The sequence below is a fragment of the Streptomyces sp. SAS_281 genome (assembly GCF_052542855.1).
On the sequence record NZ_JBMNDO010000058.1, the window covers coordinates 1 to 48,079 of the forward strand.

The 48,079-nt window shown below is 73.5% G+C and carries 38 protein-coding genes; 17 read left to right on the top strand and 21 right to left on the bottom strand.

What is annotated here, in order from left to right:
* Window positions 1-122 precede the first annotated feature (122 nt).
* From ACN6LM_RS21840 to lanL, 6 genes are all read right to left on the bottom strand, one after another.
* A complete protein-coding gene (locus ACN6LM_RS21840; RefSeq protein WP_445067060.1) occupies window positions 123-863 on the bottom strand; it encodes a dienelactone hydrolase family protein in 741 nt (246 codons plus the stop codon).
* Window positions 864-1,029: 166 nt separating this feature from the next.
* Window positions 1,030-2,025 carry a DUF3533 domain-containing protein gene (locus ACN6LM_RS21845; protein WP_445067094.1) on the bottom strand — a complete coding sequence of 332 codons (996 nt, stop codon included), beginning with the start codon at window positions 2,023-2,025 and terminating at the stop codon, window positions 1,030-1,032.
* Window positions 2,026-2,219: 194 nt separating this feature from the next.
* Window positions 2,220-3,068 carry an ABC transporter permease gene (locus ACN6LM_RS21850; RefSeq protein WP_445067061.1) on the bottom strand — a complete coding sequence of 283 codons (849 nt, stop codon included), beginning with the start codon at window positions 3,066-3,068 and terminating at the stop codon, window positions 2,220-2,222.
* Window positions 3,065-4,099: an ATP-binding cassette domain-containing protein gene (locus tag ACN6LM_RS21855; RefSeq protein ID WP_445067062.1), complete on the bottom strand. Its 1,035-nt coding sequence runs from the start codon at window positions 4,097-4,099 to the stop codon at window positions 3,065-3,067. The genes ACN6LM_RS21850 and ACN6LM_RS21855 overlap by 4 nt, the downstream gene beginning before the upstream one ends.
* Before the next feature lie 42 nt (window positions 4,100-4,141).
* The gene (locus ACN6LM_RS21860) at window positions 4,142-4,303 is read right to left on the bottom strand and encodes a VenA family class IV lanthipeptide (RefSeq protein ID WP_203601340.1); all 162 of its coding nucleotides are present in this window, start codon (window positions 4,301-4,303) and stop codon (window positions 4,142-4,144) included.
* Between the two features lie 45 nt (window positions 4,304-4,348).
* Window positions 4,349-7,003: a class IV lanthionine synthetase LanL gene (gene lanL / locus ACN6LM_RS21865; RefSeq protein WP_445067063.1), complete on the bottom strand. Its 2,655-nt coding sequence runs from the start codon at window positions 7,001-7,003 to the stop codon at window positions 4,349-4,351.
* Window positions 7,004-7,232: 229 nt separating this feature from the next.
* Between lanL and ACN6LM_RS21870 the strand changes: the two genes are divergently transcribed.
* The gene (locus ACN6LM_RS21870) at window positions 7,233-7,586 is read left to right on the top strand and encodes an STAS domain-containing protein (protein ID WP_445067064.1); all 354 of its coding nucleotides are present in this window, start codon (window positions 7,233-7,235) and stop codon (window positions 7,584-7,586) included.
* A gap of 34 nt (window positions 7,587-7,620) precedes the next feature.
* On the top strand, window positions 7,621-8,058 hold the full coding sequence (locus ACN6LM_RS21875; protein WP_445067065.1) for an ATP-binding protein: 438 nt from the start codon (window positions 7,621-7,623) through the stop codon (window positions 8,056-8,058).
* 21 nt (window positions 8,059-8,079) lie between these two features.
* Here the strand turns inward: ACN6LM_RS21875 and ACN6LM_RS21880 are convergent, their stop codons facing one another.
* The 4 genes from ACN6LM_RS21880 to ACN6LM_RS21895 all read right to left on the bottom strand — a co-directional run bounded on the left by ACN6LM_RS21880 (window position 8,080) and on the right by ACN6LM_RS21895 (window position 11,691).
* Entirely contained in the window at window positions 8,080-8,448 is a 369-nt protein-coding gene (locus tag ACN6LM_RS21880; protein WP_445067066.1) for an STAS domain-containing protein, read from the bottom strand.
* Window positions 8,445-9,515 (bottom strand): cobalamin B12-binding domain-containing protein, encoded by a 1,071-nt coding sequence (locus tag ACN6LM_RS21885; RefSeq protein ID WP_445067067.1) that lies wholly within the window; start codon window positions 9,513-9,515, stop codon window positions 8,445-8,447. The genes ACN6LM_RS21880 and ACN6LM_RS21885 overlap by 4 nt, the downstream gene beginning before the upstream one ends.
* Window positions 9,512-11,188 carry a PP2C family protein-serine/threonine phosphatase gene (locus tag ACN6LM_RS21890; protein WP_445067068.1) on the bottom strand — a complete coding sequence of 559 codons (1,677 nt, stop codon included), beginning with the start codon at window positions 11,186-11,188 and terminating at the stop codon, window positions 9,512-9,514. Before ACN6LM_RS21890 ends, ACN6LM_RS21885 begins: the two co-directional genes overlap by 4 nt.
* Window positions 11,189-11,358: 170 nt before the next feature.
* Window positions 11,359-11,691, bottom strand: coding sequence for a helix-turn-helix transcriptional regulator (locus tag ACN6LM_RS21895; protein WP_445067095.1), 333 nt, complete (start codon window positions 11,689-11,691; stop codon window positions 11,359-11,361).
* Between the two features lie 179 nt (window positions 11,692-11,870).
* On the opposite strand from ACN6LM_RS21895, the gene ACN6LM_RS21900 reads away from it, so the two are divergent.
* Window positions 11,871-12,179 (top strand): STAS domain-containing protein, encoded by a 309-nt coding sequence (locus ACN6LM_RS21900; protein WP_445067069.1) that lies wholly within the window; start codon window positions 11,871-11,873, stop codon window positions 12,177-12,179.
* Between the two features lie 61 nt (window positions 12,180-12,240).
* Here ACN6LM_RS21900 and ACN6LM_RS21905 read toward each other — a convergent pair whose 3' ends face one another.
* The 3 genes from ACN6LM_RS21905 to ACN6LM_RS21915 all read right to left on the bottom strand — a co-directional run bounded on the left by ACN6LM_RS21905 (window position 12,241) and on the right by ACN6LM_RS21915 (window position 14,304).
* Window positions 12,241-12,762: a hypothetical protein gene (locus ACN6LM_RS21905; RefSeq protein WP_445067070.1), complete on the bottom strand. Its 522-nt coding sequence runs from the start codon at window positions 12,760-12,762 to the stop codon at window positions 12,241-12,243.
* Window positions 12,763-12,850: 88 nt separating this feature from the next.
* Window positions 12,851-13,693, bottom strand: coding sequence for an ABC transporter permease (locus ACN6LM_RS21910; RefSeq protein WP_445067071.1), 843 nt, complete (start codon window positions 13,691-13,693; stop codon window positions 12,851-12,853).
* Window positions 13,690-14,304: an ATP-binding cassette domain-containing protein gene (locus tag ACN6LM_RS21915; RefSeq protein ID WP_445067072.1), complete on the bottom strand. Its 615-nt coding sequence runs from the start codon at window positions 14,302-14,304 to the stop codon at window positions 13,690-13,692. The genes ACN6LM_RS21910 and ACN6LM_RS21915 overlap by 4 nt, the downstream gene beginning before the upstream one ends.
* A gap of 348 nt (window positions 14,305-14,652) precedes the next feature.
* Between ACN6LM_RS21915 and ACN6LM_RS21920 the strand changes: the two genes are divergently transcribed.
* Window positions 14,653-15,996, top strand: coding sequence for a flavin-containing monooxygenase (locus tag ACN6LM_RS21920; protein ID WP_445067073.1), 1,344 nt, complete (start codon window positions 14,653-14,655; stop codon window positions 15,994-15,996).
* A gap of 13 nt (window positions 15,997-16,009) precedes the next feature.
* Here ACN6LM_RS21920 and ACN6LM_RS21925 read toward each other — a convergent pair whose 3' ends face one another.
* Window positions 16,010-17,404, bottom strand: a complete 1,395-nt coding sequence (locus ACN6LM_RS21925) for a wax ester/triacylglycerol synthase domain-containing protein (RefSeq protein ID WP_445067074.1) — start codon at window positions 17,402-17,404, stop codon at window positions 16,010-16,012.
* A gap of 684 nt (window positions 17,405-18,088) precedes the next feature.
* Between ACN6LM_RS21925 and ACN6LM_RS21930 the strand changes: the two genes are divergently transcribed.
* The 7 genes from ACN6LM_RS21930 to ACN6LM_RS21960 all read left to right on the top strand — a co-directional run bounded on the left by ACN6LM_RS21930 (window position 18,089) and on the right by ACN6LM_RS21960 (window position 36,283).
* A complete protein-coding gene (locus tag ACN6LM_RS21930) occupies window positions 18,089-19,249 on the top strand; it encodes an SDR family oxidoreductase (RefSeq protein ID WP_445067075.1) in 1,161 nt (386 codons plus the stop codon).
* 56 nt (window positions 19,250-19,305) lie between these two features.
* Complete coding sequence (locus ACN6LM_RS21935) at window positions 19,306-20,889, top strand: PfaD family polyunsaturated fatty acid/polyketide biosynthesis protein (RefSeq protein ID WP_445067076.1); 1,584 nt, start codon at window positions 19,306-19,308, stop codon at window positions 20,887-20,889.
* Window positions 20,886-26,876, top strand: a complete 5,991-nt coding sequence (locus tag ACN6LM_RS21940) for an SDR family NAD(P)-dependent oxidoreductase (protein ID WP_445067077.1) — start codon at window positions 20,886-20,888, stop codon at window positions 26,874-26,876. Before ACN6LM_RS21935 ends, ACN6LM_RS21940 begins: the two co-directional genes overlap by 4 nt.
* A gap of 50 nt (window positions 26,877-26,926) precedes the next feature.
* Window positions 26,927-33,478 (top strand): beta-ketoacyl synthase N-terminal-like domain-containing protein, encoded by a 6,552-nt coding sequence (locus ACN6LM_RS21945; RefSeq protein ID WP_445067078.1) that lies wholly within the window; start codon window positions 26,927-26,929, stop codon window positions 33,476-33,478.
* A 65-nt stretch (window positions 33,479-33,543) separates the two neighbouring features.
* A complete protein-coding gene (locus tag ACN6LM_RS21950; RefSeq protein WP_445067079.1) occupies window positions 33,544-34,377 on the top strand; it encodes an NAD(P)H-binding protein in 834 nt (277 codons plus the stop codon).
* Window positions 34,378-34,475: 98 nt separating this feature from the next.
* The gene (locus ACN6LM_RS21955; protein WP_445067080.1) at window positions 34,476-35,015 is read left to right on the top strand and encodes an ArsR/SmtB family transcription factor; all 540 of its coding nucleotides are present in this window, start codon (window positions 34,476-34,478) and stop codon (window positions 35,013-35,015) included.
* Window positions 35,012-36,283 carry an MFS transporter gene (locus ACN6LM_RS21960; protein ID WP_445067081.1) on the top strand — a complete coding sequence of 424 codons (1,272 nt, stop codon included), beginning with the start codon at window positions 35,012-35,014 and terminating at the stop codon, window positions 36,281-36,283. The genes ACN6LM_RS21955 and ACN6LM_RS21960 overlap by 4 nt, the downstream gene beginning before the upstream one ends.
* Window positions 36,284-36,337: 54 nt before the next feature.
* Here the strand turns inward: ACN6LM_RS21960 and ACN6LM_RS21965 are convergent, their stop codons facing one another.
* Entirely contained in the window at window positions 36,338-36,547 is a 210-nt protein-coding gene (locus tag ACN6LM_RS21965; RefSeq protein ID WP_445067082.1) for a DUF4287 domain-containing protein, read from the bottom strand.
* 45 nt (window positions 36,548-36,592) lie between these two features.
* On the bottom strand, window positions 36,593-37,423 hold the full coding sequence (locus tag ACN6LM_RS21970) for an alpha/beta fold hydrolase (RefSeq protein ID WP_445067083.1): 831 nt from the start codon (window positions 37,421-37,423) through the stop codon (window positions 36,593-36,595).
* 154 nt (window positions 37,424-37,577) lie between these two features.
* Here ACN6LM_RS21970 and ACN6LM_RS21975 point away from each other — a divergent pair, with 154 nt between their 5' ends.
* Window positions 37,578-38,186, top strand: coding sequence for a TetR/AcrR family transcriptional regulator (locus tag ACN6LM_RS21975; RefSeq protein WP_445067084.1), 609 nt, complete (start codon window positions 37,578-37,580; stop codon window positions 38,184-38,186).
* On the opposite strand, the gene ACN6LM_RS21980 is transcribed toward ACN6LM_RS21975, so the two are convergent.
* From ACN6LM_RS21980 to ACN6LM_RS21995, 4 genes are all read right to left on the bottom strand, one after another.
* Window positions 38,177-38,866: a VanZ family protein gene (locus ACN6LM_RS21980; RefSeq protein ID WP_445067085.1), complete on the bottom strand. Its 690-nt coding sequence runs from the start codon at window positions 38,864-38,866 to the stop codon at window positions 38,177-38,179. The genes ACN6LM_RS21975 and ACN6LM_RS21980 overlap by 10 nt on opposite strands.
* Before the next feature lie 70 nt (window positions 38,867-38,936).
* Complete coding sequence (locus ACN6LM_RS21985) at window positions 38,937-40,022, bottom strand: sensor histidine kinase (RefSeq protein WP_445067086.1); 1,086 nt, start codon at window positions 40,020-40,022, stop codon at window positions 38,937-38,939.
* Window positions 40,015-40,710: a response regulator transcription factor gene (locus ACN6LM_RS21990; RefSeq protein WP_445067087.1), complete on the bottom strand. Its 696-nt coding sequence runs from the start codon at window positions 40,708-40,710 to the stop codon at window positions 40,015-40,017. The genes ACN6LM_RS21985 and ACN6LM_RS21990 overlap by 8 nt, the downstream gene beginning before the upstream one ends.
* 71 nt (window positions 40,711-40,781) lie before the next feature.
* The gene (locus tag ACN6LM_RS21995; RefSeq protein WP_164404171.1) at window positions 40,782-41,006 is read right to left on the bottom strand and encodes a hypothetical protein; all 225 of its coding nucleotides are present in this window, start codon (window positions 41,004-41,006) and stop codon (window positions 40,782-40,784) included.
* A gap of 141 nt (window positions 41,007-41,147) precedes the next feature.
* Here ACN6LM_RS21995 and ACN6LM_RS22000 point away from each other — a divergent pair, with 141 nt between their 5' ends.
* A complete protein-coding gene (locus ACN6LM_RS22000; protein ID WP_445067088.1) occupies window positions 41,148-41,831 on the top strand; it encodes a ThuA domain-containing protein in 684 nt (227 codons plus the stop codon).
* Window positions 41,832-41,935: 104 nt separating this feature from the next.
* Window positions 41,936-42,346, top strand: coding sequence for a RidA family protein (locus ACN6LM_RS22005; RefSeq protein ID WP_445067089.1), 411 nt, complete (start codon window positions 41,936-41,938; stop codon window positions 42,344-42,346).
* A gap of 18 nt (window positions 42,347-42,364) precedes the next feature.
* On the opposite strand, the gene ACN6LM_RS22010 is transcribed toward ACN6LM_RS22005, so the two are convergent.
* Window positions 42,365-42,904 carry a GNAT family N-acetyltransferase gene (locus tag ACN6LM_RS22010; protein WP_445067090.1) on the bottom strand — a complete coding sequence of 180 codons (540 nt, stop codon included), beginning with the start codon at window positions 42,902-42,904 and terminating at the stop codon, window positions 42,365-42,367.
* Window positions 42,905-43,007: 103 nt separating this feature from the next.
* Between ACN6LM_RS22010 and ACN6LM_RS22015 the strand changes: the two genes are divergently transcribed.
* The 3 genes from ACN6LM_RS22015 (at window position 43,008) to ACN6LM_RS22025 (ending at window position 48,017) form a co-directional block, all read left to right on the top strand.
* Window positions 43,008-43,607, top strand: a complete 600-nt coding sequence (locus tag ACN6LM_RS22015; RefSeq protein WP_445067091.1) for an SUKH-4 family immunity protein — start codon at window positions 43,008-43,010, stop codon at window positions 43,605-43,607.
* 119 nt (window positions 43,608-43,726) lie between these two features.
* Window positions 43,727-47,020 (top strand): S8 family peptidase, encoded by a 3,294-nt coding sequence (locus ACN6LM_RS22020; protein WP_445067092.1) that lies wholly within the window; start codon window positions 43,727-43,729, stop codon window positions 47,018-47,020.
* A 205-nt stretch (window positions 47,021-47,225) separates the two neighbouring features.
* Window positions 47,226-48,017: a helix-turn-helix transcriptional regulator gene (locus ACN6LM_RS22025; RefSeq protein WP_445067093.1), complete on the top strand. Its 792-nt coding sequence runs from the start codon at window positions 47,226-47,228 to the stop codon at window positions 48,015-48,017.
* Window positions 48,018-48,079: the final 62 nt, after the last annotated feature.

The following is a 48,079-nucleotide window of genomic DNA, read 5'->3' on the forward strand; positions in this document are numbered from 1 at the left end:
CCCCCCCCCCCCCCCCCCCCCCCCCCCCCCCCCCCCGCGGTGGTGCGGCGAGGCGGTGCGGCAGGTGATCCGATCACGCGGTGACCGGGGGCGCGGCCCACGCCGGCCGCGCCCCTGTCGTGCTACTTCAGGTGCCTGGTGAAGAAGTGGGCCGCCGCGGCCCCCGCATGCGCCGGGACGCCGGTGTGGCCGCCCATGTTGGCGTGCAGCGACTTCTCCTTCGAGCCGAACGCGTCGAACAGGTCCAGCGCCGCCTGCCGGTCGTTCCCCTCGTCGTCCCACTGCAGCAGGACGTGCAGCGGGATGGTGAGCCGGCGGGCCTCGTCGTACGTGGTGCGCGGGATGAAGCTGCCGGCGAAGAGGCCGGCGGCCACGACGCGCGGGTCGACCGCCGCGAGCCGGACGCCGATGGAGATGACACCGCCCGAGTAGCCGACCGGACCGGCGACCTCGGGGAGCGCGAGAATCGCGTCCATGGCGGCCCGCAACTCCGGGACGGCCTGGTCGACCAGCGGGAGGACGACGGCGTCGATGATCTCGTCGGTGACCGGTTCGCCCGCCTGCAGGGCCCGCCGCATGTCGGCGCGGGCCCGGTCGAGGGCAGGCAGCCGGGGCCGGTCGCCGCAGCCGGGGAGTTCGACGGCGGCCGTGGCGAAGCCGTCCGCCGCGGAGTGCCGGGCCCGGTCGGCCAGGCGCGGGTACATCCGCTCAAGGCCGAGCGTGGGGTGCCCGAGGAGGATCAGCGGCACCGCTGCGGACGCCGACGCGGACGCGGGGGTCCAGAGGATCCCCGGGATGCCGTCGAGGGTGAAGGAGCGTTCGACTACGCCGTCGTCCAGGCGCTGCTCGGAAGTGAAATGCATGGTCGTGCCTTTCGGGAGTGCACAGAACGGCGCTCCCGGACGACCTGCCTATCGTCCGACCGTGACCCCGGAGGGGAGCACCCATGTCGATACTGCGTTCACGGGTACCACCTCCTCGTTCGTTCGCACGGCCGGGAAGAATGTAGCAGGGTGCCGCCTCGGTCCCCTAACGGGTTCCGGTACGGGTCCGACGGCCCCGCAGGGCGGCGGCCAGGAGTGCCACGACGATCCCGGCGAACGCCCAGGCACCGAGGATCCACAGGGCGCCCGTGGTGTTGTTGCCGTCGAAGTAGACCGTGTTCCGGACGACGGTCGTGCCGGCGCCGGGTGGCAGGGCCTGGCCGATCGCGGCCCAGAAGGGCGGCAGCAGGGACGCCGGGTAGACGCCGCCCGAGCTGGGGTTGCCGAGGATCGTGAAGATGAGGATGGTCAGGCCCAGCCCGATGGTCCCGGCCAGCGACTGCAGGGCCACGCCGACGGCACCGGAGGCGAAGACGACGAGTGTGCCGATGCCGACGAGCTCCCAGAAGGCGCCCGGCAGGCAGTGCAGCACGGGGCCGACGATGACGGCGCCGCCGATTCCGGAGACGAAGGCGTAGGGCACCATCGCCGCGAGCCGCACGATGGACCGCCGGAGCGTGGGGCGCTTGGAACCGGCCGCCATGTTCAGCGCCGAGGCGGCGAGGTAGCCGCCGATCGTCCAGCTGAGCACCAGGTAGAACGACGAGAGGCCCCGGGTGTCCCCCGCGGCGGGCGGGCGGATGTCGCGGACGGTAAGCGCCCGGTTCTGCGTGCGCTCCACGGTCGCCACGACCTTCGCGGCGGCGTCGGCCGCCGACGGGCCGCCCGCCGAGGCGATGAGCAGCGTGTCGGTGCGCCCGGTCACCGCCACGATCAGTGCGGCGTCGGTCTTCCGCTCCAGCAGCCGGGCCCTGGCCTGCGCGCGGTCCCGTACGGCGGTGACGTGCACCGGGTCGCCGGGCAGTGCGTTGAGCCGGGCGACCAGGTCGGCCTCCACCGGGCGCGGGGCGACCAGTGTGATCGGGATGCGGTGAGGCTTCGGCGCGTGGAACGCCCCCATGTACGAAAGCGCGAAGCCCAGTTGGAGCAGGAGGACGCCCACCATGACGAGTACCGCCCTGGTGGTGATCGCGTCCCGCATCTCCGCCCACGCGCCGGCCTGTGCCGTCGAGCCCCTTGCCTCCGCCACGTGACGTCCCCGCTCTCAGCAGTGAGTGACCGGTGCACCCATTCCGCCGACATCCTCACTCCGGGCCGTTGCGCCACGGAGAGAACACGCATGGCCGGTGCCGTACCCACCCGTTCGGCCCAGAGCACCGGCGCTCGCGCGGTCACTCACTCCTGCCGTCCGAACCGGTGAGCGGCCCACAGCAGGGCGCCCGCGCCGCCGGCCAGGAGCAGACCCGCCACCACGGGCAGCGGGAGCGGGTGGCCGGCCCAGGTGATGCCGCCGGCCGCCGCCCCGTCCGGGGCGCGCAGGGCGATGCTGCCCCGGAGCATGTCGACGCCGTAGGCGAGCGGATTCACGGCGGCCACGGCATGCGCCCAGCCGGGCAGCGCCTGCAGGGGGAAGAAGCCGCCGGAGAGGAACAGCAGGGGCATCATGACCACGCCGAGCAGCGTGTGGAACGTCTCGGGCCTGCTCAGGCTCACCGCCAGGGTCAGGGCGAGGGCGGTGATCGTGAAGGAGATCAGGGCCATGCCGGCGAGCAGCAGTGCCAGGAGGAGCGGGTCGTAGGGCAGGCCGACGACTCCGGCCAGGCTCAGCAGCACGGTGCCCTGGATGGTCGCGACCAGCGTGCCGCCGGCGCAGCTGCCCAGGAGCAGGGTCGCGCGGCTGACCGGGGCCATCAGGAGTTCGCGCAGATAGCCGCTCTGCCGGTCGGTGATGAGGCGGATGCCGACCAGGATCGCCGGGGTCTGCACCGTCATCATCAGCATGCCGGGGAACAGATAGGTCTGGTAGCCGACTCCCAGCCTGGCGTCGGAGATGAGTGCGGCGAGTCCTCCGCCCAGGATCAGGAGGTACAGCACGGGGTGGAGCAGCATCAGCGCGGTATGGGCACGTTGGCCGGCCAGGCGCAGCAGGTCCCGGTGGACCAGGCCGTGGATCGCGCGCAGTTCGTGCCGCAGCCGGACCGGCCGTCCGCCTGCGTCGGTCGCGTCGAGCGGGAGTGTGGTCATCGGCCGCCGCCGGGCTGTGTGCTGTGGATGCTGCGGCCGGTGTGGTGGAAGAAGACGTCGTCGAGCGTGGGCGGGGTGGCGGAAGCGGCGCGGACGGCGATGCCGTGGCTCTCCAGGGTCGCGCAGAGGCGGGGGATCCAGGAACTGCCGTCGGGCACCCGCAGACAGATCCCGTCGGTGTCCCTGGTGACGGAGTGTCCGCGCGGGACCATGCGGTGGACGACGCGTTGTGCTCGTTCGTCCTGGCTGGTGCGCAGCACGACCCGGTCGTCGCCGATGGCGGCCTTCAGCGCGCCGGGCGCGCCCTGGGCGACCAGCCGGCCGCGGTCGATGATGGCGACGCGGTCGCAGTTGGCTGCCTCTTCGAGCTGGTGGGTCGTGACGAAGAGCGTGCTGCCGTTCCGTTCCCGCAGGGCGTACAGGTGGTCCCAGATCTGCGCGCGGGCATGGGGGTCGAGGCCGGTGGTGGGCTCGTCCAGGAACAGCACGTCCGGTGCGTGCAGGAGCTGGCGGGCGATTTCCAGGCGCCGCCGCATGCCTCCCGAGAGGGTGCGTACAGGAGTGGTCCGCCGGTCGGTGAGTCCGGCCACTTCCAGTACGTCGGCGGTGCGCTGTCGGACGTGGGCGCGGCGCATTCCGTAGAGGCGTGCGTGGATACGGAGGTTCTGTTCGGGTGTCAGGTCGGGGTCGAGGGCGCTCTGCTGGAACAGCATGCCGACGCGCTGCCGCACCTGGTGGGGCTGGGAGCGCACATCGGCGCCCGCCACCGTGGCGTGGCCGGCGGTGGGGCGGGCCAGGGCGCAGAGCAGGGCGATGGTGGTGGACTTCCCGGCGCCGTTGGGCCCGAGGAAGGCGAAGGTCTCGCCCCGGTGGACGTCCAGGTCAAGGCCGCACACGGCGTGCGTGGTGGTGCCCCTGGGGCCGGGATAGCTCTTGACCAGGCCGCGGGTGCTGATGGCGTACTCGGGCGGGCCGAGGGTGGCGGGGATGTGCTCGGGGGCGATTTCCTCGCCGCTGGTGGTTGGTCGCATGGTCCGGTCCTCACCTGTGGTTCGCCGGACGGTGGGCCGGTCCTAGGCGCAGCTGATGCCGATGCAGACCGTGTTGAGGACCGTCAGCAGGCCGATGCACTCGCACGTACCGGAGAACGCGGCCGCGTCGGCGCCGACGGGGTCGGTCTCGGGCAGGGCGTGGAGGTGGGCGAGGAGTTCGAGGTCCTGGGTCTGGATTTCCATGGTTCTCTCCTTCTTCTTGTGGTTCGGCGGCAGGTTCTCTGCCGCTCAGCCCGGCAACTGGGCGAGCCAGTGCCGGGAGCTCGGGTGGCGGAGCCTCAGGAGGAAGGCCAGGATTCCGGCCGATCCGTCGCTCCAGCTGGTCGAGACGTCTCCGTACTCGTTGGGGAAGACCACGTGCCGGTGACGGCGGGCGCCTTCGGTGACGGCGAGGCGGCCCATCGCGTCGGCCATGGTGCGGTGTGCGGACTCCCCGGTGGCGGCGCTCAGGTCGAGCAGGAAGTCGCCGTTGCCCGCGAGGCCGTGGCACTGGGACAGCGGCGCCCGGGGGGCGCGTTCGGTGACGGCCGGGGCGCAGCGGCGGGCGAGGTCGCCGAACCGGTCGTCGCCGGTGACCTGCCAGAGCCGTACGAGGAAGGTGCCGATGCCGGCCGAGCCGTGGCACCAGTACGGGGCGGTGGGTTCATCACCGGCCTGGGCGGGCCACTGGGCCGCCTCGCCGATCCGTACGGAGCTGCGCAGGAGGTGTTCGCCGGCGTCCACTGCGAGCCGCAGATGGTCCTGGCGTCCGGAGGCGACCGCGCTGCACAGGAGGAAGCAGCCGATGCCGGCGGAGCCGTGGGCGAAGCCCAGGTACTGTTTGCCGGCCTCGCCGGAGACCGCCTCGGCCGGGACGGCCCAGCTCACCGCCGAGGCTTCGCGCCGCGCGGCTGAGGCCAGCCGGTCGGCCGCGTCCTCGGCCAGCTCGGCGAAGCGGGGGTCACCGGTGCGCTGCCACAGGTGGAGGGCGGCCATGCCGCTGCCGGCCGTGCCGTGGGTGATGTCGTGGTGGGGTGAGGGCTCCTGCGGGGCCAGCGCGAGGGCGAGCGCGTGGTCGACGAGCGCCTGGTCGGCGACGGCCCGGCCGGCTTCGTACAGCGCCCAGGCGGTGCCGAGGTCCCCGAAGTGCAGGCCGGGGCGGGTGGTCCGGAGGCGGGTACGGTCCGCGACCCAGTGGCCGGCCGTCGCGAGGAGCTCGGGCAGGCGGGGGTCCCCGGTCAGTTCGAAGTACCGCGTCAGGACGGCCAGGGGCCCGGCCGCCCCCTGCTGCACGGTGCACGGGTTGGTCTCGCCGGCGGCGGTGGACACGGGCCACAGGCGCCGGTCGTCCGCGGGGGTCATGGTGTCGGCCAGGTGGTTCACGAGTCCGGCGACGGCGTGGTCCAGGTCCTCGTCCCGTACCGGTGCGGTACGCGCGGGGCGGGCGGAATCGGGGCTGCGGAGGGCTTCGCGCGCCCGGCGGGTGTCCCAGCGGGCGGCGGGCTCGTCCCGCATCAGCCCGGTGATCATCTCCGCCACGGGGTCCGGGGGCCTCGCAGGTCCGGTGCAGGCGCCGAGCCAGGCGGCGAGCCGTTCCTCGCCCGTCCTGGCGGCGGGCTCCTCGGGCAGCAGGTTCGGCACCTTGCCGGTCAGGACGAAGCACGCGGTGGCACCGAGGCTGTAGTAGTCGGCCGTCACGGAGACGGGCGCGTCCCTCAGGCGCTCGGGGGCGCTGAAGCCGGGGGTGCCCACCCGGGTCGGCAGGCAGGAGCCGGTGTCGTCGGCGGCGAGTTCCAGGTCGATGAGCCGTAGTTCGCCGTCCGGGCGGACCATGACGTTGCCGGGGGTGAAGTCTCGCAGCACGCAGCCGTGGGCGTGGGCCGCCGTGACGAGGCCGACGAGCCGGGCGACCATGTCGAGCGCCTCGCGGCGGTACTCCGCGCTCCCGAGGTCGCGGAAGCGCTCGGCGACCCAGGTGCGCAGGCTGGCGCCGGGGACTTCGGACTGGGCCAGGAACAGGTGCCGGCCGTGCTCGAAGAGGGCGAGGGCGTCCGGGGCGAGGCCGGTGCCCTTCAGTTTGTCCAGCATCCGGGCCTCGGCGCGCAGCCAGTCGCGGACGTCCCGGCCGGAGGCGTCGCCCTCCACATGGGGCCGGGTCTCCTTGATGACCACGGGCGCCCCGGTCGAGACATCGGTGCCCCGGTAGACGCCGCCCTTGTTGGTGTGCCGGATCGCCTCCCGTACCGCGAAGCGGCCGCCGAGCAGGACCGGGCCGCCGGCCGCCTCCGCCGCGGGGGGCGGAAGCGGCACGGTGGCGGGGAACGGGCAGACGGCCCATGGGGGCGGGGCGTAGCGTCCGCTGCGCTCGTCCTCCACGGGGTTGCCGTCGGGGTCCTCGATGTACCAGATCAACAGGCCCTGTTCCGAGAGCCGTTGCCGCCCGATGAAGGCCCCGTAGCGGTAGTGCACGACGCTGTACGGGGCGTAGGGCTGGTCGGAGAGGATGCGGGGGCCGGGCAGTCCGGCCGTCGCCGCGTGCAGTCCGCGGGCGAGGCGGACCGCGTCGGCGTCCGAGCGCGGGTAGACGGTGATGAACTTTCCGGAGCTGCCCCGGGGCGTGGCGCGGGAGTTGAGGGTGCTCACCTGATCGAGGGACCGGGCGAACTTGAACGCCGAGGTGTCCGGCAGCAGGACGTCCAGGGCCCTGACGAGGACCGTCGGCGCGGAAGCGGCCGTTGCCGACAGGTGGACCTTCCAGCCCTGGTCGCGCCGGGTCGCCGACCGGGGGGCGACGTGGCACCATGCCTCGTCGGTCCGGGTCGTCCAGCAGTCGCCGGTGCGGGTGGCCTGAAGGGCTCGGTTCAGAAGGCTTTCGAGTGCGGCTTCGGTCGCGTGGCTCGTCATGTGGGGTGTCCCTCCCAACGGTGAGGACCGCTGGTCGGAAATTGCCCATGTCACGTGAGTGCGGAACGCGCCCGAACCGGAATCACCTGCTCCAGCGAGCGCAGGGGGGTGCTGCTGACCGGTCCGGCGCCGCCCGGCGCAACGGGAGGCGCGCGTCTCGGCGGCCGTCCGCGACCGCCGCCCGACCCCGGACGCCGGTCCGGGGGCGAGGCGTAGGAAGATACGGCTCATGGCGGAATATGAACGGGGCGTCGGTTCCGAGAAGACGGCCGACGGCGTGGTGCTGATCCGGGTGCGGGGCACTCTGGACGGCTGGTCGGGAAGCGGTGACCTCTCGGCGGCGCTGACCGGCGCGGTGGCGGACGGGTGCGTGCGGACGGTGGTCGACCTGTCCGGGGTGACGTTCGCCGACTCCGCGGCGCTCCACTCCCTGCTGGGCGGTCAGCGGGAGCACGTGAAGGCGGGCGTGCCGCTCGTCCTGGCCGGCCCGTTGCACTCCGGCGTGCGCAGGCTCTTCGAGGTCACGGGTACGGCCGGCGCGTTCCGGTTCGCGGACGATGTCGAAGCCGCGCTCCAGTGCTGAGGGCGTCGGTCCGCCGGGGCGGGGGCGTATCCGGATGACGGTGGAAGTGGGCGGGGAACCGGAGGGCGTGGTGTCGGCCGTGCCGCAGAACGCGGCGGCTGCGCGGGGCGTCGTGACCGAGGTGCTGGTTGCGCACTTCGGGGCCGTCATCGACGGGTGGCCGGCCCGTGTGGTGGACGACACGCTGCTGGTGACGTCGGAACTGGTGACGAACGCCTTCCGGCACGGCGGCCGGCTGACCGCGTTCGAGGCCGAGGTGACGGACGAGGGGCTGCGCATCACCGTGGGCGACGCCAGCAGCGAGATCCCGGCCGAGTTGCCCGCGTCGGAACCGCGGGTGCGGGCGGAGGCGCCCAGGATCGGCGGCTACGGCTGGCCGCTGGTACGGCTGCTCGCCAGCCGGGTCTCCGTCGGTGTCCACCCGGACGGCAAACGCATCACGGTGGTGATGGCGCTGCCCGCACGGCCGTGACCGGGCGCGTCCGGAGGGCTTTCAGTCGGTCGACTCGCTCATTTCCTCCGGGATCTGCGCATCCGCGGTTCCCGGTGCGAAGAGGTGTCGTGTTCCGGTGATGCGGAGCATCCGCTCCATGGAGGCCGGCGGGTCGTCCAGGACCAGGGTGGTCCCGCGCGCGGCGGCGCGCCGGTGGATCATCAGCAGGGTGGCGAGCCCCATCGAGTCGCAGAGCCGGAGCCCGGAGCAGTCCAGGCGCAGTTCGGCCGGCCCGGGGCCGGCGTCGAGGCATGCCGTGGCGCGTGCGCCGAAGGCGTCACTGGTGTCGTAGTCGAGGACGCCGGCGAGGCGCAGCCGGGTGGTTCCCTCGCCGCTTTCGACGGTGAGGCGGAGGGACGGGACGCTCATGCGGGTGCTCCGGGGTGTGCTGCTATGACGTCTGCCAGGACGGCCCTCGCCCGCTCCAGCGGCCGGACGGCCCGGGGGAAGTCCCTGAGTGCGGCCGTCAGCATGTCCAGGACGGGCGGCAGCGAGCGGGCGGGGACACGGCGTGCGGTGAGGATGTCCGCGGTCCAGGTCATGAAGGCGGTGAACAGTTCGTCGTCGTCGGTGTAGATGGCCACGGTCAGGAACTCCACGATGTGCGCGATGTCCTCCGCGGTGCGCTCGCGCTGCGCTTCGGTGTACGCGGCCATGGCCGGGAAGCGGTCGTCCAGTTGCGTCAACACCTGTTTGACGAGTTGCGCCTGCGAGCGCGCGACCAGGGTGTACTCCTGGTCGACCAGGTGCGGAAGGTCGTCGATCCGCTGCCGTATGTCGGCCGGTGTGGGCGGGGCGAGGCCCGCGGCCAGCCGGTCGGCGGCGGTACGTGCGTCGGGGGCCCAGGCGTTCGCGCCGAGCATGCGCGCGAAGCGGCCGTCGGGCCCGAAGGCCGCCCCTCCGACGAGGACGGGCACTCCGACGGACTGGCAGGCGGTGATCGCCGCGTGGGCCGAGGGCAGCCGGGTGGGGAGGGAGGACGAGAGGGCGACGACGTCCGCGCCGGTGTGGTGGAGGTGGGAGACCAGGTGGGGGGTGGGGACCTGGGCTCCCAGGAAGTCGACCTCCCAGCCCCGCAGGGTGAGCACCTCGGCCAGCAGCCGGGCAGGCAGTGAGTGCCATTCCTGCTCCACGCAGGCCACGGTGACCTTTCCGTGGCGGGGTGTGGTGCGGGCGGCGGGGTGGTGGGCGAGCGCGGTGATCACTCGCTCGACGATGGCGCTGGCCGCGTGCTCCTGGGCCACGGTGAGGCGGTTGGCCGCCCACTCGGTGCCGACCTTCGCCTGGACGGGCGCGATGAGGTCCAGAAGCACCGTCTCGGCGGGCACACCGTTGTCGAGGGCTCCGGTGACGAGTCCGGCGGCGGCGAACTCGTCACGGTCCAGGGCGGCGGCGGAGAGGAGCCGGTCGCGCAGTTCGGGCAGGCAGGTTGTCATGCGGTGTACCTGCCCCGGGTGTGGCCGTCCACCGCACTGAGGTGGGTGGTCCGGGGGGCGGTGATCGCGACGACGGCCATGTCGTCGTGGCCGCCGCCCCGCACCCACTCGGCGGCGAGCATCTGGATGCGCTCGACCACGGCCTCGCCGGGCATGTCGGCGCATTCGGACAACGCCCGCTTCAGTCTTCTCTCGCCGAACATCTCGTCGCCGAGCGGGCCTCCCCGGGCCTCGGTGAACCCGTCGGTGTAGAGCAGGCAGGTCTCGCCGGGCCGCAGAACGGTCTCGGCGGTACGGGACTCGATGTCCGGCAGCGCCCCCACCAGGGTGCCCTGGGTCCGGATCTCCTCGACCCGGCCGTCCGCCCGCACCACCAGCGGCACGGGATGCCCGGCGGCGGTCAGCCGCAGACGCACCAGGTGGTCCGTCCGCCGGACCGAGGCGAGGACCATGGTCGCGAAGCGGGTGTGGTGGGAGTTGAGGAGTGCGTCGTTGAGGAGCCTCAGCACCCGCTGGTGGTCGTCCGCCATGGGGACGAGCGCCTGCAGGGTGTTGCGGATCTTGCCGGTGAGCACGGCCGCGTCCAGCCCCTTGCCGCACACGTCGCCCAGGACCACCAGCGAGCAGTCGTCCTCGCCGGTACCGGCCGGGTGGACGTCGTAGAAGTCGCCTCCGACGCGCTCCCGGGCGGCGGCGGGCCGGTAGCCGCCGGCGAATTCGACGCCGTGGACGCGGTGCAGCCGGGGCGGCAGCAGATCGTGCATGAGGGTGCGGGTGACCGCGCTCTGCTCGGCGTACAGACGGGCGGCCGACAGGGCGGCGCCGGCGCGCGCGGCGAACAGCCGGGCGACGACCTGCTCGTCCTCGGTGAACTGGCCGCCGCTCCGCAACAGGACCAGGGCGCCTGCCGGGACCCCCTGACCCGGCAGGGGCGCGACGACGACCGAGGTGATCGTTCCGGTGTACCCCTCGGGGACCACCCACGCGGGAAGGGACTCGGGGTCGATCCAGCGCGAGGGCACGGGTGGGAACCCCTGGAGCGCTTCGTCCAGGCCCGGCACCTCGGACGGGTCGGCCACGACGAGGCCGCGCACGGTCTCCTGGCCGGCCACCGCCTGGGCCAGGGGTAGCTTGCCCCCCTTCGCGGGAGAGACGACGACCGCCGCTTCGGCGAGGTACTGGGAGGCGAGCCGGGCCGTCGCCGACACGCACCGGTCGGTGTTCAACGAGGCCAGCAGGACGTTGGACGCCTCGGCGAGGAACGCGGTCCGTTCGCGTTCGGTGGCCAGTGCCTCTTCGGCGAGCCGGCGGTCGGTGTCGTCCACCAGCCACCACACGACGTCACCGCCGCCGCCATGGCCGGCGTGTGCCTCGTAGCTGCGAGCGCCGATCCGGCCCGAGGCCGCCGGGACCGTTCCCACGTGGGCGTCCGCGGACGTGCCCGCCGCCGGATCGCGCAGCTCGCGGTCGGCCCGTGCGAGCCAGGCAGGGGCCGCGTCGGCCATCGTGGTGCCCGGACGCGCGTCCGGGAGGAGCCGGGAGGCCGCGGGGTTCAGCCCGGTCAGCACGCCGTTCGCACCGCTCTGTATCACCGGGTACGGGGCCGTGGACCAGGCGCCGGATGCCGGACTTTCGTCGGTTTTCGTAACGGGAGTTCCCTGGGGAGGAGCCATGAGGGGGGACCCGCCTGCGGCGGGCCGCACCACCTTCCAACTGGACGGACAAGCATTGCCTTGCGGCAACTATCACGCAGGCCGGTCCTCGATGGCAATCGGCTCACTCCCCGCCAAGGTGACACAGCGTCACATCTCTACCGTCCGGACACGTGTCCGATACGCGACTTTCACGGCGTCTTCACCGGCTCCCTGCTGCGGTCCGTCTCGTCCTGGACGAGGAGGGTGAGCAGCGAGGCCACGGACAGGCCGGCTTCCGCGGGGTGGCGCAGCACCTTGTCCGGTTCGATGCGGTACGTGTTAGCGCGGCCCTCCCGCGTATGGGAGAGGTATCCGGCCTGTTCGAGGTCGGCGATGATCCGCTGGACCGCGCGCTCCGTGAGCCGGCAGCGGGCGGCGATGTCACGGATCCGGACGGTCGGATCCTCGGCGATGGTCGCCAGTACGCGCGCGTGGTTGGTGATGAACGTCCATCCGGTGTGGGATTCGGGCACTCCATGCATGTCGTCCATCTAATCGCGACCCCTTGCCCGTCCTCAACTACATGACATACTTTTCGTGTATTCACTGACATGGTGAGAGTCACAGGAGGCTCGGGGTGTCGTACGGCGAAGTGGTCCCGGCAGCACGCGCGTGCGGCGCCGGCACAAGCGGTGCGCTCTCGGCGGGCCCGGTGCAAGCCATGGTGACGCAGCACACACGAGACGGCGTACGAGTGGTCACGGCTCATGGCTCCTGCGACGCGCAGTCGATCGCACGGCTGGAGGAGGCTCTGACCACAGCGGCCTGGACGCATCCGAAGGTCGTTCTGGACGCGTCGGGAATCACCTTCGCGGATTCGTCGGTCCTGAACCTGCTGATCCTCACCCACCGGGCGGGCACCCTGCGGGTGGCCGCGCCCCCGCCTCACCTCCAGCGCCTGCTGCGGATCACCGGCCTCGACGCGGTCCTGCACGTCCGGGCCACGGTCGAGGAGGCTGCCGCCTGCTGACCGGCACGCCGCGGCCCACCGGCTGCTCACCGGCAGGGCGCGGCGCGGTCCGCGGGATCCGCTACCAGCCGGCCTTCGCCGCGGTGTAGGCGTTACGGCAGTCGGCGTTGGTGGCGTTCGCCGCGAGCTTCTCCATGGAGTCCGTCCAGATCCGCTTGGCCAGCTTCTCCAGGTCGCGCGTCTCGGCGGGCACCTTCGGGGCGTACTTCTTGATCGTCGCCAGGGACGACTTGGCGAACTTGTTGCACACGGGCCCCGCCGCGTCCCGGTAGCGCGTGTCCAGGTCCGCGGCCACGGCCTGGCCGTTGGCGCTCGCCCAGTTGTTCCAGGCCGCGCACGCCTGCTCGGTGAACACCTGCTGGTCGGCCTCGCTCAGCCCCAGGACCTCGGCGAGCATGGTGTTCTTGGCCTTGTCCGGGACCGTGAAGTCGACGACGGGGAACTTGTCGAGGGTCTCCAGCAGTGCCTCCTGACACGCGGGGGGCAGCGGCGCCGCCTGCGCCGGGGCCGCCGGGACGGCCAACGCGGTCGCGGACAGGAGCGCGGTGAGCACAGCGCTCCTGGCAGTATGCGAGAGGTTCATGGGCGTGGTACTCCTTGCGCGAAAGGGGTCTCGTCGCCGGTGCCGGTGAGCACCCGACGGCTTCAGAACGATCACCGGCATCCGCAGGTCACGGCTGTCGTGGGCGGGCGGGCCCTTCACCGGCCGCCTCCCGGGACCGGGCGGGTGCCGGTACCCCCGCCGTCACCCGTCGCGGCAGCGCGTCGCGGGTGCGTCTGCGGAAGACCAGCAGTCCGGCGCACGCGGCGCCGGTGAGCCAGAGGAGCTGGATCGCGAGCCCTTCGCCTGCCGGGGCGTCGGAGAAGGCCGCGGACATGCTTGCCTGCACGGAGCCGTAGGTCGGCAGGAACCGTACGACCGGGCTGTCCGAGCCGGAGCTGGAGAGCGGGTTCTGCAGGGCGACATCGAGAATGCTGATCATGAGGATGGCGAACATCCCCTCCACCTCGCGGCGGAGTACCGATCCGAACACCACTCCCAGGGCGCCGTAGGTCAGGGCGGCGAGGAACAGCCCGGCCGCCAGCGCGAAGGGCTGCCGCGGGGTCCAGGCGAAGCCCGCCGCCACCGTGGCGTAGGCGGCGACGGCCGTACAGACGAGGGTGAGCGCGGTGAGTTTGGCGAGGACGAGGTGATACCGGGGGTATCCCGCCATGGCCAGCCGTCGGTCGAAGGCTCCTCCGGTGAAGGTCGCCGCGAACATCATGAAACCGGCGATCAGGGTGACCGCGTTGAGCGCGCCGGTGATCTGGGTGAGGTGGTTGCCCGGCGGGGACAGCATCTCGCCGGTGGCCCGGAGCCGGAACGGCGCCGCCCGGCTGGGGATGGCCACGTAGGCCAGGCCGATCCACACGGGGATGTACACGACCACGAGCAGCATCGCGAACCGGTTGCGGGCATGGCCGATCAGCGCGTAGCGGGACGCCGTGAGGAACAGGGACCAGTGCCGCCTCACGCCGTCGCCTCCGTACGCGTGTCCTGGCGGTGCAGGCGCCCGCCCTCCAGCCGCCACAGCACGTCCAGCCGGCCGATGTCGTACGCCAGGTGCGAGACGACCAGCACCGAGCGTCCGGCGTCACGCAGGCTCGTCGCCAGTTCCCAGAAGCGCAGATAGGTCTCCCAGTCGAACCCCTGGTAGGGCTCGTCCAGCAGCAGGACGTCCGGATCGTGCATCAGTGCCAGCGTCAGGTTCAGCTTCTGGCGGGAGCCTCCGCTGAGGAGTCCCGCCCGTTGGTCGAGGTATTCGGTGAAGGCGAGGATCTCCATCACCTCGCGAGCCCTTCGGAGGTCCCGGAGACCGAACGCGTGCCGGAAGAAGTCGAGGTGCTGCCGGACGGTGAACGAGTCGTCCAGCACGACGGCCTGCGGGCAGTAGCCGAATCTGCCGCTGTGCCGCACCGTACCCCGGTCGGGACGGAGTTCACCGGCGAGGATCTTGAGCAGGGTCGACTTGCCGGCCCCGTTCTCCCCCACGATCCCGGCGAGGATGCCCGGTCTCAGGCGGAGACCGGCGCCCCGTAGGACGGCGTGCCGCCGGTAGGAGTGGTGCACATCGGTGACATCCATCGCGCTGCTCCGTCGTGACTGGGCTTCCCGGGGTGCCCGCCCGCCGCTGCGGCGGACGCGGCTCCCGGCCGGCCGCGGACCCTCCGCCCGTGCCCAACGACCGTGTGGCGTCCCGGAAACGCTGCTCTCGGCGCACCGTTCGCACAGGCGTCAACCCGATGCGGCCCCGACCACGCGTGCGGCGGATTCGCCACCGCCGACCGGCCCGGAGCGGACGCGGACGGCTAGCGTGACGGAACCCGGACCCGGGCCGGAGCCCGCGCCGGGCCCGGGCGGCTGTCTGCCGCGCCGCGTACGGAACACGGGCGCACCGGGGCTGCGGCCCGGTGCAGGAGAGGTCGGGCGGCCATGCGGAGAACGTGCGTCATCGGGGCGGGTCCATCGGGGCTCGCGGCGGGCAAGGTCCTCGCCTCGCGCGGCATCCCGTTCGACTGCTACGAGGCCGGGTCGCACATCGGCGGCCTCTGGCGCTACGGGAACGACAACGGCATGTCGGGGGTGTACGCGTCGCTGCACGCCAACATCTCGAAGGAGAGCATGTCGTTCTCCTCGCTGGCCATGCCCGCGGACGGGCCGGTCTTCCCCCATCACAGCCAGGTACTCGCCTACCTCGAGGAGTACGCGGCCTCGTCCGGTCTGCACCGGCACATCGCGTTCGGCACCGAGGTGACGTCCGTACGTCCCCTGGACGGCGGCGGCTGGGAAGTCGTCCATCGGAGGCGCGGGGACACGGGCGCCGGGACCGCCCGGCGGTACACCGAGGTGGTGGTGGCCAACGGCCACCACTGGGACCCGCGTCTTCCCGACCCCGCCGTCCCGGGCGCCGAGCACTTCGAAGGGTCGTCCGTGCATTCGCACGCGTACCGCACTCCCGGGCCGTACGCCGGCCTGCGGGTGCTGGTCGTCGGCATGGGCAACTCCGCGTGCGAGATCACCGCGGAGATCTCCCGGACGGCCGCGCGGACCTACCTGTCGGCCCGTGACCCGGTCCATGTGTTCCCCAAGATGCTGCTCGGCCGCCCGGCGGACCACTGGGCCGTCAGTCCGCCGGCCGCACTGCCACGCTTCGTCAAGGGTCCGGCGATGTCGCTGCTCCTGCGGCTGAGCAGGGGCGCCCCGGAGCGGTACGGGCTCCCCCGGCCGTCCCGCGGGCCGCTCGTCACGCACCCTTCGTCGTCGGACGAGCTCCTGGTGCAGCTCGCCCGTGGCGCGGTCACGCCCAAGCCGGGCGTCAGCTCGTTCGGCCGGGACTCGGCGGCGTTCACCGATGGCAGTCGAGAGACCGTGGACGCGGTCGTGTACGCGACCGGCTACTCCCTCTCCTTCCCGTTCCTGAGCCCGTCCGTCTTCTCCGCCCCGGACGGGCGTACCGACCTCTACCTGCGCACGGTTCCGCCCGGGCTGCCCGGGCTCTACTTCATGGGGCTCGCCCAACCGGCCGGTGCGGCCTTCCCGTTGCTCGAGCCCCAGGCGCAGTGGATCGCCGATCTGATCGAGGGCACGGTCGCGCTCCCCGCGCCGGAGCGGATGGCCCGGGCGATCCGTCGCGAGCGCCGTCGCGATGCCGGTGCCTACGCGCCCACCTACCGCCACGGCATCGAGATCGACGTCCGCGCCTACCGGAAGGTCCTCCGCCGGGAGCTCCGGGCAGGCCGGCGCCGCGCTCGCGGCGCCCGCCCGGCGGGCGTGTGAGGGGCGCGGGCGCTCAGCGCGGCGCCACTGTCTCCGCCAGTTCCGCCACGGCCCGTTCCCACAGGTCCGGCAGCTCCCCGCCCAGGTCCAGGCCGCTGTCGACGATGACGGAGACCTCGGCCCACTCGCCGAAGAACGAGAGCCCGACGGCGAAAAGGTGCCCGGGCACGACGAGCGGCAGCAGGGCGGTCCCCGTGACCTGAGTCTCACCCAGGCTGCCCCGGTGGGCGAGTGGCATCGAGGTGGCCATGACGTTGGTGACGCGTGGGGAGAGCACCCGGCGCATGTACCACGCGGTGGGGCGGGCCGGCATGTGGCGGACCAGGTCTACGATCGCCTGCCGCCACGTGGCGCCTCGCAGTTTCCGCGTCGCCGCCGTGACGTGGTCCAGCCGCAGCCGGGCCGCGCCCGGGTGCGCCGGTGCGATGTGGACGGGCAGTTCGAGCGGCAGGGCGAAGCAGCGGTTCCCCCAGGCCTGCTCCTCGTCGGGGCGCCGTGCGTCGACCGGGAGCACCGCCGTGGCCCGCGGCAGGGGGATGCGCGCCTTCCCGGACCAGGCCGTCAGCGCTCCGGCGAGCGCGGCGAGATGCGCGTCGTGCGCCGAGCCGCCCACGGCGGCGCCGATGCCGCGCAGGGTGTCCGCCGGCACACGTCCCCGGTACAGCCGCCGCTCCCCGGTCGGCGCGAACCCGGCGACCGGGCGGTACCGGCGTACGAGCGTGCCGGCCGCGAAGGCCGCCGCGAGCCGGAGGGCCGTTGCCACCCTGCCGGGCACGGCGGAGCGGCGGCCCGGTGCCGGGACGGGGCGGCCCGACGGTTCTCCCTCGCCGAGCAGTGCCCGGAAGGCCATGGCCGCCGCCGAACCGTCCTGGCAGGCGTGGCGGAGGCGGTAGCACACGGCGTAGGTGTCGTCGGCGTGACCGTGGACCAGCCAGATCCCCCAGTAGGCGCCGGGGGCGAAGGGGGCGTTGAGCGCGGCGTGCAGGGCGGCGTCCCACCCGGCGGGCCCGTCGGCGACGGACTCGTGGACATGGTGGTCCACGGCGAAGTCCTCGTCCGGCTGCCAGCGCGGCCGCCGGCCGCCCGTCACCCGGCTCGTCATCAGGGGTACGCCGCGCAGGCAGTACGCGACGTAGGCGCGGAGGTCCGCGAGCGCGGGGGGCGGGCCGCTCAGGTAGGCGATGCCACCGGTGTCCCAGCGGACGTCGGGGCGCGTCCGTTCCAGGTCGAGGAAGGCGCGGTCCACGGGATGGACGCGCAGGTGTGCGGGGGCGGAGGGACGCTCGGGCGGGGCTGCCGGAGGCGTCTCGCCGGAATGGCCGGCGGAGGGTGCGGGCCGGGCCGGCGGCAGGGGCGTGGTGGACGGCGATGACTCCGCCTGCGAGGCGGACCGGCAGGGAACGAACATGGGTGTGGACTCCATCGTGACGGGCCCGCGCGCTGACGTGCGCCGGGACGGGGTGCCGGGCGGCGAGCACGGCGCGCGGCGGAGGAAGGCGGCGCGTGCCCGCCGCGCAGCCCAGGATGGCCACCGGCCACGCGGGTCCGTACCACCGCCGGCGCCGGCCCCGGGCCTCCCCGGCGGAGCGCACCGGCCGGCCGCGGGCCTCGCGCGTACGGCGGCGACGGCCCGACTGCCCTGTCGCTCCTGCGCCGCTCGCCGACAGCTCCCGCCGGCCGGCGCTCCGGGACCTGGCCCGCGGTCTCCTCCGGGGCGGCCCGCACGTTCCCCCGAAGGAGGGACGCGCGGCGGGCGCGCACTCCCCCGCGAGTGCCGTGGACGCGCACGAGTGTGCGCACAGGGCCGCGCCTCGGCGCCGGCGGTCCACGGCCCCCGCGCTGACGGGCGCGGCCCGCGACGGCGGGGTGTACTTCGTTCGGGTGAGCCGCCCGGATCGAGGTCTTCCGCTTCGCCCGCCGTCTGCCATGGTGTGCCGTGCGTCGACGATCAACGTGCTCGGGGAGGGCCGTGGAGCCGACGGCGAGGCCGGCGTCGCCCGGAGTGGCGGCACGCCGTTCCCGGTCGCCGCACCGTCCCGTGCTCCGCCGTACGCGGCGGGCGCGGGCTGTCCCTTCCGTAGCCCTTGGAGCCATGGCCGTGCACGTTGCCCTCACCGGCGCCACCGGATTCCTCGGCCTGCGTCTGCTGCGTCGTCTGCTCGACACGCACCGGTCGGTGACGGTTCTCGCGCACGCCGGCTCGGGGGACGCTCTGCACCGCATCGTCCGGTTCTTCGAACTGACCGGCTCCGCCCCGGCGTTCACCGACGCGCTCCCCGAGCGGCTGCGGGTGGTGGAGACCGACCTGGCGCGGCCCCGGCTGGGGCTGTCGGAGCGGGAGTTCCACGAGCTGGCCGACACGATCGGCGCGCTCTGGCACAGCGCGGGGAGCATCAACCTGGAAGCGGACCTCCCGGAGCTGCGCCGGACCAACGTCGAAGGGACGCGGCACGTCCTGGAGCTGGCCGCGGCCGGCCGGCTCAGGCCCCGTGTGCACCACGTCAGTACCGCGTTCGTGGCCGGTGCCCGGCGCGAGGGGGTGGCGTACGAGGACGAGCTGGACGACGCCTTCGGCTTCGAGAACGCCTACGAACACTCCAAGTACGAGGCCGAGTTGCTGGTGCACGAGTGGTCGCGGAAGCACGGCCGGCCGGTCGTGGTCCTGCGGCCGAGCATCCTGGTCACCGACCTGCCACCGCATCCCGAGCTGCCTTCGCACCCGCTCCAGGTCATCGAACGGATCCTGCGGGAGGCGCGAGACGCCTCCGGCCCCGGGGGGCGGCGGGCCGGCGCCCCGGACGTCCGGCCGCGCGTTCGGATGGTCGGGCACCCGCACGGCCGGCTCAACCTCCTCCAGGTGGAGCACGCGGCCGACGTCATGGTGCGGCTGGCCGTCCGGGCCCCTTCGACCGGGGTTGACACGTACCACGTCGTCCACGACCGCGACGTCCCCGTGACGACGGTCGTGGACGTGCTGGAGCGGCTCGTCCCGCTCGCGGTGGAGCTGGTGTCCACCCGTCCGGGCGCGCCGACGGCCCTGGAGGCACTGCTGGACTTCTACCCGGGCATGACCGCCTACCTCGCGCACCGGCGGCGGTTCGACGACACCCGGGTCAGAGCACTGCTGGGCGCCTCGGCCGCGTCCGCCCCGGTGGGGGCCGACTACCTGTGGGCCGGCCTGGCCCCGCGCGCCCGGACGGTGCCCGGGCCGCCGGGCGGAGCGGCGGCCCCGCGCTCCGTTCGCTGCGCCTGACCTGCCGCGTCCAGCTGTTGCCGTTCCCCTCCTCCTCGTTCCGTTGGAGCATCCCCGTGTCCGTCCTCGCAGCTTCCGGCTCCCCCGTGGTGGCCCGGGAGGTCTTCTCCCCCGACGGGATCGCCGCCTGCGCCCGGCGCATCCGTGAGCCCGTCCATCTGGTCTGCGGCCCTGACGGCCGTGAGCGGGGGCTCGCGCTCGGTCCCGTGCCTCCGGACCGGGTACTCGGGACACTGCCGCCGCTGTATCCGGAATGGCTCGGCGGCCGTACGTTCTGCGAGGCGCACGGCGTCCGGTTCCCCTATGTCGCCGGCGAGATGGCGAACGGGATCGCGACCACGGACATGGTGGCGGAGATGGCACGGGCGGAGATGCTGGGCTTCTTCGGCGCGGGCGGCCTGGCGTACGCGGAGGTGGCACGGGCGGTCGACACGCTCGTCCGTGAACTGGGTACGTCGCGGAACTGGGGCGTCAACCTCATCCACTCACCGGCCGAGCCGGAACTGGAGCAGCGCGTCGCCGAACTCCTGGTGCGCCGCGGTGTCCCCGTGGTCTCCGCGTCGGCGTACATGGAGCTGACGCCGGCCGTCGTGTGGTGTGCGGCGCGGGGGCTGCGCCGGGGCGCCGATGGGACGGTCGTCCGGCGTACGCGGATGTTCGCGAAGGTCTCGCGGCCGGAGGTGGCGGAGAGGTTCCTCTCCCCCGCCCCCACCGGGTTGCTGGAGCCGCTCGTGGCCCAGGGCAGGCTGACGCGGGAGGAGGCGGAGCTGGCGGCGTGCGTGCCGGTCGCCGAGGACATCACCGTGGAGGCGGACAGCGGCGGGCACACCGACAACCGGCCGCTGTCGGTTCTGCTGCCGAGGATCGCGGCGCTGCGCGACGCGGTCTGCCTGCGGAACGGCTATCGCAGGCCCGTCCGGATCGGCGCGGCGGGCGGCCTCGGCACACCCGACGCGGTGGCCGCCGCCTTCGCCCTCGGCGCGTCCTACGTGGTGGTGGGGTCGGTGAACCAGACCGCTGTCGAGGCCGGTCTGTGTCCGGAGGCCAAGGCCATGCTGTGCGAGGCGGACATCGCCGACGTGGCGATGGCACCGGCGGCCGACATGTTCGAGCTGGGCGTGAAGCTGCAAGTGCTGTCGCGGGGGACGATGTTCGCCCAGCGGGCCGGCCGGCTCCACGCGGCGTACCGGGCGCACGGCTCGCTGGAGGAGGTCCCGCCCGCTCTGCGGACCACGCTCGAACGAGATGTGCTGGGCGCGTCGTTCGACGAGACCTGGCAGCGCACGCGGTCGTTCTGGGAGCAGCGCGATCCCTCCGAGATCGCGCGCGCGGAGGCGGATCCGAAGCACCGGATGGCGCTGGTCTTCCGTTGGTACCTGGGCAGTTCGAGTCGCTGGGCGATCGAAGGGCAGCCGTCACGGCGTGCGGACTACCAGATCTGGTGCGGGCCTTCGATGGGGTCCTTCAACCGGTGGGTCGCGGGCACACCGCTGGCCGATCCCGCGAACCGGACCGTGGTCGGGATCGCTCTCCACCTGCTCGAGGGTGCCGCGGTACTGACCCGTGCCCATCAACTGCGCACTCATGGCATCCCGTTGCCGCCAGAGGCGTTCACGTACGTTCCGTGCGGGGCGGCATGAGCGGCCCGGGCGTCCCTCGGCCCGCTCCCCGAGGAGATCATGTGCGTGCCTCCGCGCTCAGCCGCGACCCCGTCGCCGTGGTGGGGGTGGGCGCCCTGGTGCCCGGTGCGACGGACGCGGCCGGTTACTGGCGGCTCGTGACCGGCGGGCGGGACCTGATCACGGAAGTGCCCGCGTCCCGCTGGCGGGTCGAGGACCATTACGACCCGGACCCGGCGGCCCCCGACCGGACGTACGCCCGCCGGGGCGCCTTCCTGCCGGAGGTCGGCTTCGACCCGCTGGCGTACGGCATCCCCCCTGCTGTCCTGTCGTCGACGGACAGCTCCCAGCTGCTCGCCCTGATGGTCGCCGACCAGGTGCTGGCGGACGCCGGGGGCAGGGAGCGGGTGGACCCGGACCGGACCGGTGTGGTCCTCGGCGCGGCGGCCCTGGAACTGCTTCCGCACATGTACGGGCGGACGCACCGCCCGGTGTGGCTCGCCGCTCTCCGCGAGAGCGGGTTCCCGGAGGCCGATGCGCGGGCGGTGTGCGACCGGATCTCGGCCCGGTTCGCGCCGTGGCGCGAGTCGACGTTCCCAGGGTTGCTGGGCAACGTCGTCGCGGGCCGGATCGCCAACCGGTTCGATCTGCACGGCATCAACCACACCACCGACGCGGCCTGTGCCAGCTCGCTGGCAGCCCTGTCGACGGCAGTCGGCGAACTGGCCCTCGGCCGGGCGGACCTGGTGATCAGCGGGGGTGTGGACACGGGCAACGACGTCGGCATGTTCCTGTGCTTCTCCAAGACGCCGGCGCTGTCCCCCAGCGGGGACTGCCGGCCGTTCTCCGCGGCGGCTGACGGGACGATGCTGGGCGAGGCCGTCGTCATGTACGCCCTGAAACGGCTGTCGGACGCGGAGCGGGACGGCGACCGCGTCCACGCCGTGATCCGCGGCATCGGCACCTCGTCCGACGGCCGCGGCACCGCGATCTACGCACCGCTGCCCGAGGGCCAGGCACGGGCCCTGCGGCGCGCCTACGAGGAGGCGGGTTACGGACCGGAGACGGTGGAACTCGTCGAGGCGCACGGCACCGGGACCAAGGCCGGGGACACGGCCGAACTCACGGCTCTGAACGAGGTGTTCGGGGCATCGCGGCGGCCGGACGGGCAGTGGTGCGCGATCGGCTCGGTCAAGTCCCAGATCGGCCACACCAAGTGTGCGGCGGGTGCGGCGGGGCTGCTGAAGGCGGTCATGGCCCTGCGCCACCAGGTACTGCCGCCGACGGTGAAGGTCGAGCGGCCGAACCCGGAGGCGGCCCGGCCCGACGGTCCGTTCTACGTGAACACCGAGACGCGTCCGTGGGTACGGCCTCCGGGCCATCCCCGCCGGGCCTCGGTCTCCAGCTTCGGGTTCGGCGGCAGCAACTTCCACGTCACGCTGGAGGAGTACGTGCCTTCGGGCGGCAGGGCCCGGCCGGTGCCGCGCCACCGCTCGACGCCGAGCGAGCTCGTCCTGTTCAGCGGGGACTCCCCCGGCAAGCTGGTGCCTCCGCCGGCGGACGGGGGCCGACCGCTCGCGGCACTGGCCCGGGAGAGCCAGGCGTCCTTCGACCGCGCCGCCCCGGTGCGCCTGGCGATCGTGGCCTCCGACGGGGAGGAGCTGCGGGAGAAGTACGACCGCGCCCTCGCGCTGATCGGGCAGCGCCCCGGCACGGCGTTCGCCACACCGTTCGGCGCCCGGTACGCGTGCGGGGAGCCGGCTCCCGGACGTATCGGTTTCCTGTTCTCCGGGCAGGGTTCGCAGTACGTGGGGATGGGTGCCGGCGCGGCCATGCTGGTCCCCGCGGCACAGGCCGTGTGGGACCGCCTGGGGGGCACCGCCTTCGACGGACAGCCTCTGCACCGTGTGGTGTTCCCGCCACCCGCCTTCGGCGACGAGGAGCGCGCGGCCCGGCAGGCGCTGCTGGACGCCACCGAGTGGGCGCAGCCGGCGCTGGCGGTGCACGCGCTGGCGCTGCTGGAGGTGGTGCGGGAGCTGGGGCTGCGCCCGGACTGTGTGGCGGGGCACAGCTTCGGTGAGCTGACGGCGCTGCACCGCGCGGGCGTGCTGGACGCCGGGGCACTGCTGGGCCTCGCCCGGCGCCGTGGCGAGCTGATGCGGGATGCGGCGGGCGTGCCGGGGGCGATGCTGGCCGTGGCGACGGACCGCGACCATGTCGCGCGGGTGCTGGCCGGAGGGGCGTTCGGGGATGTCTGGCCCGCGAATCACAACGCGCCTCGCCAGGTGGTCCTTTCGGGCTCGGCGGACGCTGTCGCACGCGCCGGGGAGGCGTTCGCCGCCGAAGGTGTGGCCACCCGGCGGCTGGCCACGTCGACCGCCTTCCACAGTCCGGTCGTCGCCCCGGCCGCGGAGCCGCTGGCCGCGTACCTGCGGTCGGTGCCGCTGCGGGCGCCCGGGATCGAGGTCTACGGCAACGCGGACGCGGCACCGTACCCCACGGATCCGGAGGAGGTGCGCCGTCGGATCGCCGGCCACCTCGCCTCACCGGTGCTCTTCCAGGACCAGATCGAGGCCATGTACGCGAGCGGGGTGCGCACGTTCGTCGAGATCGGCCCGGGCAACGCGCTGACCGTTCTGGCCGGACAGACCCTCGGCGACCGGCCGCACACCGCCGTCTCCCTGGACGGGCCCGGCCGGAACGGAACCGGCGGCCTGCACGCGGCACTCGGCGAGCTGTCCGTGCGCGGTGTGCCCCTCGACCTCGGCGCTCTCTGGGCGCCCTACGACTCGCCCGAGACCTCAGCGAAGGAGCGCGAGCCCCGAATGACGGTGAAGATCAGCGGAGCCAACCACGGTCAGCTCCCCCCGCCCCGTGCCGCGGCCGCCGGACCGCTCGGTGAGCCGGCGCCCCGGCCGCGTCCCCCGCACGTACCCGAGCCCGAGATCCAGGCGGCCCCCATGCCCGCGCACCTCACCTCCCCCGTGCCCACGCAGACCGCGGGTGCTGTCGGCGCCCCGGTCTCCGCCGCCGCGCCCGAGACCCCGGGCCCCCTGGGCCCGGATCTGTACGCGGCCTTGGACCAGATGCACCGGCAGACGGCGGAGGCCCACGTGGCCTGTCAGCGCATGCTGGTCGACAGCCACCTGGCGTTTCTCCGGATGACCGAGACGAGCATGTCCGCGATGCTCGGCGTGCCGCTCGCCGGGGACGCGCCCGTCCTTCCGGCTCCCACGGCACCGCTGCCGCTCCCCCGCCCTGCGGCGCCCGCCCCGGTGCCGGTGCCGGCTCCCGCGTTCGCACCCGCCCCACCGGCCGCCGTCGCCCCGGTGCCCGAGCCCGCCCCAGCCGCTCCGGCGCCGGCCGCGGGACTGGCTTCCGATCCGGCCGATGACGCCGGGCCGCGGTCCCTCTCGCCCTCGGAACTGCGGGACGTCCTTCTGTCGGTGGTGGCCCGGCTCACCGGCTACCCGGCCGAGATGCTCGACGTGGACATGGAGTTGGAGGCGGATCTGGGCGTCGACTCCATCAAGCGCGTCGAGATCCTGTCGGCCGTCCGCCGCGAAGTGGGCGACCTGGCGTCCGGGGACGTCGGACGCCTGGGCCGGCTCCGCACCCTGCGCGAGATCGTCGACGCGCTCGTCACGGGCCCCACGCCCGTGGAGGCGCCCGCCGCCGTCGCGGAAGCCGGCGCTCCGGAGGATGCCGGGTTTCCCGTCCCCGACGCCCGCTCCGGCGAGGACGTGACTCTGACGCGGCTCGTGCCGCACCTGGTGGAGACCCCTGCGTCCGGCCTGGCGACGGCGGGGCTGCTGGACGGGCCGGTCGTGGTCACCGGCGAGGGTCCGGACGGGTGCGGGCTGACCGGTCTCGTCGCCCGGAAGCTGGTGGAGCGGGGCGTGGACGCCACCGCCATGGCCGAGGTTCCGTCGGGCGCGCGGGCCGTCGTCCATCTCGGCGCGCTCACCGCGGCGGGTGCACCGGACGAGGCGAGGGAGGTCCACCGTTCGGCGCTCCGTGCGGCACGCACGGTGGCGGCGCGGGCGGCCGAGGGCGACGCCTTGTTCGTGGCCGTGCAGGACACCGGAGGCGACTTCGGCCTCGGCGGCCGCAGCGGCGAACGTGCCTGGCTCGGCGGGGTCGCCGGACTGGTCAGGACAGCGGCGAAGGAGTGGCCGGACGGGTCGTGCAGGGTCATCGACTGCGAGCGGGGCGGCCGGGACGACGAAGCGGTCGCCGAGGCGGTCGTACGGGAATTGCTCGACGGCGGAGCCGACCCGGAGACCGGTCTCCGGGCCGACGGCTCACGGCACGTCCCGCGCCTGCTGCCCGCCCCGGCCGCCCCCTCCGGCGGCGTCCGGATCACCTCCGCGTCGGTGATCGTGGCCACCGGCGGCGCCCGGGGGGTCACTGCCGCCGCCCTGCGGGACCTGGCCAGGGCCCACCGTCCGAGGATCGCGCTGCTGGGCAGGACCGATCCGGACGCCGAGCCCGACGGGCTCGGCGCGGCGACCGACGAGGAAGCGCTCACCAGCCTGCTGGCCCGACGTGCCGATGGGGCCGGGGCGGGCGCACCGCCCGCGCGGATCGCGGCCCGGGCGCGGGAGATTCTTGCCGCACGCGAGGTGCGGGCGACACTGGCGGCCCTGGAGGCGGCCGGTTCCCCCGTGCGGTACGTCCAGGTGGACACCCGTGACGGGGATGCCCTGGCCGCGGCCCTGCGCGAGGTCCGTGACACGTGGGGTCCGGTCACCGGTCTCGTGCACGGTGCGGGGGTGCTGGCCGACAAGCGGATCGCCGACAAGAGCGACGAGCAGGCCGAGCTGGTGATGTCCACCAAGGTGGACGGTCTGCGGGCCCTGCTGGCGGCGACGGCCGACGATCCCCTGGACACGATCGTCCTGTTCTCCTCGGTGGCCGCCGTGTTCGGCAATCCGGGGCAGTGCGACTACGCGATGGCCAACGAGATCCTGCACCAGGTGGCGTCGGCAGAGCAGGCCCGCCGCCCCGACTGCCTGGTGCGCTGCGTGGCCTGGGGGCCTTGGCAGGGCGGGATGGTCACCCCGTCCCTCGCGGCGCACTTCCGCCGGTCCGGGGTGCCGCTCATTCCCCTGGCGCCGGGCGCCGCCGCCTTCACGGCCGAGGTGGCCGGCCCGGCCGGTGAGCCCAGGGTCGTGCTGGTGGCCGGGGACGACCCGGCGGCCGTCGCACCGGCCGGCGGCCCGTCCAGGGCGCAGGTCCTCGTCCGCGCGGACTCGCTGCCGCAGCTGGCGGACCACGCGCCCGCCGATGTGCCGGTGCTGCCCGTGGCGATGGCCCTGAACTGGTTCGCGGGTGCCGGCGCGGCATGGCTCCCGGCCCCCGGTCCACTCGTCGTGCGGGAATTGCGCGTGTACCGGACGTGCGCCCTGCCCGACCTGGCGGGTGGGGGCCACCGGCTCACCCTGCTCGGCAGCCGGGGCGCGCCCGGTGCGCCGTCCGGGCTCGAGGCCGAGCTACGGGGCGAGGCCGGTCCGGCGTACTTCCGGGCGGTCCTGGACACCGGGGGCGGGAGGCCGGCCGCGGGCGCCTGGGCGGCACCCGAGTCCTTGAAGCCGCTCGGCCCGGCCGGCCCGTACGAGGGGACGGCCCTCTTCCACGGCCCCCGGTTCCATGCCCTGCGCGCGGTGCGCGGTGTCTCGGAGGACGGCGCCTACGCGGTCGTCGCGGGTGTCCGCGGTCTGGGCTGGGCAGGTCCCCATGGGGCTCTGGACGCCGCCGCGGTGGACGGCGCCCTCCAACTCGCTCTGCTGTGGGCCGAGGTGGCCCTGGGGGCGGAGACGCTGCCGATGGCGGTGGCCGAGTGCCGTGTGCACCGGCGCGGCCCGGTGGACGGCGAGGTGCGGTGTGTGGTGCGGGGCCGGAAGACGCATGCCACGGGCGCGCGGTGCGACGCGGCCCTGATCGACGCCGACGGGGGTGTCCTGCTGGAGCTGACCGGCGTGGAACTCGTCCGCCGCCCCTCCTGACACCACCGGCCCCCGGTCTCCGCCTCCCCGCCGCTGAAGTGAGCATCCGTATGGATTTCGAACCGATCGCCGTCGTCGGCCGGGGCTGTGTGCTGCCCGGTGCCCTGGACCCCGACGCGTTCTGGGCGGACATCGCCGCCGGCCGCACCAGCCTGTCGGCCGCTCCGGCCGGCCGTTGGAGGGTCCCGCGCCATCGGGTCATGGGCTCGGTGGACGACCATGTCGACCGCACCTGGACGGAGACCGGCGGCTACGTCGAGGGGTTCGAGTCCGTCTTCGACCCCAGCGGTTTCGCGATCGGACCCGAGCGGATCGGTGCGCTGGACCCGCTGTTCCACTGGGTCCTGTACGGCGCCCGGCAGGCCCTCGCCGAGGCGGGCCGGCCGGGGCCGTTGCCGCGCGGTGGTCTGGTGCTGGGCAATCTGTCGTACCCGACACAGGCCGGGGCCGCCTTCGCCGAACACGTATGGCTGTCGGAACAGCGCCCATCGCTCCGCGACGCCATGCTCCGGGGCGGGCGCCGTGCGCGTCCCGATGCCCGCAACCGCTTCTCCTCCGGACTGCCGGCGGCGCTCGCGGCCCGGGCGCTCGGGCTCGGGGCCGGGGCGTGGTCCCTCGACGCGGCCTGCGCCTCCTCCCTGTACGCGGTGAAGCTGGCGTGCGACCGGCTGCACGACGGCACCGCCGACCTCATGGTGGCCGGTGCGGTCAGCCGGCCCGACCCGCTCTATCTCCACGTGGGGTTCTGCGCCCTGTCCGCGACCAGCCGGACGGGGCGAAGCCGTCCGTTCCAACGGGACGCGGACGGGCTGGTGCACGGCGAGGGTGCCGGGTTCGTCGCGCTCATGCGGCTGCCGGACGCCGTGGAGGCCGGGCTTCCGGTGCTCGGCGTGATCCGGGGCGCGGGGCTCTCCAACGACGGGCGCGGCGCCGGGCTGATCAGCCCGTCGGAGGCGGGACAGGTACGGGCCATGCGTCTGGCGTACGCGAGGGCGGGCGTCGCGCCCGAGTCGGTGGCGCTGGTCGAGTGCCATGCGACGGGAACACCTGTCGGTGACGCCGTCGAGGCACGGGCCATGGCCCGGGTCTTCGCGGGCGCGGCGGACACGCCCATCGGCTCGGTGAAGTCGAACATCGGGCATCTGCTGGCCTCGGCGGGCATGTCCGGGCTGCTGAAGGTGCTCGGCGCGCTGCAGGCGGGGGTGCGTCCGGCGACACCGGGTGTACGACGGCCGCTGGACGCGCTGGCGGGCACACCGTTGCGGGTGCTGACGGAGCCGGAGCAGTGGACGGGGCCTCGCCGGGCGGCGGTGAGTGCGTTCGGCTTCGGCGGGACCAACGCCCACGTCGTCGTGGACCATCCCGACGAGGTGCGCCGGGCCGCCGTGCCGCGGCCGGCGCGGAAGTCGCCGGACGCTCCGGAGCGTCGGGCACCGGTGGCCATCGTCGCGGTCGGCGCCCGGGTGGGTGACGGGACGTCCGCGGAGGATCTGCGCCGGGCCGTCCTGGGCGGCGAACGGCGAGGCCCCGCGCAGGAGTTCGCGGTAGCACTCAAGGACCTGTGCTTCCCGCCGGTGTCCCTGGAGCGGACCGTACGCCATCAGCTTCTGGTCCTGGAGGCCGCCCGGGAGGCGGTGCGGGCGGTGGCGCTTCCCCGTGAACGGACCATGGTGGTCATCGGCATGGGGGTGGATCCGGAGGTGGCGCGTGCGGGGGCCCGGTGGCGGGTGCCGCACTGGCTGGAGGAGGCGGGGCAGGCAGGCGCCGTGCCGGCGGACCGGGCGCGGGACGCGTTCGCCCCGGCGATGACGGCGGAGGGGGTGGTGGGGAGCATGCCGAACCTCGCGGCCAATCGCATCAGCACCCAACTGGATCTGGGCGGACCCGGGTTCACTGTCTCGGCGGAGGAGGCGTCCGGGCCGGTCGGACTGGAGCTCGCGGCGCGAGCGCTGCGTGCGGGCGAAGCCGACGCCGCGCTCGTCGGCGCCGCCGACGTGTCCTGCGAGGCGGTGCACCGGGCCGCCCTGCGGGAGTTGGGGCAGGAGGGCGAGCCGGGGGACGCGGCCGTCGTCCTCGTGCTCAAGCTGCTGGATACCGCGCGCAGGGACGGCGACGAGGTCGTCGCCCTGCTGGACGACGGGTGCGTCGACGAACCCGATCTGGTGATCGGCGACGGTCCGGACGCGGCGTTCGATCCCTCGGCGGCCTTCGGACGCGCGCATGCGGCGTCCGGGCTGGTCTCCGTCGCCGTCGCCGCGATCGCCCTCCAGCACCGTGCCGTGCCCCGGCCGGACGGCCCGGCCGACGCCGGGGCGGTCTCCCACAGCGCGCGAGCCGTGGTGAGACCGGTGGAGGGGCCCGCCGTGCACGTACGCCTTCGCGCGGGGGACGCGCGGCCGTGGCTGCGCGGGCCGGCTCCGCGCCTGCGTGTGTACTCCGGTGCGGACCGCCACGAGGTACTGGCCGCGATGGACGCGGATGTGCGCTCCGATGCCGGCCCGGCACGGCTGGCATTCGTGACCGACGGCGACGGCGTGTCCTCGGAGCTCACGGAGGCGGCCCGCCGCTGGCTGACCGAGGGCGGGCCGCGGCCGGCGGGCGTGCGGTTCCGGGACCGGCCGGTGAGCGGGCAGACCGCGTTCGTGTACACCAACGGCTCGGCCGCGTACGAGGGAATGGGCCACGAGCTGATGCTCGCGCTGCCCTCGCTCGGTGCGGCCGTACGGGAGGCCCACCGCGCGCTCGGTACGCGGCTGCGGTCCGGGCCGCCCGGCGGGGTGCTCCGGCAGATCTGGTGCGCGGCCGAACTGGCGGTCGGCCACACGGTGTTCAGCCGGGACGTGCTCGGGCTCCGACCGGATGCCGCGCTCGGGTACTCCTCCGGCGAGTCGACCGCGCTGGTCGCGCTGGGCGCCTGGCCCGACGCCTCGGGCCTGTACGGGACGACCCGGGACAGCGGTCTGTTCACGACCGAACTCACCGGCGAGCTGCGGGCGGTGCGGCGCCACTGGCGGCGTCACGGCATCAGGGGCTCCCGGTGGTCGAGCTACCTGGTCGGTGCGGGCGCGGATGCCGTCCGTGCGGCGCTCGCCGGGGAGCCCGCCGTCCATCTGATGGCGGTGAACGCGCCCGGCGTGTGTGTCGTCGGCGGCGAGTCCGAGGCGTGTGCGGCCGTCGTGGGCGGGCTGGGTGCCGAGTTCGCCGTCGAGCTGGACTACGACTTGGCGGCCCACGCCCCGGAGCTGGCGGAGGTCCGCGAGGTGTGGCGCGCGACCCACCACCGGCCCACCGTGGAGGTGCCGGGCGTGCGGTTCTACAGCGGAGCCACCGGGCAGGCATATCCGCTGTCGGCCGACGGGGCGGCAGACGCGGTCACCGCCCAGGGCATGGGCACGATCGACTTCGCTGCGATGGTGGAGCAGGCGTGGGCGGACGGCGTCCGCGTCTTCGTCGAGCACGGGCCGCAGAAGCTGTGCACCGGGTGGATCAAGCGGGTGCTGGGCGACCGGGAGCACGTCGCCGTGGCGCTGGACGCCCCCCGGGACACCGGGCTGCGGCAGCTGTGCCTCGCGGTGGCCGAACTCGTCGTCGCCGGGGTGCCGGTGCGCGCCGATGAACTGCTCGGCCGGCTCGCGGACGCCGCTACGGAGCTCCCCGAACCGGGGCCCTCGGTGGCCCTGCCGCCGGTCCCGTCCCCGCGTCTGCCCCATCCCGCGCCCTCCGTGCCGGCCCTCCCCAGGGCCCCGCTCCTGGCACCGGTCCCCTGCCACGTTCCGGGGCGGTCCGCGGCTGCCCTCGTACCGTCGGCGCGGGAGCCGGGCGGGACCGGGCCCGGGGCCGTCGGGGCCCCGGTGGCCGAGGGCCCCCGGGCCGCCGTCGCCCGGCTGGGGCTGCGGGCCGCCGAGACGCACCAGGAGGTGATGGCCCGCCTCGCCGAGGGCCATCAGCGCTTTCTTCGCATGTCGGGGCTGGCCGTCGCGGCGCTGGCGCGCACCGGCACACCGGCACGTCCCGTGGGGCCCGTACCGCCGCCGGGACTCACTGCGCACCGCCCGGCCGTGGCGCTCGCGCCTCCGGCGGGTGCGCCGGAGCCGTCCGAACCGAAACCGGGGCCGAAGTTCGACCGCGCCCAGCTGGAGTACCTCGCGACGCAGAAGATCTCCGCCCTGTTCGGGGCCCGGTTCGCCGAGCAGGACGGATACGCGGTGCAGACCCGCATGCCCGCACCGCCGATGCTGTTCGCCGACCGGGTCACCGGCATCGACGCGGTGCCCGCGGCGCTCGCCATGCCGGGGCCGGTGCGCACCGACGGCAGGATCTGGACGGAGACCGACATCCGGCCGGACAGCTGGTACCTGGACTCCACCGGCCACATGCCGTCCGGTGTCCTGATCGAGGCGGGTCAGGCGGACCTGCTCCTGCTCAGCTGGCTGGGCGCGGACCTCCTCAACCGGGGTGAACGCGCCTACCGGCTGCTCGGCTGCGAGGTCACCTTCCACGGGGCGCCGCCGCGAGCCGGGGACACGCTGCGTTTCGAGATCCACATCGACGGCCACGCGGAGGCCGACGGTGTGCGCCTGGCCTTCTTCCACTACGACTGCCATGTCGACGGCGAACTCCGGCTCAGTGTCCGCGAGGGCCGGGCCGGCTTCTTCACCCCCGCGGAGCTCGCCGGTGGCGGCGGTGTCCGGTGGGACCCGGCCGGATATCCGCCCGATGACGGCGAAGGTCTGCCGCTCGACCCGCCGGCCGTCCCCTGCACCCGGCACCGGTTCGGCACGGACGAGCTGCGGGCGCTGGCGGAAGGGCGGCCGGTGGACTGTTTCGGCCCCGGCTGGGAGGCGACGGCGGCCCATGTCCGCACGCCGAGGCTCGACGGGGAGAGGCTGCGGCTGCTGGACGAGGTGAGCGAGTTCGACCCGGCGGGCGGGCCGTGGGGTCGCGGGTATCTGCGCGCCGAAACCCCGTTGTCGCCGGACGACTGGTTCTTCTCCGGGCACTTCCACAACGATCCGTGCATGCCGGGAACGCTGATGCTCCAGGGCGGACTCCAGGCCATGGCCTTCTATCTGACGGCCATGGGCTGCACCGTCGCACGGGACGGCTGGCGCTTCGAACCCGTGACCGGGCGGCCCTACACGGCCATGTGCCGGGGCCAGGCGACCCCGGCGGACCGGCGGGTCGTCTACGAGGTGTTCGTACGGGGCGTGTCGACCGGCCCCGTGCCGACGCTCCACGCCGATGTGCTGGGCTCCGTGGACGGGATGAAGGCGTTCCTGGGGCGCGGGATGGCGCTGCGGCTGGTGCCCGACTGGCCGCTGACGCAGTGGCGGCACACGGGGCCGCCCGCCGTGCAGACGGACGCGGTCGCGTTGCCGCCGCAGCGGCTGGGCGGGCTGGCCGGCCATCGCGAGGAGCGGCCCGTGGCGACCGCGGCCGACGGCTTCCGGTTCGGCTACCCCTCGCTGCTCGCCTGCGCCTGGGGCCGGCCGAGCGAGGCGTTCGGCCCGATGTACGAGCGTTTCGACGGCACCCGGGGCGTGGCACGGCTGCCCGGTCCCCCCTACCACTTCATGAGCCGGATCGTGTCGGTGGACGGGCCGCAGGGCGGGATGCGGGAGGGGAGTGCGGTCGTCGCGGAGTACGACGTTCCGGACCGGGCCTGGTTCTTCGAGCAGAGCGGTGGCCGCACCATGCCGTTCGCGGTGCTGATGGAGGCGGTGCTGCAACCGTGCGGCTGGCTCGCCTCGTACGTGGGCAGCGCACTGGCCTCGGACGTGGACCTGCTGTTCCGCAACCTCGACGGAACGGGGACGGTCACCGGCGAGGTGACTCCGGCGACGCGCACCGTCCGGACCCGGGCCGAACTGACGCGGCTCTCCCGCAGCGGGGACCTGGTCATCGAATCGTTCCGGGTGTCGTGCACGGCGGACGGTGTGCCGGTGTTCGCGCTCGACACGGTCTTCGGCTTCTTCCCCCGGTCCGCCTTCGCCGACCAGCAGGGCGTCCCGGTGTCGGCCGACGAGCGCGCCCGTCTCTCCGAGCCCTGCGCCCGCACCGTCGACCTGGCCACCCGGCCCGGCCGCTTCTGCGGCGGGCGGCTCCGGCTGCCGGGGCCCATGCTGCTGATGCTGGACCGCGTCACCGGTTACTGGCCTCAGGGAGGCTCCGCGGGGCTGGGCAGGCTGCGTTCGGAGAAGGACGTCCGCCCGGACGCCTGGTTCTTCCGGGCCCATTTCTTCCAGGACCCGGTGCAGCCCGGCTCCCTCGGCGTCGAGGCGATGTGCCAACTCCTCCAGTACTACCTGCTGGAGCGCGACGCGGCCGAGGGCATCCCCGGCCCCAGGTTCGAGCCGGTGCTGCCCGGCCGGGAGACCGCGTGGACGTATCGCGGCCAGATCACCCCGGCCCACCGGCTGATCCGGGTGGACATGGACATCGTGGAGGCGGGCCGGGACGAGCGGGGCCCCTACGCGGTGGCGGACGCGACGCTGTGGGGCGACGACGTCTGCATCTACCGCGTACGGGGTCTGGGGATGCGCGTGGTGCCGGGTGACACCGGCTCCGCCGCGATCCCCACGGGCGGGCCGGCACCGTGTTGACCTGAAGTGCGCTTGAGTCTCTAGCGTGCTCCCGAGTCCAGCACCTGACGACGGGAGAACACGGCATGATCCTGGTGACCGGAGCCACCGGAAACATAGGAAGCGCCCTGCTGAGGGAGCTGCACGCCCATGGGGTGGGTCCTCTGAGGGCGTTGACCCGCGACGTCTCACGGGCGGCGTTCCCCGCCGGGGTCGAGGCCGTGGAGGGCGACCTCGCGGTGCCGGAATCCCTGGAGCCCGCACTGACCGGGGCGCGCTCCCTGTTCCTTCCCTCGCGTGTGGGGCCGGACGCGGACATCATCGCGGCGGCGCGGCGGGCAGGCGTGGAGCACGTGGTGCTGGTGTCGTCCATCACCGCCCTGACACATCCGCACCTCGGCCCCGCAGCCGAGAATCTGGCGGTCGAGCGGTTGCTGCAGGACAGCGGCATGGCGTGGACCGTCCTGCGGCCGACCCAGTTCGCCTCGAACGCACTGCTGTGGGCCCCATCGATCCGCGCGGGGGAAGCGGTCCGCGCACCGTTCGCGGACACGGGCCTGCCCACGGTCCATCCCTCGGACATCGCGTCGGTGGCCCGGGTCGCACTGGCCGAGCCCGGCCACCGCGGGCGGACGTACGCCTTGACCGGTCCGGAGCCGATGCCGGCCCGGCAGCAGGTGGAGGCCGTCGCGGCGGCGATCGGGCGCCCCGTGCCGTTCACGGAGATCGGCAGGCCGGAGGCCCGCCGGTGGATGGCCGGCGTCGTCGGGGAGGAGGACGCGGACGCGGTGCTCGATGTCATGGGCGGAGACGCCAATGAGGAACTGCTCGCCGTGCGCGACACCGTCCGCCAGGTCACCGGCGCACCCGCCAGGCCGTTCCGGCAGTGGGCCACGGAGCATGCCGACGCCTTCCGCTGAGGCACGGGACGTGCGGATTCCCGCCTTCCGGAAGTCTTCTGACGCCTCGTCGCGCAAATCCCTTGCACAATGGTCAAGAAACGTTGACCATTGTGGGCATGCCAACCGACGACGTCCCCGAGACGTTTCACGTCACCACCGACGAGCAGCTGCGCGCGGTCTCCAATCTGACGCGCCACCGGATCATGGCCGTGCTCCGCTTCGAGCCGGCGACGATCACCCAGATCGCCGAGCGGGTCGGCCTCGCGAAGGGGAGTTCCAGCTATCACGTGCGACTCCTGGAGCGGGCCGGCCTGGTGAAGGTGGTGCGGACACGCAAGGTGCGGGGCGTCATGGAGCGGTATTACGCGATGGCCGCGCGGTCGATCGAGCTGCCGGATCCGGGCGAGGGAGGGCCCGATGTGCTGATGCGGCACGCGGTGGCGGATCTGGAGGCGTCCCCGGCGGACGGCGAACGGCAGGTGCGGATGGCGCATCTGCGGCTCACGGACGAGCAGTTCGAGGAGCTGGGGGCGCGGCTGCAGGCCCTGGCGGACGAGTACCGGGAGCTTTCCGATCCCTCACTGCCGGACACCTCGCTCGTGTTCGCACTCTTTCATCCCGCACCGGTCCAGCGGAGCGAGGGGGACGCCGGATGAAGACCGGAACAGCAGAGCTGCCGGCCGGATTCGGTCGGCTCTGGACCGCACAGACGGTCTCCTCGCTCGGTGACGGGGTCACGCACGCCGCACTGCCGCTGATCGCGTTCACGCTGACGCGTGACCCGCTGGCACTCGCCGTCGTCACGGCCGCGAGCACGCTGCCGTGGCTCCTCTTCGGGGTCCTCGGCGGTGCGCTCGTGGACCGCTGGGACCGCCGGAGCACCATGTGGGTGGCCGACACCGCTCGTGCGGTGCTGCTCGCGATACCCGCGGTGGCGGCCGGGCTGGACATGCTGAGCATTCCACTGCTGGCGGCAGTCGCGTTCCTGCTCGGCCTCGGCGGGCTCTTCTTCGACACCGCCGCCACGGCCTATCTGCCGGACCTGCTCAGCCGCGACCCGGCGCGGCTGGAGCGTGCCAACTCCCGCCTGCGCGGTGCCCAGACCGCGATGTCCGGCTTCGCGGGACCGCCCGCGGGCAGCGCGCTGCTCGCCCTGGGCCGGGCCGTACCGCTGGTCGCCGACGCTGTGTCCTTCGCGCTCTCCGCGCTCCTCGTGCGCACGCTGCCCGCCATGCCCCGGCCCGTACCGGAGGCCCGTGAGCCGCTGCTCAGGCAGGCCCGGGCCGGAGCGTCCTACGTCTTCCGGGACCAGTTGCTGCTCGGGCTGGCGCTGCGCCCGGCGGTCGGGAACATCGCCTTCCTCGCCGTGGAGACGGTCCTCGTCCTCTTCACCCACGAGCGCCTCGGCATCGGCACGTACGGCTTCGGTCTGCTGCTGACCGCCGAGGCCACGGGCGGCCTGTTCGGCGCGGCCATCGCCTCCCAGCTGGGGCGGCGCCTCGGCATCGGAACCGCGCTGACCTGCACGGCCGCCATCGAGGGGCTGGCGATCCTGGGCCTGGCGTCCGCCTCGAACCCGTACGTGGCCGGGTCGGCGCTCGCCGTCTGCGGGGCGGCCATGGGCGCCACGATGGTGCTCGGGCCCTCCCTGCGGCAGGCGATCGTTCCGGGCCACCTCATGGGGCGGGTCGCCTCCACCTCCCGGATGCTCGCGATGTGCGCCGCGCCCGTCGGGGCCTTCGCCGGCGGCTGGCTGGCGACCGCGTACGACATCCGTACCCCGCTCTATACCGCCGCGGCGCTGCTCCTGACGATGACGGCCGTCACCGCGTCCATGACGAACAACCGCCGCGTCGAAGCGGCGCTGCGTGCGGCCGCCCCGGCCGAGAGGGCCACCCGGGACCGTGCGCCCGACCCGGCGTGAACCCGCACCCCGCGGCCCGCCCGCTCCGTGCCCCACGGAGCGGGCGGGCCGCGCTCACTTGCCCTGTTCCGCCAGCGTGTGCGCGACCAGGGCGTTGGCGTGGCCGTGGCCGAGGCCGTGTTCGGCCTTGAGCCAGGCGACGAGCTCCATGTGCCTGGTCAGGTCGGACGCGCGGATCATGTCCTTCCACTCGTCGACGGGGCGGCCGTACTTCTTCTCGATGGAGGGGAAGTAGCCGGCGGGTCCCTTGACCTGTGCGGTCATGCGGTGCCTCCTTTGATGGGGATGGGTGAACGTCGGTCGTGCCGCCTACCGCGCCTGCGCGCCGCCGAAGAAGGCGGCGAGGGCCGGTGCCATGGCCTGCGGCGAGATGTCGTGCTCCGCCCCCGGGAAGACCTGGAGGGTGAAGTTGTCGCCTGCCGCCGCGAGTTCACGGGCCCCGGTGAGCATGTGCGGCGCCCCCATGTCTCCGCTGCCGACGAGGACGGGCACGGTCACGGACGCCCAGCGTTCGACCGGCAGCGGGCGGCCTGACATGGTGTCGCCCATGACCCGGCCGTCGTAGGAAAGGGTGTGGGCGACGGCTTCCAGGTCCGTCCAGAACGGGGCCTGCCGCATGCCCGCTACCACCTCGCCGGGCACTCCGACCGCCACCGACATGAAGTACTCGACGGCGTCCCCGGACGCCCCGCGGCCGGTCAGCTCCGTCAGGTGCGCCACGTAATCGGCGGGCAGCGGCGGCCGGCTGTCGTCCGTGACGAACGGCGGCTCGTACAGAGCGAGACGCGGGACGGCGCTTCCCCGGGCCGTGGCCTCCAGGGCGAGAACGGCGCCCGAGGACATGCCGAAGAGCATCGCGGAGCCACCGCCGGGGCCCTCGATGAGCGCGTCGATGTCCTCGGTCTCGCGCCGCACCTCGTACGCGGGGCCGTCCCCGCTGTCACCCCGGCCACGGCGGTCGTACGTGATCACCGTGAAGTGCCCGGCCAGCAGTGCGGCGAGCTCGGCGGAGGCGCCCCGGGTCATGAGGGCACCGCCGACGAGCACCACGGACGGGCCCGTGCCCTGCTTCTCGTACGCGATGGCCGTCCCGTCGGCGGAGACGACCTTGTCCACGGTGTTGTCCACGGTCCTGCTCATGCGACATACCCCCATCAATGCACTTCTGACATGGCTTCCTGGCCGCAGCGGGCGGCTGCGGCGTGGAACTGGACGGTACAGTACTCACGACAGTACTGATCAGTCCAGTACTCTTCGGGGGCAGGCGGACGCAGACGTGGAGAGGGAGCCGACGATGGACAGCCGGTCAGCGCGCAAGCACCAGGCGATCCTGGAGGCCGCGACCGATGTGTTCCTGAACAAGGGATACGCGGGCACGAGCATGGACGACATCGCGAAGCTGGCCGCGGTCTCCAAACAGACCGTCTACAAGCACTTCGCGGACAAGGAGAAGCTGTTCGCCGACATTGTGCTGGCCACCACGGACCGCATCGACGCCCTGGTCAATCTGGTGGCCGACATCCCGGCCGACGCGGAGACCCTCGGCGAGAACCTGAACCGGCTCGCCCGGCAGTTCCTCACGGCCCTCACCCAGCCCCGGGTGCTCCAGCTGCGGCGCCTGATCATCGCCAACGCCGACGCCTTTCCCGAGCTCGGCGCCGCCTGGTACGAGCAGGGGTTCGAGCGGGTCCTCGCCACGCTGGCGGACACGTTCCGCCGCCTCACCGACGAAGGGCTCCTCAAGACCCCCGACCCGTTGCTGGCCGCCCACCACTTCTCCGGGCTGCTGCTGTGGATCCCGGTGAACCAGGCCATGTTCCACGGCAGTGCCCAGCACACCGCCGCCGACCTGGACCGCTGCGCGGACGGCGGCATCCGCGCCTTCCTGGCCGCCTATGCCTGAACGCCCGCCTCGCGCGGCATCCACCACCGGGTGGACGCGAGGGCGCCCAGCGCGGCGCCGGCCGCGTTGACCAGGACGTCGTCCACCGAGGAGACCCTGTCGAGCCGGAGCACGTACTGCAGGGTCTCCAGCAGGACCGACAGGCCCGCCCCGAGCGCCAGGACGCGCGGCAGCGACGCCAGCGCGGCGTACCGCATCGGGGCGAAGAATCCGAGCGCGGCGAACACCAGCAGATTGCCGAGCAGCCCGAGCGGCCCCATCGTGACCAGGTCCACCAGCGGGACCAGGCTGACGCGGCCGGGGACCTCACCGGCGTGCGCGCCGGGCATCAGGATGAGCCACACCCACGGCACCGTCCCGTGCACCATGCCCACGTCGGCCAGCGACGCCCGCCGAGCCCGGGCCGGCTCGACGCCCGCCGCCCTGCGCCTGCGCGTCAGGAACCAGCAGATCAGCGCCGAGAGCGGCAGCGCGGCCACCATGGTCAGCATCACGCCGTTGAACGTCCAGAACCAGGCGTACCAGCCGCCGTGCACGACCATGGGCACGGACACCACGAACATGCGCAGCACGAACGGGGCGACGGCCGCCGCGACGACGCCGACGGCGGTGAGCACGACCAGGCGGACGCCTCTGCGGACACGACCGGCTGAGGTGGGCAGTGCGCTGTTCTGATCCATGACCCCTACTCAACACGCGGGGCTGTTGCGGGGACGTATGCGCATTTCCATACGCGGGCGATATGCGCGGTCAGGGTCGCGGCGGAGGTGCGGGGGCGGCGGGCAGTTCGACCGTGACGCGGAGTCCGCCGGCAGGGCGCGGGGCGAGGGTGAGCGTGCCGTGGTGGGCGTGGGTGATGGATCTGACGATGGCCAGGCCGAGCCCCGCGCCGGGGTGGTCGGTGTGCACGCGTTCGGTGCCGCGCTGGAACGGTTCGGTGAGGCGCGGGACGAGCTCCGGTGGGACCGGGTCACCGGTGTTCTCGACGGTGAGCGCCACGGTGTACGGGCTGACCTCGGTGGTGACCCGTACGCTGCCGTGCTCGGGCCGGTTGTGGACGATCGCGTTGTGCACGAGGTTGGTGGTGAGCTGGAGCAGGAGGGCCGGTGAGCCGGTGGTCGGCGCGATGTCGCCGTCGGTCTCCAGGGTGACACCGTGTTTCTCGGCGAGCGGCAGGAGCGTCTCGGTCGCTTCCTCCGCCACGAGGGAGAGGTCGACGTCCTCGCGTGTGAAGGTCTGCCGGTCGGCCCGGCTCAGCAGGAGCAGCGCCTCCGTGAGGTCGATGGCCCGGGTGTTGACGGTGTGGAGGCGGTCGACGAGAGGATCGGTGCCGCGGTCCGGGTCGGCGCGGGCCACGTCGAGCAGTGCCTTCGTCACGGCGAGCGGGGTGCGCAGTTCGTGGGAGGCGTTGGCGGCGAATCTCCGCTGTTCACCGACGTGCGCTTCGAGCTGGGCGAGCATCGCGTCGAAGGCGTCGGCGAGTTCGCGGAACTCGTCCTGCCGTCCGGGGAGCCGGATGCGGTGGGACAGCGAGCCTGCGGCGGCTGTACGGGTGGCCCGCGTGATGCTGTTCAGCGGAGCGAGCATGCGGCCGGCGAGGAACCATCCGCCGCAGAGCCCGAACACCAGCAGGAACGCCAGCGTCATGGCCGCGAGCGGGGCGAAATCGCGTGCGACGGCGAGTTGGTAGTCGGGCACGAAGACCAGCCCGATGTGCGGAACGCGGGTCAGGAACAGCCATCCGGTGACGAGCATCAGGATCCCGGCCAGCAGGACGAACCCGGTGTAGCTGAGGGTGAGCTTGAGGCGGATGCTCGGGCCGGGCCGTCTAGCCACGGTCCGTCGCCCGGCCGCCGGGTGCCGGCGCGGTGTCGATGCGGTAGCCGACGCCCGGCACGGTGGCGATGATCCAGGGTTCGCCGAGCCGCTTGCGCAGGGCCGAGACGGTGATGCGTACGGCGTTGGTGAACGGGTCGGCGTTCTCGTCCCACGCCCGTCGCAGGAGTTCCTCGGCACTGATGACGCCGCCTTCCGCCGCGACGAGGACTTCGAGCACCGCGAACTGTTTGCGGGTCAGCGCGATGTGGCGGCCGTCGCGGTAGGTCTCACGGCGGAAGGGGTCCAGGCGCAGGCCCGCGACCTCCTGCACGGGTGGCCGGCTGTGTGCGCGTCTGCGGTCGAGCGCCCGGAGTCTGAGCACCAGCTCCCGCATGGCGAAGGGCTTGGTGAGGTAGTCGTCGGCACCGAGTCCGAAGCCGGACGCCTTGTCGTCCAGACGGTCGGCGGCGGTGAGCATCAGGATCGGCGTGCCGCCCCCGGAGGCGACGATGCGCGTGGCGATCTCGTCGCCGGAGGGCCCGGGGATGTCCCGGTCGAGGACGGCGATGTCGTAGGTGTTGACGCTCAGCAGTCCGAGCGCGGTGTCGCCGTCGCCCGCGATGTCGGCCGCGATCGCCTCCAGGCGGAGGCCATCGCGGATGGCTTCCGCCATATACGGTTCGTCCTCGACGATCAGCACACGCATGCGGCCATGCTACGAGCCGCCGCATATCGTCGGCGTATCCGAAACGGCGGGCGTCCCCCGCCGGACTCTCCCTACACCTGGCCGGTGGCGAACAGGTCGAGGTGTCCGCACTTCGGACAGCGGAACGCCTCGATCTGCCGGCGCGGCCGGCCCATGCGCTTGGCGCCGCCGAACACACCGCGCTCCAGCGCGCCCTCGATCCAGCGGGCGTATCCGCGCGAGTGTTCGCCGGCGTCCTCGATGAAGCCGTCCTCCAGGCCGACGGTTCCGCAGTGGGTGCACGTGAGGTTGTTCATGCCGCGAGTCTAGGGACGCGCCCGGGACGGAGGGCCCTGCGGCGTCGAACGGTTGCCCAACCGGTACCTACGCATGGGATGCCCCGCCGCCGGGGCACACTGCCGTTGACCGCCACCACCGCGCACACCCGGAGTCGCAGCATGCCCCCTGCCGGCCGCCTGTCGGACGTTCTCGTCTTCACCCGCACCGCGGAGTACCGCCACGACTCGATCCCCGCCGGGCGGGCGGCCCTGCGCGAGCTGGGCCAGGAGCACGGATTCGGGGTGGAGTGCTCGGAGGACCCCTCGGTGTTCACGGACACCTCCCTGGCGGGGCGCGACGCGGTGGTCTTCCTGTCCACCAGCGGGGACGTGCTCACGCCGGAGGGGCGGGGCGCGCTCCGGCGCCGGCTCTCCGACGGCTGCGGTTTCATGGGCGTCCACTCCGCCGCGTGCACCGAGTACGACTGGCCGTACTACGGGGAGCTGATCGGCGCACGCTTCGCGGGGCATCCCGCCTTCCAGCCGGGCACCGTGCTGATCGAGGACCGGGACCACCCGGCGACACGCCACCTGCCGCCGCGCTGGGACCGGGACGACGAGTGGTACGACTTCCGGAGCAACCCTCGCCACCTGCCCGGTGTGCGGGTCCTGGCGACGATCGCCGAGACGGGCTACGAGGGCGGTGGCATGGGGGCCGATCACCCCTTGATCTGGTGCCGCGAGTCCGACGCGGGCCGCGCGTTCTACACGTCCCTCGGACACGCGGAGGACGCCTACACCGATCCGGCGTTCCGCGCCCATCTGCTGGGCGGGCTGCGATGGGCGGCGGCGGACATTCCCTAGGGCCGCCTCCGGCAGTCCGGTGCGGGCGGAAATGCAGGAGACGGGGCCGGGCTTCGTTGGCAGGATGTCCTGGCTCGGCCCCCTACGCGATTGGACCCCGCACCATGCCCCGCGCCGTCACCCTGATCCGCTCCGCCGCCCTCTCCGATGTCGCCGAGTACGCGTACGCGGCCACGGCACCCGCCGAGTCGCGGCTGGTCTTCCTCGCCGGGGCGTGCCCGTTGAACGACGACGGTTCGACGGCGGCGGTCGGGGACCACGCGGGCCAGGCTCTCAAGGCCGTCGAGAACATGGAGGTCGCCCTGCGTGCCGCCGGCGCGTCGCTCCAGGACGTCATCAGTACCCGGGTGCTCGTGGCGTCGAGCCGCCAGGAGGACCTGGTGACGGCCTGGCAGGTGGTCCGCGACGCCTTCGGCGAGCACGACGTGCCCAGCACGCTGATGGGCGTCACCGTGCTGGGGTACAAGGACCAGCTGGTCGAGATCGAGGCGGTCGCGGCCGTGCTCGACGCCTGACACCGGTGGTGTGAGGGCTTACGCGGCCGGGGGCCGTACGCCCATCCACTGTTCGGCGCCCCACGCCTCGAAGCGGTGGATCCCGGTGAAGCCGAGCTTCTCCGCGAGGCGCATGGAGGGGGTGTTGGCCGTCTGGGTGAAGACGACCACGGGTTCGCCGGGGCAGGTCGCGGCGAACCGGTCGAGGACCGCGGCGCACGCCTCGGCGGCATACCCCCGGCCCCATGCCTCGGGCAGCAGCAGGTAGCCCAGTTCGGCCTTCCCGGCCTCCGGGCGGACCGCGTCCGGACGTTCCACGTCGCGGCGTCTGAGCTCGACGGTGCCGACCATCGCCCCGTCGAGCTCGATCACGAAGTGCCCGGGGCGCCTTCCCGGTGTCGCGGGCAGGGCGCGCTCGCAATCGTCGCGCGGGCGGGGGCCGCCCAGATAGGTGTGCACCTCCGGTGAGGCGAACAGCTCGATGAACGCCGGGCGGTCCCGGCTCTCCGATTCCCGCAGCACGAGCCGTGCGGTGTGTATCGGCGCGGGCGGCCAGGGCAGGAAGCTCGGTTCAGCCATGGTCGGGAACCTACCCGACGGCCGTCGTGAGGCCGGGGCTCCGCCGTCACCCGGCATGGGCGATGCTGTTCCCCTGCCCGCCGCCGATTCCGGAGCCTCACCCGTGCTGTTCGCCGTCACCCGAACCGAACTCGTCGCCCTCTTCGGCGAGGACCGGATCGCCACCCTGCCCGCCGCCGGTTTCCCGGCCCCTGCGGCCCGCACCGCGGGAGCCCGCCTCCTGCAGACCGTGGGCGTGCCCACAGGGACGCTCTCCCTCCGGGGCCCCGATCCGGATTCGGGCCTCCTCCCCCTCGTAGGGGAGGTGGCGGACGCCGACGAGCGTGCGGGCGAGTGGCCGGTGATCGGCTGGCTGCTGAACGCGTACCTCGCGCTCGATCCGGTCTCCGGGACGGTGTACGCCGTCGACCCGGACGAGGAGACCGTGCAGGCACTGCACACGGATGTCTCCTCCCTCGTCCACGTCGCCCTGCGGCTTCAGCTGCTGCTGGAGGAGTTCGCCTTCAGCGGTGAGGACGCCGACGAGGAGGCCGGTTTCGAGCGCCTGGACCGCGAGGTGGAGCACATCCGGCGGACGACCAGCGAGGTGGACCCGCTGCCCTTCGGTGACGAGGAGTCCGTGTGGTCGGTGGTCGCCGACGAGATCGCCGCGGGCCGGCGCTTCGCGGCCGGCAGCCCGGGGGCCGTCGCCCTCTACGGCTGACGGGGCCGTGGCGGGTCTGCGACGCGTCGTCAAGTCGCCATTGCCGTCCGGTCGTTGGACCGGGCGACGCTGCCAGGATCAGGACGTTCCCGCTTCCGTGATCCTTGGGGGTTCTCTCCGTGCAGGTCAGATCCATCGTGGCTGCCGCCGGTCTGCTGGCGGCGCTCATACCCGTCGGTGCCGCACAGGCGGCACCGCCCGCCCCGGCCGCCGCCCCACGTGCGCCCGCCCACATCACCACGCTCAGCGTGCCGTTGCCCACCGGTGACTCGGTGACCGTCGAGCGTGCCGGCGACGGCCTCCGTTCGGCGACGGTCACTCCGGCCGCCGGCCGTGAGGGAGTCTCGTTCACCACCAGTTCGGTGGGCGACGGCGACCTCAGCGTCGTACCCGAGGACGCCGAGCCGCTCCTCGCCGCCGGACGCGTCGATCCCCGCCTCTTCGACGTCGGCGCCCTGCTGGACGCGGGCTACGGCGTGAAGGGGACCACCGCCCGGGGCGCCCTCGGCGTGATCGTCCAGCACGGCAAGGGCAAGGGCGCCGCGAACAGGGCGCGGGACGCCGTCGGCGGTGCGGCGCGCCCGGGGCGGGCCATCGACCGGCTCGGCCTGACCGCGCTCGACCCGGACGACGGCGCGGACGCGGCCACCACGTGGAAGCGCCTGACCAAGGACGCCGGGCACTCGCTGGCGGGCGGCGCGACCAAGCTCTGGCTCGACGGCCGGATGCGCGTCGCGCTCGACAAGAGCGTGCCGCAGATCAACGCCCCGCAGGCGTGGGCCGACGGCTACACCGGCAAGGGTGTCACCGTCGCCGTCCTCGACAGCGGTTACGACTCCGGCCATCCGGATCTGGCGGGACGGGTGACCGTCTCGGCGAACTTCCTCGGCGGTGACAGCGCGGAGGACGACAACGGGCACGGCACGCATGTGGCTTCCACGATCGCGGGGGTGGACGGCACGTACCGGGGTGTCGCCCCGGACGCCTCCCTCGCCGTGGGCAAGGTGTGCGACAACACCGGGACGTGCCCCACGTCCGCGCTGCTGGCCGGCATCGACTGGGCGGTCAACACCGTGCACGCCAAGGTGGTCAACCTCAGCCTGGGCGGGCCCGCCGACGAGACGGACCCGGCGATCGCGGTCATCAACGACCTGTCGGCGAGCACCGGCACGCTCTTCGTCGTCGCCGCGGGCAACGACGGCGAGTTCGGGACCGGCTCGGTCGGCGCGCCCGCCATCGCGAACGCCGCGCTGGCCGTGGGGGCTGTCGACTCCGAGGACGAGCTCGCCCCGTTCTCCAGCCGGGGCCCGCGCCCGAGCGACAACGCGGTGAAGCCCGACCTCACCGCGCCCGGGGTCGCCATCGTGGCGGCGAAGATGGGCGGCGGCCACACCGCCAAGAGCGGTACGTCGATGGCGACGCCGCACGTGGCGGGCTCCGCCGCGCTGGTCGCCCAGGCGCACCCGGACTGGAGCGGTGAGCAGATCAAGACCGCGCTGATGAACAGCGCGGTGCCGAACGCGAAGCGTTCCGCGTACCAGCAGGGCACCGGCCGGGTGGACGTGGCCCGCGCCGAGCGGCAGACGGTCCTCGCCTCCCCGGCGAACCTGACGACCACCGCGGGCTGGTCGGACGGGGCGGGCAGGGACACCGAGCACACGGTCACCTTCACCAACTCCGGTGACAGCGACACCTCGCTCGACCTGGCCGTCGAGAAGCCGCTGTCGCCGACCGCCCAGCCGGGCAACGCGGAGCAGTTCTCGGTGGACCGCGACAAGGTGACCGTCCCGGCGCACGGCAGCGCCATGGCCACGGTGACCACGCGTGCCGCCGTGCTCCCGCACGGCCCGTGGTCCGCGGTGCTCACTGCTTCGAAGGGCGGACAGCCCGTCACCCGTACGATCCTCGCGGTCGACAGCGTCCTGCCCAGCCACGAGGTGACGCTGCACGCGGAGCAGCGGGACGGTACCCCGGCGACCGGTTCGGCGCTGATGGTGAACCGCTGGACCGGTGACCGCTACCCGGTCCGCATCACCTCCGGCACCGGTACGGTGACGGTGCCCGAGGCCCAGTACTGGGTCGGCATGACGATCACGAGCGGTGCCGGTGCGGAGCGCTCGACCACCATGGCCGTCACCTCGGTCACCCCGCTCGCGAACAGCGACGTCGACCTGGACGCGCGCACCGCCGTACCGGTCGGGGCCGATGTGCACGACGACGCGGCGCGGGCGACGGCCGTGCAGGCGGCGCTGGCCGTGCCAGCCGGCACGGGGTCGTACACGCTGAGTGTGGTCACCACCGGTGAGCGCGCCGGGGAGTCGCTGTTCGCGACGCCGTTCGCGGACGAGGACGCCACGTACCGTACATTCGCGGTGTTCGCGTCCGAGGGCGCGTCCTCGCAGGCGCCCAGCCCGTTCTTCTACCACGTGGCGCGGACCTGGGGGGCGGGTGTGCCGGCCAAGCCCTCGTTCTCGGTCAGGCGCGGCGACCTGACCGAGGTGCGCGAGCACTTCGACGCACAGGGCGCTCCGGCGGCGGGCACGTCGGCGGCGGCTCCGGACCACGACGTGCTGCTGCCGCTCTTCATCGACCAGTCGGTGCGCTTCCCGTCGGTGGTGCGTGACTTCCGGACGCCCGGTGAGTGGCTCGACCGGGCCACGATCGCCGGCAGTCACTCGCTCACGACCTCGACGGAGACGTTCGACGGGCACTCCGTGCGGCGTCTGGACTTCGCGGCCGCTGTGGTGGGGCCCGGGCTTCCGGCCGCGCCCGCTTACCGGGTGAACGACTCCGTGGTCTGGGCCGGTACACCGTGGTTCGCCGACGGCGACGGCACGCGCGGCGGCTCCGACTGGAGCGCGACCGGCACCCTCACCCTGGCCAGGGACGGGCAGCAGGTGAGTACCTGGAACGCGATGGGCAGGGCGAAGACGGTCACCGTCCCGTCCGGGCCCGGCCGGTACACCCTGAAGGCGGACGTCACCCGTGACCGGGCGTACGCCGCGCTGTCCACCCGGGTCCAGTCGGAGTGGGCGTTCGACTCGGACACCGCCGACAGCGCCGGGACGATCCTGCCCCTGATGGGTGTCCGCTTCACCCCGTACGGCCTGGACGACTCGGGGAGGGCTCTGAGCCTCGTCCCCACGCTGGTGGACATGAGGGTGCAGCGGGCTCCGGGGGCCGCCGAGGCCACGGTCGGCCCCGTCAAGCTGGAGGTCAGCTGGGACGACGGTGGGACCTGGCGCACGGCGAAGGTCACCGAAGGCCGGAAGGGGAAGCCCTCGCACGCCCTCCTGACCGCACCGCCGCGTGCCTCGTACGCCACGCTGCGCGCCACCGTCACGGCGAGCGACGGCAGCACGGTCAGGCAGACGGTGACGCGCGCGTTCGGCGTCAACAAGCCGTGGAGGTAGTCGAACCGAAGGGATGACGGGCCGGTCCCCACTCGGAGGCCGACCGTTCCGGAGGTGGCGAGGTCACGTCATGACGCACTTTCGCCACCGCCGGCCGGGCGGCCGCGAGAGGCCCCTTCAGGCCAGTAATGGCGCGGCGAACGGGCCTCGCGGCGGGGTTTCCGGGCTCGCGACAGGATGAAAGCCGTCGACAACACTGAGGGCCATGCCCGATCTTGGACGACCGAAGTGGACCCACGGGTCCGACGCCTCGCCGGAGCAGGTACGCGCCGCTTTCCGCCGGCTGGCGGAGGACGTGCGGCGCGCCGAGGCAGCCGTGGCCGACCTGGTCCGCGCGCAGCCGCCGGACGAGGCGCCGGTGCGGGTGGAGACCGTGGACGGCGCGGCCGCCCAGGCGCGGCGGATCCTGGAGCTGGAGACGGGTGCGCGGCACTCCTTCCAGGCGTTCCTGACGGGCTTCAACAGGGTCACGCCGGTCCCGGAGACCCTGACCGCACCACGCGACGACCAAAGGGGTGGCGCACGGCTCAGCGCTCCGCCCGAGGTCACCTACCAGCTGCTGGTCGACCGCGATTTCCTCGCCGAGCCCGCGGCGGTGGCGGCGCTGGAGGAGCGGGTGCGGCGCGGCGAGCAGGTCCGGGTGGTCGACAGCCCGCTGCTGAAGCTGGCCGTCGCGGACGGCGAGACCGCGATGGTCCAGTTCAGCCCGGAGCGGGCGGTGCTGATGCGGCAGCCGCTCACCACGCTCGTCACGAAGCTGTTCGCCACCGCGTGGCGGCACTCGCGCCCGTATCTCCGCGAGGTCGCCGAACTCTCGCCGGTGGACCGTCAGATCTTGCAGCTGATGCTCTCAGGCCTGACGGACGCGGCGACGGCGAAGCAGTTGGGCACCTCGCCCCGTACGGTGCAGCGCAGGCTTCGGGCGCTGATGGACCTGGCGTCGGTGACATCCCGGCTCCAGCTCGGCTGGTACGCAATGCGCAACAACTGGATCTGACCGTTCTCCGGTGTCCGGGGCGGGGGGGGGGGGGGGGGGGGGGGGGGGGGGGGGGGGGGGGG

Excerpts from the sequence above, each read along its gene's own strand:
- ACN6LM_RS22005 (WP_445067089.1), top strand. The coding sequence starts at position 41,936 with ATGCCCCGCGCCGTCACCCTGATCCGCTCCGCCGCCCTCTCCGATGTC.
- ACN6LM_RS21920 (WP_445067073.1), top strand. The coding sequence starts at position 14,653 with ATGCGGAGAACGTGCGTCATCGGGGCGGGTCCATCGGGGCTCGCGGCG.
- ACN6LM_RS21890 (WP_445067068.1), bottom strand. The coding sequence starts at position 11,188 with ATGGCTCCTCCCCAGGGAACTCCCGTTACGAAAACCGACGAAAGTCCG.
- ACN6LM_RS21965 (WP_445067082.1), bottom strand. The coding sequence starts at position 36,547 with ATGACCGCACAGGTCAAGGGACCCGCCGGCTACTTCCCCTCCATCGAG.
- ACN6LM_RS21955 (WP_445067080.1), top strand. The coding sequence starts at position 34,476 with ATGCCAACCGACGACGTCCCCGAGACGTTTCACGTCACCACCGACGAG.
- ACN6LM_RS22010 (WP_445067090.1), bottom strand. The coding sequence starts at position 42,904 with ATGGCTGAACCGAGCTTCCTGCCCTGGCCGCCCGCGCCGATACACACC.
- ACN6LM_RS21885 (WP_445067067.1), bottom strand. The coding sequence starts at position 9,515 with ATGACAACCTGCCTGCCCGAACTGCGCGACCGGCTCCTCTCCGCCGCC.
- ACN6LM_RS21950 (WP_445067079.1), top strand. The coding sequence starts at position 33,544 with ATGATCCTGGTGACCGGAGCCACCGGAAACATAGGAAGCGCCCTGCTG.
- ACN6LM_RS21980 (WP_445067085.1), bottom strand. The coding sequence starts at position 38,866 with ATGGATCAGAACAGCGCACTGCCCACCTCAGCCGGTCGTGTCCGCAGA.
- ACN6LM_RS21905 (WP_445067070.1), bottom strand. The coding sequence starts at position 12,762 with ATGAACCTCTCGCATACTGCCAGGAGCGCTGTGCTCACCGCGCTCCTG.
- ACN6LM_RS21900 (WP_445067069.1), top strand. The coding sequence starts at position 11,871 with ATGGTGACGCAGCACACACGAGACGGCGTACGAGTGGTCACGGCTCAT.
- ACN6LM_RS21960 (WP_445067081.1), top strand. The coding sequence starts at position 35,012 with ATGAAGACCGGAACAGCAGAGCTGCCGGCCGGATTCGGTCGGCTCTGG.
- ACN6LM_RS22000 (WP_445067088.1), top strand. The coding sequence starts at position 41,148 with ATGCCCCCTGCCGGCCGCCTGTCGGACGTTCTCGTCTTCACCCGCACC.
- ACN6LM_RS21925 (WP_445067074.1), bottom strand. The coding sequence starts at position 17,404 with ATGTTCGTTCCCTGCCGGTCCGCCTCGCAGGCGGAGTCATCGCCGTCC.
- ACN6LM_RS21880 (WP_445067066.1), bottom strand. The coding sequence starts at position 8,448 with ATGAGCGTCCCGTCCCTCCGCCTCACCGTCGAAAGCGGCGAGGGAACC.
- ACN6LM_RS21875 (WP_445067065.1), top strand. The coding sequence starts at position 7,621 with ATGACGGTGGAAGTGGGCGGGGAACCGGAGGGCGTGGTGTCGGCCGTG.
- ACN6LM_RS21975 (WP_445067084.1), top strand. The coding sequence starts at position 37,578 with ATGGACAGCCGGTCAGCGCGCAAGCACCAGGCGATCCTGGAGGCCGCG.
- ACN6LM_RS21930 (WP_445067075.1), top strand. The coding sequence starts at position 18,089 with ATGGCCGTGCACGTTGCCCTCACCGGCGCCACCGGATTCCTCGGCCTG.
- ACN6LM_RS21990 (WP_445067087.1), bottom strand. The coding sequence starts at position 40,710 with ATGCGTGTGCTGATCGTCGAGGACGAACCGTATATGGCGGAAGCCATC.
- ACN6LM_RS22025 (WP_445067093.1), top strand. The coding sequence starts at position 47,226 with ATGCCCGATCTTGGACGACCGAAGTGGACCCACGGGTCCGACGCCTCG.
- ACN6LM_RS21970 (WP_445067083.1), bottom strand. The coding sequence starts at position 37,423 with ATGAGCAGGACCGTGGACAACACCGTGGACAAGGTCGTCTCCGCCGAC.
- ACN6LM_RS21845 (WP_445067094.1), bottom strand. The coding sequence starts at position 2,025 with ATGCGGGACGCGATCACCACCAGGGCGGTACTCGTCATGGTGGGCGTC.
- ACN6LM_RS21870 (WP_445067064.1), top strand. The coding sequence starts at position 7,233 with ATGGCGGAATATGAACGGGGCGTCGGTTCCGAGAAGACGGCCGACGGC.
- ACN6LM_RS21895 (WP_445067095.1), bottom strand. The coding sequence starts at position 11,691 with ATGCATGGAGTGCCCGAATCCCACACCGGATGGACGTTCATCACCAAC.
- lanL (WP_445067063.1), bottom strand. The coding sequence starts at position 7,003 with ATGACGAGCCACGCGACCGAAGCCGCACTCGAAAGCCTTCTGAACCGA.
- ACN6LM_RS21840 (WP_445067060.1), bottom strand. The coding sequence starts at position 863 with ATGCATTTCACTTCCGAGCAGCGCCTGGACGACGGCGTAGTCGAACGC.
- ACN6LM_RS21850 (WP_445067061.1), bottom strand. The coding sequence starts at position 3,068 with ATGACCACACTCCCGCTCGACGCGACCGACGCAGGCGGACGGCCGGTC.
- ACN6LM_RS21855 (WP_445067062.1), bottom strand. The coding sequence starts at position 4,099 with ATGCGACCAACCACCAGCGGCGAGGAAATCGCCCCCGAGCACATCCCC.
- ACN6LM_RS21995 (WP_164404171.1), bottom strand. The coding sequence starts at position 41,006 with ATGAACAACCTCACGTGCACCCACTGCGGAACCGTCGGCCTGGAGGAC.
- ACN6LM_RS21915 (WP_445067072.1), bottom strand. The coding sequence starts at position 14,304 with ATGGATGTCACCGATGTGCACCACTCCTACCGGCGGCACGCCGTCCTA.
- ACN6LM_RS21860 (WP_203601340.1), bottom strand. The coding sequence starts at position 4,303 with ATGGAAATCCAGACCCAGGACCTCGAACTCCTCGCCCACCTCCACGCC.
- ACN6LM_RS21945 (WP_445067078.1), top strand. The coding sequence starts at position 26,927 with ATGGATTTCGAACCGATCGCCGTCGTCGGCCGGGGCTGTGTGCTGCCC.
- ACN6LM_RS21940 (WP_445067077.1), top strand. The coding sequence starts at position 20,886 with ATGAGCGGCCCGGGCGTCCCTCGGCCCGCTCCCCGAGGAGATCATGTG.